At 73.6% G+C, this 55,829-nt stretch carries 54 protein-coding genes (1 of these 54 running past the window's edge); 34 read left to right on the plus strand and 20 right to left on the minus strand.

The genetic code is table 11. The features are described 5' to 3' along the window. Window positions 1-51: 51 nt before the first annotated feature. On the minus strand, window positions 52-1,752 hold the full coding sequence (locus C2L59_RS01575; RefSeq protein WP_103347711.1) for a TIGR03086 family metal-binding protein: 1,701 nt from the start codon (window positions 1,750-1,752) through the stop codon (window positions 52-54). A gap of 84 nt (window positions 1,753-1,836) precedes the next feature. On the opposite strand from C2L59_RS01575, the gene C2L59_RS01580 reads away from it, so the two are divergent. Both C2L59_RS01580 and C2L59_RS01585 read left to right on the plus strand, forming a co-directional pair. Then, entirely contained in the window at window positions 1,837-2,478 is a 642-nt protein-coding gene (locus tag C2L59_RS01580) for a TetR/AcrR family transcriptional regulator (protein ID WP_103347712.1), read from the plus strand. Between the two features lie 182 nt (window positions 2,479-2,660). Then, window positions 2,661-3,488 (plus strand): DUF11 domain-containing protein, encoded by an 828-nt coding sequence (locus C2L59_RS01585; RefSeq protein ID WP_103347713.1) that lies wholly within the window; start codon window positions 2,661-2,663, stop codon window positions 3,486-3,488. A gap of 63 nt (window positions 3,489-3,551) precedes the next feature. On the opposite strand, the gene C2L59_RS01590 is transcribed toward C2L59_RS01585, so the two are convergent. Continuing rightward, complete coding sequence (locus tag C2L59_RS01590; RefSeq protein WP_103347714.1) at window positions 3,552-4,328, minus strand: serine protease; 777 nt, start codon at window positions 4,326-4,328, stop codon at window positions 3,552-3,554. A gap of 143 nt (window positions 4,329-4,471) precedes the next feature. Beyond that, window positions 4,472-7,207, minus strand: a complete 2,736-nt coding sequence (locus tag C2L59_RS01595) for an AAA family ATPase (RefSeq protein WP_103347715.1) — start codon at window positions 7,205-7,207, stop codon at window positions 4,472-4,474. 110 nt (window positions 7,208-7,317) lie between these two features. Between C2L59_RS01595 and C2L59_RS01600 the strand changes: the two genes are divergently transcribed. Then, window positions 7,318-7,875, plus strand: coding sequence for a hypothetical protein (locus C2L59_RS01600; RefSeq protein ID WP_103347716.1), 558 nt, complete (start codon window positions 7,318-7,320; stop codon window positions 7,873-7,875). Next, a complete protein-coding gene (locus C2L59_RS01605; protein WP_103347717.1) occupies window positions 7,872-8,378 on the plus strand; it encodes a YceI family protein in 507 nt (168 codons plus the stop codon). Before C2L59_RS01600 ends, C2L59_RS01605 begins: the two co-directional genes overlap by 4 nt. Here the strand turns inward: C2L59_RS01605 and C2L59_RS01610 are convergent. After that, the gene (locus tag C2L59_RS01610) at window positions 8,371-9,018 is read right to left on the minus strand and encodes a rhomboid family intramembrane serine protease (RefSeq protein WP_103347718.1); all 648 of its coding nucleotides are present in this window, start codon (window positions 9,016-9,018) and stop codon (window positions 8,371-8,373) included. The genes C2L59_RS01605 and C2L59_RS01610 overlap by 8 nt on opposite strands. A 100-nt stretch (window positions 9,019-9,118) precedes the next feature. Here C2L59_RS01610 and folP point away from each other — a divergent pair, with 100 nt between their 5' ends. The 4 genes from folP (at window position 9,119) to C2L59_RS01630 (ending at window position 13,085) form a co-directional block, all read left to right on the plus strand. Next, window positions 9,119-10,006, plus strand: a complete 888-nt coding sequence (folP, locus tag C2L59_RS01615; RefSeq protein WP_103347719.1) for a dihydropteroate synthase — start codon at window positions 9,119-9,121, stop codon at window positions 10,004-10,006. Between the two features lie 456 nt (window positions 10,007-10,462). Then, on the plus strand, window positions 10,463-11,338 hold the full coding sequence (locus C2L59_RS01620; RefSeq protein WP_233223216.1) for a hypothetical protein: 876 nt from the start codon (window positions 10,463-10,465) through the stop codon (window positions 11,336-11,338). Beyond that, window positions 11,335-12,246: an ABC transporter ATP-binding protein gene (locus tag C2L59_RS01625; protein ID WP_103347720.1), complete on the plus strand. Its 912-nt coding sequence runs from the start codon at window positions 11,335-11,337 to the stop codon at window positions 12,244-12,246. Before C2L59_RS01620 ends, C2L59_RS01625 begins: the two co-directional genes overlap by 4 nt. Further along, window positions 12,243-13,085, plus strand: a complete 843-nt coding sequence (locus C2L59_RS01630) for an ABC transporter permease (protein ID WP_103347721.1) — start codon at window positions 12,243-12,245, stop codon at window positions 13,083-13,085. The genes C2L59_RS01625 and C2L59_RS01630 overlap by 4 nt, the downstream gene beginning before the upstream one ends. On the opposite strand, the gene C2L59_RS01635 is transcribed toward C2L59_RS01630, so the two are convergent. Both C2L59_RS01635 and C2L59_RS50025 read right to left on the minus strand, forming a co-directional pair. Continuing rightward, window positions 13,075-13,881 (minus strand): lipase, encoded by an 807-nt coding sequence (locus C2L59_RS01635; protein WP_233223217.1) that lies wholly within the window; start codon window positions 13,879-13,881, stop codon window positions 13,075-13,077. The genes C2L59_RS01630 and C2L59_RS01635 overlap by 11 nt on opposite strands. Window positions 13,882-13,958: 77 nt before the next feature. Further along, window positions 13,959-16,538, minus strand: coding sequence for a CHAT domain-containing protein (locus C2L59_RS50025; RefSeq protein WP_103347723.1), 2,580 nt, complete (start codon window positions 16,536-16,538; stop codon window positions 13,959-13,961). Window positions 16,539-16,949: 411 nt separating this feature from the next. Here C2L59_RS50025 and C2L59_RS01645 point away from each other — a divergent pair, with 411 nt between their 5' ends. Next, entirely contained in the window at window positions 16,950-18,068 is a 1,119-nt protein-coding gene (locus C2L59_RS01645) for a S8/S53 family peptidase (protein ID WP_103347724.1), read from the plus strand. A 1-nt stretch (window position 18,069) separates the two neighbouring features. On the opposite strand, the gene C2L59_RS01650 is transcribed toward C2L59_RS01645, so the two are convergent. Further along, window positions 18,070-18,516 carry a hypothetical protein gene (locus tag C2L59_RS01650; protein WP_103347725.1) on the minus strand — a complete coding sequence of 149 codons (447 nt, stop codon included), beginning with the start codon at window positions 18,514-18,516 and terminating at the stop codon, window positions 18,070-18,072. Further along, window positions 18,513-19,073, minus strand: a complete 561-nt coding sequence (locus tag C2L59_RS01655; protein WP_103347726.1) for an RNA polymerase sigma factor — start codon at window positions 19,071-19,073, stop codon at window positions 18,513-18,515. The genes C2L59_RS01650 and C2L59_RS01655 overlap by 4 nt, the downstream gene beginning before the upstream one ends. Window positions 19,074-19,266: 193 nt before the next feature. Between C2L59_RS01655 and C2L59_RS01660 the strand changes: the two genes are divergently transcribed. Beyond that, a complete protein-coding gene (locus C2L59_RS01660; protein WP_103347727.1) occupies window positions 19,267-19,431 on the plus strand; it encodes a hypothetical protein in 165 nt (54 codons plus the stop codon). On the opposite strand, the gene C2L59_RS01665 is transcribed toward C2L59_RS01660, so the two are convergent. After that, window positions 19,428-20,612 (minus strand): glycoside hydrolase family 64 protein, encoded by a 1,185-nt coding sequence (locus C2L59_RS01665; RefSeq protein WP_103347728.1) that lies wholly within the window; start codon window positions 20,610-20,612, stop codon window positions 19,428-19,430. The two genes, C2L59_RS01660 and C2L59_RS01665, sit on opposite strands and share 4 nt — an antisense overlap. 37 nt (window positions 20,613-20,649) lie before the next feature. Further along, on the minus strand, window positions 20,650-21,573 hold the full coding sequence (locus C2L59_RS01670) for an EamA family transporter (RefSeq protein WP_103347729.1): 924 nt from the start codon (window positions 21,571-21,573) through the stop codon (window positions 20,650-20,652). A gap of 76 nt (window positions 21,574-21,649) precedes the next feature. Here C2L59_RS01670 and C2L59_RS01675 point away from each other — a divergent pair, with 76 nt between their 5' ends. After that, entirely contained in the window at window positions 21,650-22,147 is a 498-nt protein-coding gene (locus C2L59_RS01675) for a MarR family winged helix-turn-helix transcriptional regulator (RefSeq protein WP_199198863.1), read from the plus strand. Here C2L59_RS01675 and C2L59_RS01680 read toward each other — a convergent pair. Next, a complete protein-coding gene (locus C2L59_RS01680) occupies window positions 22,144-23,088 on the minus strand; it encodes an MBL fold metallo-hydrolase (RefSeq protein WP_103347731.1) in 945 nt (314 codons plus the stop codon). The two genes, C2L59_RS01675 and C2L59_RS01680, sit on opposite strands and share 4 nt — an antisense overlap. A 454-nt stretch (window positions 23,089-23,542) precedes the next feature. On the opposite strand from C2L59_RS01680, the gene C2L59_RS01685 reads away from it, so the two are divergent. The 4 genes from C2L59_RS01685 to C2L59_RS01700 are packed head-to-tail and all read left to right on the plus strand — an operon-like array spanning window position 23,543 to window position 27,348. After that, window positions 23,543-24,019 (plus strand): PTS sugar transporter subunit IIB, encoded by a 477-nt coding sequence (locus C2L59_RS01685; RefSeq protein ID WP_103347732.1) that lies wholly within the window; start codon window positions 23,543-23,545, stop codon window positions 24,017-24,019. A 7-nt stretch (window positions 24,020-24,026) separates the two neighbouring features. Continuing rightward, window positions 24,027-25,646, plus strand: coding sequence for a PTS system mannose/fructose/sorbose family transporter subunit IID (locus tag C2L59_RS01690; protein WP_103347733.1), 1,620 nt, complete (start codon window positions 24,027-24,029; stop codon window positions 25,644-25,646). Window positions 25,647-25,657: 11 nt separating this feature from the next. Beyond that, window positions 25,658-26,047: a PTS sugar transporter subunit IIA gene (locus C2L59_RS01695; RefSeq protein ID WP_103347734.1), complete on the plus strand. Its 390-nt coding sequence runs from the start codon at window positions 25,658-25,660 to the stop codon at window positions 26,045-26,047. Further along, window positions 26,044-27,348: a hypothetical protein gene (locus C2L59_RS01700; RefSeq protein ID WP_103347735.1), complete on the plus strand. Its 1,305-nt coding sequence runs from the start codon at window positions 26,044-26,046 to the stop codon at window positions 27,346-27,348. Before C2L59_RS01695 ends, C2L59_RS01700 begins: the two co-directional genes overlap by 4 nt. Window positions 27,349-27,354: 6 nt before the next feature. Here C2L59_RS01700 and C2L59_RS01705 read toward each other — a convergent pair whose 3' ends face one another. Further along, complete coding sequence (locus C2L59_RS01705; protein ID WP_103347736.1) at window positions 27,355-28,125, minus strand: GntR family transcriptional regulator; 771 nt, start codon at window positions 28,123-28,125, stop codon at window positions 27,355-27,357. Window positions 28,126-28,499: 374 nt separating this feature from the next. After that, window positions 28,500-31,577, minus strand: a complete 3,078-nt coding sequence (locus C2L59_RS01715) for a BTAD domain-containing putative transcriptional regulator (protein WP_103347737.1) — start codon at window positions 31,575-31,577, stop codon at window positions 28,500-28,502. 85 nt (window positions 31,578-31,662) lie between these two features. Here C2L59_RS01715 and C2L59_RS01720 point away from each other — a divergent pair, with 85 nt between their 5' ends. The 12 genes from C2L59_RS01720 to C2L59_RS01770 all read left to right on the plus strand — a co-directional run bounded on the left by C2L59_RS01720 (window position 31,663) and on the right by C2L59_RS01770 (window position 43,276). Further along, window positions 31,663-32,277 (plus strand): thioesterase II family protein, encoded by a 615-nt coding sequence (locus tag C2L59_RS01720; protein WP_103347738.1) that lies wholly within the window; start codon window positions 31,663-31,665, stop codon window positions 32,275-32,277. Between the two features lie 154 nt (window positions 32,278-32,431). After that, window positions 32,432-32,728, plus strand: a complete 297-nt coding sequence (locus C2L59_RS48535; RefSeq protein ID WP_233223236.1) for a hypothetical protein — start codon at window positions 32,432-32,434, stop codon at window positions 32,726-32,728. A gap of 5 nt (window positions 32,729-32,733) precedes the next feature. Next, window positions 32,734-33,510, plus strand: a complete 777-nt coding sequence (locus tag C2L59_RS01725) for an MFS transporter (RefSeq protein ID WP_233223233.1) — start codon at window positions 32,734-32,736, stop codon at window positions 33,508-33,510. A gap of 631 nt (window positions 33,511-34,141) precedes the next feature. Further along, a complete protein-coding gene (locus C2L59_RS01730; protein WP_103347739.1) occupies window positions 34,142-35,119 on the plus strand; it encodes an ABC transporter substrate-binding protein in 978 nt (325 codons plus the stop codon). A gap of 225 nt (window positions 35,120-35,344) precedes the next feature. Then, window positions 35,345-36,136 carry an ABC transporter ATP-binding protein gene (locus C2L59_RS01735; protein ID WP_103347740.1) on the plus strand — a complete coding sequence of 264 codons (792 nt, stop codon included), beginning with the start codon at window positions 35,345-35,347 and terminating at the stop codon, window positions 36,134-36,136. Further along, window positions 36,129-36,836 (plus strand): ABC transporter ATP-binding protein, encoded by a 708-nt coding sequence (locus C2L59_RS01740; protein WP_103347741.1) that lies wholly within the window; start codon window positions 36,129-36,131, stop codon window positions 36,834-36,836. Before C2L59_RS01735 ends, C2L59_RS01740 begins: the two co-directional genes overlap by 8 nt. A gap of 30 nt (window positions 36,837-36,866) precedes the next feature. Continuing rightward, on the plus strand, window positions 36,867-37,718 hold the full coding sequence (locus tag C2L59_RS01745) for a branched-chain amino acid ABC transporter permease (RefSeq protein ID WP_103347742.1): 852 nt from the start codon (window positions 36,867-36,869) through the stop codon (window positions 37,716-37,718). Then, a complete protein-coding gene (locus tag C2L59_RS01750) occupies window positions 37,715-38,785 on the plus strand; it encodes a branched-chain amino acid ABC transporter permease (protein ID WP_103347743.1) in 1,071 nt (356 codons plus the stop codon). Before C2L59_RS01745 ends, C2L59_RS01750 begins: the two co-directional genes overlap by 4 nt. Beyond that, entirely contained in the window at window positions 38,772-40,085 is a 1,314-nt protein-coding gene (locus C2L59_RS01755) for an ABC transporter substrate-binding protein (RefSeq protein WP_103347744.1), read from the plus strand. Before C2L59_RS01750 ends, C2L59_RS01755 begins: the two co-directional genes overlap by 14 nt. Window positions 40,086-40,140: 55 nt before the next feature. After that, entirely contained in the window at window positions 40,141-40,707 is a 567-nt protein-coding gene (locus C2L59_RS01760; protein WP_103347745.1) for a TetR/AcrR family transcriptional regulator, read from the plus strand. Window positions 40,708-40,729: 22 nt separating this feature from the next. After that, on the plus strand, window positions 40,730-41,680 hold the full coding sequence (locus C2L59_RS01765) for a GlxA family transcriptional regulator (RefSeq protein ID WP_103347746.1): 951 nt from the start codon (window positions 40,730-40,732) through the stop codon (window positions 41,678-41,680). 480 nt (window positions 41,681-42,160) lie between these two features. After that, the gene (locus C2L59_RS01770) at window positions 42,161-43,276 is read left to right on the plus strand and encodes a Cmx/CmrA family chloramphenicol efflux MFS transporter (RefSeq protein WP_103347747.1); all 1,116 of its coding nucleotides are present in this window, start codon (window positions 42,161-42,163) and stop codon (window positions 43,274-43,276) included. Between the two features lie 72 nt (window positions 43,277-43,348). Here C2L59_RS01770 and C2L59_RS01775 read toward each other — a convergent pair whose 3' ends face one another. Further along, window positions 43,349-44,488: an MFS transporter gene (locus tag C2L59_RS01775; protein WP_233223218.1), complete on the minus strand. Its 1,140-nt coding sequence runs from the start codon at window positions 44,486-44,488 to the stop codon at window positions 43,349-43,351. 82 nt (window positions 44,489-44,570) lie between these two features. Here C2L59_RS01775 and C2L59_RS01780 point away from each other — a divergent pair, with 82 nt between their 5' ends. Then, a complete protein-coding gene (locus C2L59_RS01780) occupies window positions 44,571-45,017 on the plus strand; it encodes a MarR family winged helix-turn-helix transcriptional regulator (RefSeq protein WP_103347749.1) in 447 nt (148 codons plus the stop codon). 22 nt (window positions 45,018-45,039) lie between these two features. Here C2L59_RS01780 and C2L59_RS01785 read toward each other — a convergent pair whose 3' ends face one another. The 3 genes from C2L59_RS01785 to C2L59_RS01795 all read right to left on the minus strand — a co-directional run bounded on the left by C2L59_RS01785 (window position 45,040) and on the right by C2L59_RS01795 (window position 47,155). Then, window positions 45,040-45,240: a hypothetical protein gene (locus tag C2L59_RS01785; protein WP_103347838.1), complete on the minus strand. Its 201-nt coding sequence runs from the start codon at window positions 45,238-45,240 to the stop codon at window positions 45,040-45,042. Window positions 45,241-45,311: 71 nt separating this feature from the next. Next, entirely contained in the window at window positions 45,312-45,968 is a 657-nt protein-coding gene (locus C2L59_RS01790) for a response regulator transcription factor (RefSeq protein WP_103347750.1), read from the minus strand. Further along, window positions 45,956-47,155, minus strand: coding sequence for a sensor histidine kinase (locus C2L59_RS01795; RefSeq protein WP_103347839.1), 1,200 nt, complete (start codon window positions 47,153-47,155; stop codon window positions 45,956-45,958). Before C2L59_RS01795 ends, C2L59_RS01790 begins: the two co-directional genes overlap by 13 nt. Window positions 47,156-47,290: 135 nt before the next feature. Here C2L59_RS01795 and C2L59_RS01800 point away from each other — a divergent pair, with 135 nt between their 5' ends. Continuing rightward, complete coding sequence (locus tag C2L59_RS01800) at window positions 47,291-48,031, plus strand: ABC transporter ATP-binding protein (protein WP_103347751.1); 741 nt, start codon at window positions 47,291-47,293, stop codon at window positions 48,029-48,031. Continuing rightward, a complete protein-coding gene (locus C2L59_RS01810; protein WP_199198864.1) occupies window positions 48,025-50,565 on the plus strand; it encodes an ABC transporter permease in 2,541 nt (846 codons plus the stop codon). Before C2L59_RS01800 ends, C2L59_RS01810 begins: the two co-directional genes overlap by 7 nt. Window positions 50,566-50,608: 43 nt before the next feature. Here the strand turns inward: C2L59_RS01810 and C2L59_RS01815 are convergent, their stop codons facing one another. After that, window positions 50,609-50,929 carry a hypothetical protein gene (locus C2L59_RS01815; protein WP_146060262.1) on the minus strand — a complete coding sequence of 107 codons (321 nt, stop codon included), beginning with the start codon at window positions 50,927-50,929 and terminating at the stop codon, window positions 50,609-50,611. A gap of 207 nt (window positions 50,930-51,136) precedes the next feature. Here C2L59_RS01815 and C2L59_RS01820 point away from each other — a divergent pair, with 207 nt between their 5' ends. After that, window positions 51,137-51,802: a glycoside hydrolase family 11 protein gene (locus C2L59_RS01820; protein ID WP_103347753.1), complete on the plus strand. Its 666-nt coding sequence runs from the start codon at window positions 51,137-51,139 to the stop codon at window positions 51,800-51,802. A 2-nt stretch (window positions 51,803-51,804) separates the two neighbouring features. Continuing rightward, window positions 51,805-52,470, plus strand: coding sequence for a polysaccharide deacetylase family protein (locus C2L59_RS01825; RefSeq protein WP_103347754.1), 666 nt, complete (start codon window positions 51,805-51,807; stop codon window positions 52,468-52,470). 40 nt (window positions 52,471-52,510) lie between these two features. On the opposite strand, the gene C2L59_RS01830 is transcribed toward C2L59_RS01825, so the two are convergent. Then, entirely contained in the window at window positions 52,511-53,185 is a 675-nt protein-coding gene (locus C2L59_RS01830) for a hypothetical protein (RefSeq protein WP_103347755.1), read from the minus strand. Between the two features lie 69 nt (window positions 53,186-53,254). Beyond that, window positions 53,255-53,467 (minus strand): DUF5988 family protein, encoded by a 213-nt coding sequence (locus tag C2L59_RS01835; RefSeq protein ID WP_103347756.1) that lies wholly within the window; start codon window positions 53,465-53,467, stop codon window positions 53,255-53,257. Between the two features lie 336 nt (window positions 53,468-53,803). Between C2L59_RS01835 and C2L59_RS01840 the strand changes: the two genes are divergently transcribed. After that, a complete protein-coding gene (locus C2L59_RS01840; RefSeq protein ID WP_199198865.1) occupies window positions 53,804-54,715 on the plus strand; it encodes an ABC transporter ATP-binding protein in 912 nt (303 codons plus the stop codon). A 58-nt stretch (window positions 54,716-54,773) separates the two neighbouring features. Continuing rightward, window positions 54,774-55,829, plus strand: partial view of an ABC transporter permease gene (locus C2L59_RS01845; RefSeq protein ID WP_103347758.1) — the 5' portion only. It continues 270 nt past the right edge of the window; only the first 1,056 of its 1,326 coding nucleotides appear in the window; the start codon lies at window positions 54,774-54,776; its stop codon lies off the right edge, out of view.

Here is a 55,829-nt window from a genome sequence, read left to right on the forward strand (position 1 = left end):
GTGGGGGTTGCCGGGAATCGGCGAGTGCGGGTTCCCGGCGGACCCTCGCCCTCAGGCAGTCCACTCGGGGTTGCGGCCCAGGTACCGCAGCAGTGACGACACCGCGTCATCGGCGGTGGCCGGCTCCAAAGCCGGTGCGTATGCGAAGCCGCGCAGTGGCTCCGCCAGCTGCCTCGCCACCGGCAGCAGGTCCGCTGCCAGCTTCGGCGTGAGCGGCGACGGCTGGCCCGTGGCCACCGCGATGTCCCATGCGTGGACCGCCGCGTCCAGGGCTGCCGCGCCTGCTGCCACCGGGGCCGGGAGGGCGCCCTGCGGGAGGGGCGTGGGGACCTCCGTCGCCTCCGGGGATACCGTGGCGAATGCGGCCGCCGCGGCGGTCAGGGTTGGCTCCAGGAAGGCCGCCGGTGCGTCGGGGAGGGCACCCGACGGGGAGAACGGGTCGAAGTCCGGGCCGCCCGAACCCGTGATGAAGGCTGCGTAGCCCAGCTGGTCGCCTGCTGCGTGCTGGAGGACCTGGGTTGCGTTCCAGGCCTCGCACGGGGTCGGCGACGTCCAGTCGCTTACGCCCGCCACCGCCGATCGAAGGGCGTCGTGGGCGGCCGTCAAGATCGGCCAGGGGCTCTTCAGGCTGGCGAAGAATCCGCGGATGTCGGACACCAATACCTCCGGGGCCTCGTGGGCCGCGTAGTGGCCCGCTGCGTCGCGGGGGCCGCCTGCGGCCGTTGAGACGTTGTACGCGTTCCAGCTCACGATGTTCGCGTGGTCGCGGTCCGCGAAACGTCTGATCGACTGGAAGTCGCCCGCGAACATGGCCAGGGCCGTCGGGACCGTTGTCGGGCCCTGGGGGGTCGCCGTCTGGTGGGCGTCTTCGTAGTAGAAGCGGATCGACGAGCCGCCCGTGCGGGTCAGCCAGTACAGGGCCACGTTCGCCAGCACGAATTCCGGGTCCAGGTGCTCGCCGAACAGCTGGGCGTTCCACGCCAGCAGGCCCAGCGGCGAGTCCGCCAGCGCGAACGCCAGCGTGTGCGGCTGCTGGCTGTGCAACGTGTTGAACGAAAACATGTTCTCGTAAAACCACTGCAGGTGCGCGAGGGCCGCCTGGTCGGCCTCGCTCAGGTCCGCCATCTCCGCCGGGTCGCCCGACGGGAACGAGAACAGCTGCGTGACGTGCACGCCGACGACCTTCTCCGGCGCCAGCCGGCCGATCTCCGGGGAGATCATCGATCCCGCGTCGTTGCCCACCGCGCCGTACGTCTCGTAGCCGAGACGGCTCATCAGCTCGGCCCACGCCGCCGCCGTGCGGTGCGTGCCCCAGCCCGCCGCGGCCGTCGGGCCCGAGAAGCCGAAGCCCGGCAGGGACGGGATGACCAGGTGGAACGCCGGCTGGCCGGCCGACTCCGGCTCGGTCAGCGGCCCGATCACGTCGAGGTACTCGACGATCGACCCCGGCCAGCCGTGGGTCAGCACCAGCGGGGTCGCGTCCGGCCGGGACGACCGGACGTGCAGGAAGTGGATGGTCTCGCCGTCGATCTCCGTCAGGAACTGCGGGTACGCGTTGAGCCGCGCCTCGAACGCCCGCCAGTCGAACTTCTCCAGCCAGTACTCGGCCAGCTCGCGCACCCGCCCGTTCGTGACGCCGTACTCCGCGGGCAGGTCGTCCGGCCACCGCGCGCCGCGCAGGCGGCTCTGCAGGTCGTCGAGGGCGGGCTGCGGGATCTCGGCGCGGAACGGGCGGAGGGCGGGGACCGTCATGACTGGCTCCTTCGGGCGGAACGGAATGCTTCGTTCCGAACTGTAGCAGACCGGAATGATCCGTTCCAGTGGTAATCTCGGCGGATGCGCGAGACCGCCACGCCCGAGACCGCCCTGCCCGGCCGCCGAGGCCAGGCCGCCCGCAACAACGTCCTCATCCTCGACGCCGCCCGGCACGTCTTCCTCGGCGATCCGAAGGCGCCGATCTCGCAGGTCGCCGAGCGCGCAGGGGTGGGGATCAGCGCGCTCTACCGCCGGTACCCGAGCAAGGAGATCCTGCTCCGCCACATCTGCCACGACGGGCTCCTCATGTACATCGGCGAGGCCGAGGTCGCCGCCGAGGAGCGGGACGCCTGGGCCGCCCTGACCGGGTTCCTCACCCGGGTCGTCGAGCTGGACGTGCACTCCCTGACCGTCCACCTCGCCGGCACGTTCACCCCGACCGACGAGATGGGCCGGGACGCGCGGCGGGCGGGCGAACTGACGGCGAAACTGGTCGAGCGCGCGCGCGAAACCGGGCGGCTGCGCCCGGACGCCGTCGCCGAGGACCTCGGCATGATCCTCGAGTGCTGCGCCGCCATCCGCGTCGACGACCCGGAGCGCACGACGCAGCTGCGCCGCCGGTACCTCGCGCTGCTCGTCGAGGGGTTGTCGGCGCACGGCCCGGATCTGCCGGGCCCGCCGCCGCGCCCGGGTGAGATGAACGGCCGCTGGCGTCCCTCCTGACGGCGGTGCCGCAACGCATCCGGATGGTGGTAACGATTTCCGGGAGTGCGACGACTGATCAGCGTCGGCTGTCCAAAAGACCCCAATGCACCATCAGTCAGAGCGGCATTCCCTCCCCGGACCGGAACAGCGAGATGACGACTATGCAAAGAAGCTGGCGACGGACCACGATCCTGTCCTCGGTGGCCGCACTGGCCACGGCGTTCATCGCAATCGCCCCCGCCGCGCAGGCGGACACGCCCACCAGCGCCGTCGAAGTCAGTCCCACCACGGTGCTGCCGGGACAGACATTCACGGTGACGCAAACAATTCACAATCCCACCGATTTCACGGTGACTTTCGCGAAGGGCGCCATTTACGGCACCCCGACCGCGATCACCGATGTCGTCGACGTCGTGTCCTGCACCAACACGACCGCGGTCGGCTGCTTCCAGGCCGGGAGCAGCTACCGTGCCGCGTTCGGCGACCTCGCGGCGGGCGGCACGAAGACCACGGTGTGGACCCTGCGCGTCAAGGACACCGCGGCGCCGGGCCAGTTCACGCTGCAGCACCAGTTCGTCGGCGACAACTACTCCTTCGACACCCTCGACGGCCCGGTGATCACCATCGCGGATCCGTCGGCCCAGGCCGACGTCAAGGTCGGGCTCGGCGCCACCGGGCACGGCGGGCTGAACGCGCGCATCGACTACACGGTGACCGTGACGAACACCGGCCCGTCCGCGGCGACCGGAATCCGGGTCGTGGTCACGTATCCCGCGGGCCTGTCGTTCGCCAGCGGCTCCGGGTGCGTCCGCGTCGGCACCACCCGGACCGTGAACTGCGACGTCGCTTCGCTGGCCAGCGGTGCCTCCGTGACGCCGAAGTTCTCCGTCAACGGCGGCCTGCTCGCGCTCGGTTCGTACACCGCGACGGCGGTGCGGACGGCGAGTTCGCCCGCGGATCCCAACAGCGCCAACAACAGCGCGTCGAAGACGTGCTCGGCGCTCACCGGGCTCGTCGTGACCTGCTGAGGGTTCGCGAGAGGTGAACCGGGCTCGTGTCCTCCGCCAGGGACGCGGGCCCGGTTCGCGTTTTCAGCCGGTGACCGACGCGTAGAGCTTCGCGATGTCGTCGTCGAAATACGGGCTGTAGGACACGTCCGGCGTGTCCCCGCCGAGCTCGAAACCGCCGATCACGCCGATCACCGCGCCGCCGGTCACCCACGGCCCGCCGCTGGTTCCGTCGGGGAAACCGGGGCACGCGACGCGCAGCTGATACGTGTCGGCCTGCGTCGTGTTCCCCTCGCAAACCACCGGGGAATCGGTGGTGCCGGGGTAGCCCGTGAGGGTGATCCGGTGCTGGAATCCGCGGTCCGTGCCGAGCACGTTCGCGCCGGTGAGGCTTTCCAGCGACGCGGAATTGCCGGCCTGCCGCACGGTGAGGAACGCGAAATCCAGGTCCGGGTCGGCCGAGGACGTCCAGCCGTCGGCGACGGCCACCGAAGTCACCGTCCACATCCCGAACGGCGTGACGCCGTCGTGGTAGCCCGGGGCGAAGGTCATGCCGTCCTTGACGCAGTGCGCGGCGGTCAGGACGAGGTCGCCGGCGGCGGAGTGCACGACGCTCGCCGTGCAGAAGTGGCTGCCGTTCGCGAACAACGCGCCGACCGCGGAAGCCGCGGGCTTGGCCGAAGGCGCGGCGGCAGCGGCTGCGGCGGCGGCAGCGGGTGCAGGAGCGGCCGGGGCGGCGGCCGGCGCGCCCGCGGCGTAGGCGTCGTCGGCGGTCGTGTCGGTGCCGACGACCAGGCCGGTCCCGAGGACCAGCAGGGTCGCCGCGGCCGTCAGCGCGGGCCGGAGGAACTTGATCGCCACCTCTTCAGATCACCACAGCACCGCCGGATCCGCAGCGTACGGAGGCGGATGCACAGCGACTTCACAATGTCGGGCCGGATGGCACAGCGTCTTCACAGCGCCCGCCGATGGACTCCGGCCCGGACCAAGTCACCGACGCGGTTTCACTCCGGCGTGAGACCCCGGCGATGTGCCCAGGCCGCCACCTCGGTCCGGTTCGCCAGGCCCAGCTTGGCCAGCACGCTGCGGACGTGGCTTTCCACCGTGCGCTCGGAAAGCACCAGCCGGCGGGCGATCTGGCGGTTGCTCAGCGCGCCGGCCACCAGGGCCGCGACCTCCCGTTCCCGCCCGGTCAGCGGGTCGGCCCGGTCGAGCACCGCCGTGGCCTTGCGCAGCCAGCCCGGCATGCCGAGCCGGCGGGCTTCGTCGGCCGCTTGGCGGGCCAGGGTTTCCGCGCGCGGGAGCTCGCCGAGGGCCGTCAGCTCGGCGGCCAGGCGGATGCGGTTGTGCACGACGTACGGCCGGGCGCCGAGCCGCGTGTCCCACGCGATCGCCTCCTCGAACAGCGAGGCGGCTTCGGCGTGCCGGCCCAGGAGCGCGGCGAGGCGGGCGGACCAGCTGCTGGAGCAGTCGCTGCAGAACGTGCCCGCGCCACCCGAGCCGACCGGCGGGGCCCCGGCCAGCCGCCCGGCGAGCCACTCCGCCGTTTCGACGTCCTCGAACGCCTCCAGCAGCGGCAGCAGGTTCGGCGCGATTCCCGGGGCCTGGCCGAGGAAGTCGGGGTCGCGCAGGCGCGGGCGCAGTGCGTCGTAGGCCGCGCGTGCCTCGTCGCGGCGGCCGTCGACCAGGGCGCAGAGCGGGCGGGAGATGACCGTGATCGGCAGGGGTGGCGCGATGGCCAGGAGCTCGTCGTAGCCGTCGGGCAGCTCGGCCGGGTCGCCGACGACGTCGGCCAGCTGCTGCGCGAACGCGAACGACATCCCGGCGGCGGACCGGTCCTCGGCCAGCTCCGCCGCCGCGAGCTCGCCCGCCAGCCGGTTCTGCGCGCGGGCCTCGGCGAACGCGCCGCGGTAGGCCGCGACCGACGCCCGCAGCCGCAGCTCGTGCCAGCGAATCAGCGGCAGGCGGGTCGTCGCGGCCAGCGCCGCGATCGCGGCCAGCTCGGTGTCGACGACGGAGACCGTGCCGACCTCGAAGGCCGCGTCCAGCCGCCACTTGTGCCCCCACAGCGCCACCAGCGGCCGTCCGGTGCCGCCCAGTGACACGGCGAGCGCGCCGAACCGCAGCCGTTCGGCCAGCGGCAGCTCGAACGGGCGGATCTTCAGCCGGGCGCGGACGGCGTCGAGCCGCGCCTCCTGGCCGCCGGACAGCTCCGCCAGCTCCAGCGCCTCGTCCGCGGCCTTGACGGCCTCGGTCGCCCGCCCGTAGTCGGCGGTCACGGCGGCGGACTGGGCCAGCAGCTTCGCCCGCACGGCCGGGTCCGCGTCCGGGCCGAGCACCGCCAGCGCGGACTCCGTCAGCTCGGCCATCCCCGGCAGCAGGTCGGGCGCCGAGGTGTCCCGGACGACGAGCGCCGCCGCAGCCACCAGCGCCGGATCGGACGTCAGCCCGGCGGCCTCACGCGCGTGGCCGAAGCTGCGGGCGAACCGGCCCGCCCGGTACTCGGCCGTCGCGAGGTCGACGAGCAGGGCGGCGAGCCCGTCGCGGGGGCCCGCGCGGCGGCGGCAGTCGAGCGCGAGAGTGAGAAACCGCGCGGCCTCGGCGAAGGCGAGCGCGCGGGTCGCGTCCCGGGCCGCCGCCTCGGCCCACCCCGCCGCCCGGACGAGGGCGTCCGGGGTCGCCGCCGAACGCAGCCAGTGCCCGGCCACCACGCCCGGTTCGGCCCGGTGTTCCAGCGCGGCCGCCGTCCGGGCGTGCAGGTCCTCGCGGACGCCCTGGTCGAGGTCGGCGTAGATGCCGTCGCGCACGACGGCGTGGGCGAACCGCCGGGACCCGGCGTCGGCGGGCCGCAGCACCCCGGCGCGGACCGCGCGGTCGAGCGCCGTGACGACCTCGGGCACCGGGCGCCCGGCGACCTCGGCGACGACGTGCGCGTCGACCTCCTCGCCGAGGACCGACGCAATCGCCAGCAGGTCCCGCGTCCCCGCGTCCAGCCCGGCGACGGTGGTGCGGACGAGGTGCCGCAGCTCGGCCTCGCCGTCGCCGTTCGCCGAGGAACGCGCGACCGCCTTGAGGTACAGCGGGTTGCCGCCCGAACGCCGCAGCGCGTCGCCCGCGTCGGCACCCGCGCGGCCGACCCCGGCGAGGTAGGCCCGGACGTCGGGTTCGGTCAGCGGGTCCAGGCGCAGGCTCTCCGTGCCCGGCCGGGCCAGCAACTCGGGCAAGGCATCGAAAAGGGGGCTCGCCGGGCCGGTGTCGCGGTAGGTCGCGACCACGGCCAGCCGCGACCGGCGGACCTCGCCGGCGAGGTGCCGCAGCAGCCGCAGAGACGCCTCGTCGGCCCAGTGCACGTCTTCGAGGACCACGACCAGACCGGCCGGTGCCGCCGCGGCGACCAGCGCGTCGGCCGCCACCGCGACGAACCGGAACCGGGCCGCGACCAGGTCGGTGCCGTCGCGGTCGTCCAGCTCGGCCAGGGCGCGGGAGACCGCCGCGCCCGCCTCGGGCAGCGCCTGCAGCACCCGGCGCCACGGCCACAGCGGCGGCGCGCCCGGATCGTCGACGCACCGGCCCCAGACGGCGGCCGGGCCGGTGACCGCCTCGGCCAGCCGGGTCTTGCCGATCCCCGCCGGGCCGCCGACGAGCACCACCGCGCCGGTCCCGCCGGCCGCGGCCGCGAGCCACGCCCGCAGGTCGGCCGCGGCACCGGCCCGCCCGACGAACGGCTCGCTGCGCGTCACCCGGGCAGTATCCCCTTTGCGTGGCCTTCTCCGTACTGGCACTGATGCCCGCCGGCGCCGTTGGCGGCGAGAGTCGTCCCCAGCAGCCGACCAGCGAAAAGGAGCATCCGATGCACGCCACGATCCACCAGTTCCGAAGCCCGCTGGGGGCCCACGACCTCGGCGCGGGCGCCCTGGGCGCCGCCACGCTCACCCAGCTGGGTGGCCAGGCCGGCGCCGTCGTCACCTTCTGGCCCGACGCCGCGACAGCGGGCGAAGCCGCGGCCCGCCGTCCCGGCGGCACCACCTGGCTCGACACCGGTGTCTACCGGGTCGCCGACGTGCACTCGGCGTCGGACGCGGCCGCCTACGCCCAGATCACCTGGTTCGACGGGCCCCGCGGCGCCGACCAGTCGGCCGCCGAGCAGCGTGCCGGCCGCGAGCGCATCCGGCCCGCCGTCCGGGACATCGAGGGCGTCGGCACGACGTACGCCCTGCTCGCCGAAGACCGGGCGCTGGTCGTCGTGGGGTTCACGGCGTCGCTGGCGGTGGTCGAAGCCGTCCAGGACGCGATCATGGGCACCGAGCTGCTGCCCGGCGAGGACCCGGCGCTGCTGCCCGGCCCGGACCGGGTCGAACTGCACCGCGTGCGGCATGCGGCCTTGCCGGCGACGGCGGGTGCGCGATGAGCCCGCACACCGCGCCCGCGCTGCGCGCCGGCACCTGGACCGTCCGCGGTGGACGGACGACGGCGGCCTTCGAGGTCCGCAACTTCGGGTTCAACCGGGTCCGCGGCACGATCCCGGTCCGCGCGGGCACGGTCGAGGTGACCACGGCCGGGGTGACGGCGGTGCACGCCGAACTCGACCTCGGCGCCCTCGACACGCGCAACCCGCGCCGCGACGCCGACCTGCGCAAACCCAGCCTCCTGGACAGCGCCGACCGGCCGGAGCTGACGTTCACGGCCACCGGCGTCCACCGGCGCGACGACGGCTGGGAGGTGGCCGGCGAGCTGCGGCTGCGCGGGACGTCGTGCCCCCTGACGCTGACCGCCGAGCCGAGCGCCGGCGGGACGCGCGTCCGGGCGACCGGGACGTTCGACCGGGCGCCGCTGGGCCTGCGGGTGCCGCGGGCGGTGATCGGCCGGTACATCCGGATCGTCGTCGAGGCGGAGCTCGAGCCGCCTAGCTGAGGTCCCGGGGGAGGAGGGCGGTCGCCGGGTCGGGGGCGGCGACCGCCTTGGGCCGCCGGTCGCGGAAGAGCCAGCCGCCGACGATGCCGCCGGCGAACCCGAAGAGGTGACCCTGCCAGCTGACCCGCTCGTCGGTGGGCAGCAGGGAGGTGAACTGGTAGGCGAAGCACAGCGCCATCACCAGCCCGATCACGATGTCGATCGGGTGCCGGTCGAACAGCCCGCGCACGATGACGTAGCCGAAGTAGCCGAACAGCAGGCCGCTGGCGCCGACCGTGACCGAGTTCGACGGCGCGGTGAACCACACGCCGAGGCCGCTGGCCACGATGATCAGCGCACTCACGCCGAACCACTTCTTCACCCCGCGGTAGGCGGCGAGGAACCCGAAGATGAACAGCGGCCCGGAGTTGGCCTCGATGTGCCCCCAGCTGGAGTGCATGAACGGCGCGGTCAGGACGTCCGGCAGCGACCCCGGGTCCCGCGGCTCGATGCCGAGGTCCCGGCCCAGGTCGTAGCCGTCGACGGCGTTGACGATCTGCACCAGCCACAGCACGGCCAGCAGGCCGACCATCACCCACAGGGCCTTCTTGGCCTCGGCGATCATCGATTCGGCTTCGCTGCGGGCCGGATCCTCGCTCATTTCGTTCCCCCTGCTCGGTTGGCGCGCGCCCGAGGATAACCGCCGCGGGACCCCCGACGCGGCGTTTCGGACCCAGCCGTGACCTGGCAGGGTTGGGCGCATGACGTCTCACCGGCCGGAGACGGTCTTCCGCGGCCGCCGCATGCCCGGCGACCGCGCCCTGGTCATGGCCATCGTCAACCGCACCCCCGACTCCTTCTACGACAAGGGCGCGACCTTCGCCGACACGGCGGCCCTCGAAGCGGTGGACCGCGCGGTGGCGGCGGGCGCCGACATCGTGGACATCGGCGGCGTCAAGGCGGGCGAGGGCCCCGAGGTCGACGTCGACGAGGAGAGCCGGCGCGTGGTCCCGTTCGTCGCCGAGGTGCGCCGCCGCCACCCGGACCTGGTGATCAGCGTCGACACCTGGCGCCACGAGGTGGGCCGCCAGGTCTGCGAAGCGGGCGCGGACCTGCTGAACGACACCTGGGCGGGCGCGGACCCGAAGCTGGTGGAAATCGCGGCGGAGTTCGGCACGGGCTACGTGTGCTCCCACGTCGGCGGCATGCCGCTGCGCACGGACCCGTACCCGGCACCCACCACCGACCGCCCGTTCTGGCCCCGCTACGACGACGTGGTGGCGGAGGTACTGGCCGAGCTGACGGCGGCGGCCGAGCGAACGGTCGAGGCGGGCGTCCCGCGCGCCGGGGTACTGGTGGACCCGACGTTCGACTTCGGCAAGAGCACCCGGCACGGACTGGAGCTGCTCAGGCACTTCGACCGCCTGGTGGCCACGGGCTGGCCGGTCCTGGTGGCCCTGTCGAACAAGGACCTGATCGGCGAAACCCTGAACCTGGAGCCCCCCGACCGCTTGGCGGGAACCCTGGCGGCCACGGCAATAGCAGCCCACACAGGAGCAGCGGTCTTCCGCGCACACAACGTGAGGGAGACACGGGAGGCCGTGGAGGCGGTAGCGGCCTTCGCCAAGGCAACGGCGACCTCGCAATAGAGGAGCTGGGTGGTCATCCCGTCGCCTGAGGCCGTCAAAGTGACAGGCCTCGATCAGGCTGCCGCGGTAGAGGCTTCTCGCCCCCGGAAAAGCCGGGTCTGGTGACGTCCTTGCCCTCTTGCGCTGCCGGCTTCGTCTTTCGTTCGTTCCGTCAGCAGGCTTGGGGTCGGGGCATGGCGTACAACTGGTGGGGAGGTGATGTCGATGGCGCCCTTGTCTGCGTGGTGGGACAAGCGGTGGCGGTGGGCGGTTGTCGGCGCCTTGGGGGTTCTGCTTGTCTCTGTGCCCTCCGTTGTCGGTGCCCTTAGTCCCTCCGGGGCTTCCGGTGATCCCTCTCGGTTGCGTTCCCTTGTCCTTGGTTCCGCCGGACGGCCGTATCAGGGTTACGCCGAAAGCTCTGGCTCGCTCGCCCTGCCTGAACTTCCGAACCTGGGGGCCGTCACCGCTCTCTTCTCCATGCGGACGCCGATGCGTGCCTGGTATGCCGGGCCTGATCGGTATCGGGTCGATATTCTCGGGACCGCTGGTGAGCACGATGTCTACCGGCTGCCCGATGGTGAGTACACCTGGGACTACGGGGACAACACGCTCACCGAGCTGATCGGGGATCCCGGGGTTCGGCTGCCTCGGGGTGGGGACCTGCTGCCGCCCGAGCTTGCCCGGCGGATTCTGGGTGCCGCTCAAGGGGATCCGGTCAGTGCGCTGCCGGGGCGCAACGTTGCCGGTGTTGCCGCTTCCGGATTGCGGCTGGTGCCCGCCGATCCCGATACCACCGTCGGGCGGGTGGATGTCTGGGCCGATCCGGTGACCGGGGTGGCCGTGCGGGTGGAACTCACCGCTCGGGGGCAGGATGCGCCGATTCTGGTGACCGAGTTCCGGCAGCTCGAACAGACGACGCCGGTCGTCGAAGCGCCGCGGCCGGCGCTCGGGTCCGGGTTCGGGGTGGCCAGTGCGCCGGACGTGGCCGACACGCTCGGTGCGTTCAGCCAGGTGCCGCTGCCGGCGCGGCTTGCCGGCCGTCCGGTGACGTCGTCGGACTTCGGCGGCGTCCAGGGGGCCGCGCTCTACGGCAGCGGGCTGGCCTCCTTCGCCGTGATCGCCGTGCCGCGGACGGTGGCCAACGCTGCGAGCGACGCCGCCGGGAAGGCCGGTGCGGTGCAGGTCAAGCTGGCCACCGGGAGTGTTGTGCAGCTGTCGATCACGCCGCTGTCGCTGGGCATCGTGCGGTCGTCGGTGTCCCGGCGCTCCTACCTGCTGGCCGGGACCGTGACGCCCGCCGTCCTGAAGTCCGTGGCCGATGAGCTGTCCCGGCTGCGCCGGAGCGGGCCGTGATCGTCACCCGCGCGCTGACCAAGCGGTACGGCCGCACGGTGGCCGTCGACGCGGTCGACCTCGAGGTCCGCGAGGGCGACCGCTACGGCTTTCTCGGCCCGAACGGCTCGGGCAAGACCACGCTCGTCCGCATGCTGCTCGGGCTGGTCTACGCGACGGCCGGGGAGATCGAGGTGCTCGGCAAACCGGTGCCGAAGCGGGTCGCCGAGGTGCTGCCGGAGGTCGGCGCCCTCGTCGAAGGGCCGGCCGCGTACCCGCACCTGTCCGGGCGGCGGAACCTGGCGCTGCTCGACGCCGCCGGGCGGGGCGGGGGCCGGCGCACCCGACGCCGCCGCGTCGGCGAAGCCCTCGAACAGGTCGGGCTCGGCGGGGTCGACCAGCGGCCGGTGAAGGCGTACTCGCTCGGGATGCGGCAACGGCTCGGGCTCGCCGGCGCACTGCTGCGGCGGCCGCGGCTGCTTATCCTCGACGAGCCGACCAACGGGCTGGATCCGCAGGGGATCAAGGAGATCCGCGAGCTGCTCGTCGAGCTGAACGCGGGCGGCACCACGGTGTTCCTCTCCAGCCACCTGCTGGCCGAGGTCGAGCAGCTCTGCACGCGCGTCGGCGTCGTCGACCGGGGCCGGCTGGTGCTGGAGGAGGACCTCGGCACGCTGCGGGCGGCGACCGGCCGGATCCTGGTCGGCACGCCGGACCCCGCCGCGGCCGCCGCCGTCCTCGACGGCCAGCTCGAGGCCCGGGACGGCGACCGGCTCGTGATCCGGCACGACGACCCGGCGGCGCTGAACGCCCTGCTCGTCGAGGCCGGGGTGCGCGTGACGTCCATCCACGCCGAGCAGCGGACGCTGGAACAGGTCGTCCTCGACGTGACGGGGCCGGGCTCGGACCGGTTCGGGGCGGCCGGGTGATCGGCGTCGAACTGCGGAAGCTCGCGCTGCGGCCGCGGGTGTGGTTCAGCGTGCTGCTGCTGTGCCTGCTGCCGGCCATCGTCGGCGTCTTCCTGGCGACGGCCGACTTCGCGCCGCCGCCCGGGCAGGGCGGCGCGTTCCTCTCGGCGGTGGTGAACGACGGCGCACTGTTCCCGGCGGCCGCGCTCGCGCTGGTGCTGCCGCTGTTCCTGCCGATCGCGGTCGCCGTCACCGCGGGCGACGCGATCGCGGGCGAGGCGGCCACCGGCACCCTGCGTTACCTGCTGGTGCGCCCGGTCGGGCGGACGCGGTTGCTGGGCGCCAAGATGGTCGCCTTGGCCGTGTACGTGACCGCGGCGATCGTCATCGTCGTGCTGACGTCGCTGGTGCTCGGGGTGTTCCTGTTCGGCACCGGCGGCACGCCGGGGGTCGCGGGACCGGGCGGCCAGCCGGCCGGCGTGACGTCGTTGTCGGGGCAGTCGCTCAGCTCGTCCGCGCTCGGGCTGCGGCTGCTGGGCGCGGTGAGCTACATCGTCGTGTCGATGCTCGGGTTCGCCGCCATCACGGTGTTCCTGTCGACGCTCACGGACTCGGCGCTGGGGGCCGCACTCGGCGGGCTGGCCGCGTTGATCATCAGCACGGTGCTGGAAACGCTGGACGCGGCCGCGTCCGTGAAGCCCTACCTGCCGACGCACTACTGGCTGTCGTGGATCGACTTCTTCCGCGATCCGGTGCTGTGGCGCAACATCGACCACGGGCTGCTGCTGCAGGCCGGCTACATCGTGGTGTTCTTCGGGGCCGCGTGGGCGAACTTCGCCACGAAGGACGTCACGAGCTGAGGCACTCCGCGGGCGGTTCGAGCGGGGTGGTGCCGAGCGCCTGCAGGACGATTTCGGTGACCGCGGGATCGGTGGGCAGGTCGCCGTGGGCGGCGGTGTTGCCGGGGCAGACCTCCTGCAGCGGGACGTTGACGGCGCCGTCGAGGCGGGCCGAGTCGGGCGGGGTGACCGTCTCGTCCCGGTCGGTCCAGAGCGACAGCCACGGCAGGGTCGGCGGGACCGGGTCCTGGGCCAGCTCCTGCAGCAGGCTGCTGCCGGGCGCCAGCTGCACGCACGCGGTCGGGCACGCGCCCGGGACCAGCGCACCGCCCGCCGTGGCCAGGCCGGTGCCGTGCATCGGCGCGCCGAGCGTCACGACCCGGCGGGCCTGGTGCTGCCCGCCTTCCCGGCCGACCCACAGCCGGGCCACGACCCCGCCCGCGGAGTACCCGACGACGTCGACCGAAGGCGCGCCCTGCTCGTAGGCCTTTTCGACGGCCTCGGCGAGGACGCCGGCCTGTTCGACGAGGTCACCGGTGCCGTCGCCGGCCAGGGTGAGCACCTCGGCGGACCGGCCGGTGGCCTGCCGGATCCGCGCGGCGAGGGTCTCCAGGCCGTCCCGGCCGCCGCCGTAGCCGGGGACGAGGAGGACGGGACCGGGCTTGCCCTGGTCCGGGACACCGGCGTCCGGCGCGGCCTTCGCCCCGGAGGTGACGACGACGGTGGCGACGACGACCGCGGCGATGACGGCGGCGACGCCGCTCAGCATCAATCGCCGCCGCGGGCTGATACCGCGCCACCAGGCCGTGATCCGCACCCCTCCATGATGCCCCCGCCCCCCAGGTCACTTTCACGTGAAAGTGACCTGGAGGGTGCCTCCGGGTGGTGAGGGAGTCAGCCGGCGCCGTAGCAGACGTAGCTGGTGGCCGTGGGGGAGTCCGGGAGGTCGGCCTGGGCGCGGGCCAGTGCCGCGGCCGGGGTGAGGCCGGCGGCCAGGTGGCGGTGGTGGCGGACCATCAGGGCACGGCCCGCGTCGTCCGGGATCGGGAGGACCGTGGCGACCAGGCTCGTCGTGCCCAGGGCCAGCAGGGCCGAGGCCAGGCCCAGCAGCTCGTCGCCCGCGTGGATCGCCGAACGGCCCGAGTCGCAGCCCGACAGCACCACCTGGCGCGGCGGCCGGGCCAGGCGCTCGAGGTCGTACACCGTCAGCGGGCCGTCGGCGAGCCGGAGTGACGAGAACAGCGGGTTGTCGGTGCGGAACACGCCGTGCGCCGCGAGGTGGCCCAGCGCCGCGCCGTCGAGCGCCGCGAGCACCGGCTCGACCCGGGCGGTGCGGCCGGTGAACCGCCGGGCGCCGGGGTAGCGGCGGGCCAGCGCGGCGGCTTCCGCGGCGGCGTGCGGCAGCCCGGGACCGGCCACGACGACGTGGTCCCCGCCGGCACCCCGGGGCGCGGTCGCCGCGCGGTGCCACAGCGCCGCCGACGGGGCCAGCGACACCGGACGTCCGTGGCAGCCCGGCAGCGCCGGCCACGGCAGCTCGTGCAGCCGCCCGGTCGGGACGATCACCAGCGGGCCGTCGCCCAGCGGGAGCGGGGCGAGCAGGAGGTCGTCGAGGCGGCGGGCCGTCCGCTCGGCGAGGTCCGCGAACGAGCCGAGGCCGAACGCCGACCGCCGCAGCGCGAACCGCAGCTCGTCCAGGCGGTCCGCGGCCTCGGCCGCCGCGCCCAGCTCGCACCGCCGCAGCCGGCCGCCGGTGACGACCAGCGCGGACAGCCGGCCGTCCAGCTCCAGGTATTCGACCAGGGTGGCCGGGCCCAGCGCCGCGGCGAGGTCCGCGCGGGACGGCACCGGGGTGTCCGATGTGGACACTCCGGTCGCGTGCCGGGCGCGGTCGCGCACCGCCTGCTCCAGCCGGGCCTGCCGGCGCAGCAGGACGTTCGCCTGGCCGGTGCCCGCGGCGAGGTCGACGGCGACCTGGCGCAGGGCGGCGAGGTCGGCGGCCAGGCCCTCGTCGTCCGGCGGCCGGGCGGGCCGCAGCCGCAAGGCGCCCGCGTGCCGGTGCTCCGCCCAGCGCAGCACCGCCTCCGGTTGACCCGCTTCGACGGCGAGCCGCAGCCCGAGCCCGGTCAGCTCGCTCGCGTGGCCCGACGCGTGGGCGCGCAGCTCGCTCGCCCCGAGGCCGGCCCGGAACCGGTCGATCACCCGCACGCCGGCGCGCACCGCGGCGGCCGCGCCCCGGCGGTCGCCGTGCACCAGCCGCAGCAACGCCGTCGCGTGCCAGGCCCGGGCCCGCAGCTCGGCGGGCCCGCCGCGGCCGGCCCGGCCGACGACCGTCAGCTCCGCCTCGGCGACCGCCGGCCGGCCCAGGGCCAGTGCCAGCGACGCGACGATCAGCCGCGCGTCCAGGGCCACGACCACCCAGCCCGCCTCGGTGAGGGCCGCGACCGTGCGCCGGCCGGACCGGAGCATCGCGGTCGTCCGGAGCCCGCTGTCACGCCGGGCGCGCAGAGCCAGGTAACCGCCGAGCGCGGCCCAGCCCGGACGGCGCTGCCGGGCCGCGGACCGCTGCGCCAGCGTGGCTTCGCGCACCGCCGTTTCCGGGTCGCCGTCGAGCAGGGCGACCTTGGCGAGCACCAGCCGCGCCTGGACGAGGTCGACGGCGTTGCGCCGGCGTTCGTACTCCGCGACGGCGTCCGTCGCGGCTTCGCGCGCTTCGGCGATCAGGCGGACGGAGAGCAGCGTCTCGGCGCGTTCGATCGGCAAGAGCCCGGGGTCCGTCCCGGCCTCCTGGTACCGGGCGGCGGCTTCGTCGTACGCGGTGAGCGCGGCCGGGACGTCGCCGCGGACGGTGGCGGCGAGCCCGCGGTTCTGCCACACCATCGCCGTCCGTCCCATGTGGCCGGTCGCGCCGAAGCCGGCTTCGGCGCGACGCAGGTCTTCTTCGGCGCCCCGCCAGTCGCCCAGCCGGGCCAGCACGATGCTGCGGTTGGTGCGGATCGTCGCCTCGATCAGGGCGTCCCCGCCCGCCGCGCGCAGCGTGCCGAGAGCGGCGGCGAACTCCGCGGCGGCGTCACCGAACCGGCTGATTTCGGTGAGCACGACGGCCCGCTGCATCCGCAGCCGCGCGGCGGCCGGCCCGGTGAGCTCGGGCATCGCGCGGTCCAGCTCGCGCAGGGCCTCGGCGGTGCGCCCGGTCAGCGTCAGCACGTAGCCGAGCACCCCGCGCGTCTGGGCGGCCCGCTCCCGCAGGCCGGCGCCGTCGGCCAGCCGAACGGCCTTGCGCAGCCGGGTTTCGGCGTCGGTGAGCCGGCCGGTGGACACCCCGGCGAGGCCGAGCGCGTGCTCGGCGACCGCGGCGGCCTCGGCGTGGCCGCCGGCTTCGGCGAGCGCGGCCGCGGCCAGCACCCGGGCCCGGGCCGGCGCCGTGAACGCGAGGTCCGCGGCGGCGACGGCTTTGGCCAGGGCGCTGGTCATCGCGGGTTGTGCCGGGTCGGGCTGGTGGGTACCGGTCCGGCCAGAAGCAGGCCGTCCCCCGCGCGGCACGCGACTGTCGCCACGAAGCCGTCCGGCCGTGGCTGTGGCCGGATCGGTACCGATCGGCTGGTGGGTACCGGTCCGGTCAAAAGCAGGCCGTCCCCCGCGCGGCACGCGACTGTCGCCACGAAGCCGTCCGGCCGTGGCTGTGGCCGGATCGGTACCGATCGGCTGGTGGGTACCGGTCCGGTCAAAAGCAGGCCGTCCCCCGCGCGGCACGCGACTGTCGCCACGAAGCCGTCCGGCCGTGGCTGTGGCCGGATCGGTACCGATCGGCGCAGTATCAGATGGAGGGGTTCGCGGATCGGGTTGCCGACCCGTTCACCCATGATCGGTCCCGGAGGGGGACACATGACCCGATACCGCCACCGCGCCGGCGAGCTGCTGGTCCATGCCGACGATTGTGCCGCGATCCGCCCCGGACTGGCAGCGTTCGGCTACCACCCGGACGGGGGGACCGGTGCGCTGCGCCGCTTCACCGGCACGCGTCCGGTTCCGGACGTGCTCGCCGCCCTGGGCCGCCGCGGCGCGGGGCCGAACCACGTCTTCGGCCTCGACCGCATCATCTGGGGTGACCTGCGCCCGCGGCCGACGAACCTCGACCTCACCCCGGTCCCCGCGGCCGAACGCATCCGGATGCAGGTGGGCGTCGTCGACACCGGGATCGTGCTCCGGGACGGCGCGCCGCACGAATTCCTCGGCCGGCGCGTCTGCTACGCCCCGGAGGACACCGTCCGGGTCGTCCGCGGCGAAGACGGCAACCCGGTCGGCTCCGCCGGCCACGGCACGTTCGTCGCGGGGCTGGTGCTGAAGCAGGTGGGGCCGGACGTGGGCGTCCGGATGAAGGGCGTGATCGACGAGCAGAGCGGCGACGCCGAAGACCTGGCCGTGGCCAACGCGATCGACGACCTCCGCGAGGAGGGCGTCACCCTGATCAACCTGTCCTTCTCGGGGGAGACCTTCGAGGACCAGCCGCCGAAGGCGATCGAAGCCGCGCTGGGCCGGCTGTCCCCGGAGGTGGTCGTGGTCGCCTCCGCCGGAAACCGGGGGATGCGGCAGCGGGTCTACCCGGCGGGGATCAAGCTCGGGCGCTCGTTCCCCGGCGTTCTCGACGGCAACCACGCCCTGGTGCTCCCGGTCGGCTCGGCGGATCCCACGACGGCGATCTCGCGCGTCGCCGACTTCAGCAACTTCGGCCCGTGGATCGCGGCGTTCGCCGACGGCGTCGACGTCCTCGGCCCGTACTTCCACCCCGGCTACCCCAAGGTCTTCGACGTGCAGGAGTTCAACGGGTACGCGGTCTGGAGCGGGACGTCCTTCTCGGCGGCGATCCTCACCGGGAAGATCGCCGCCGGGATGGGCCCGGACGTCACTGCCCGCGAGGCGGCCGTCAAGGTGCTGGAGGCCGCCGAAACGATCACCGTCCACGACGTCAACGGCTGCCTGGACGTCCCGCACGTGCGGGAGTGAGCTAGAGGCTCGCCCAGCCGGTGGTGACCGTCGTGCCGTCCGCGGCGGTCACCGCGACCCGGGTCGCTCCGCGGGGCAGGCCCGCCGCCGTGAACCAGCCTTCCGGGCCGATCGGGCGGACGTGGCGTTCGCCCGCCACCTCGATCACCGCGTCGCCGATGGCGCCGGTGATCAGGCCGCGCAGCGAGACCCGGCCACCGCCGTACTCCACCTGCAGCTCCACCGACACGCGCGCCGACTCGAACGACAGCAGGCGGACGTCTTCGCCGTCCGCGCGGACCGCGCCGGCCTCCGCCAGGTCCGAGTCGAAGGCCAGCTCCGCCAGTTCGGCGTCGAGGTCGCGGGTGGTCAGGGCCGCACGGGCCTGGCGCAGCACGAGGTCCGGCACCGGGTCGGCCCGGCCGGCCGCCGCGCGCAGGACGTCCATGAGCTCGTCGTCGTCGGTCACGTCCGGTCCTCCGTCCCGAGCCCGGCCTGGCCGGCCCGCTCGCGCAGCCGGCCCAGGCAGCGCTGCCGGGTCGGGCCGATGCTGCCGACCGGCATGTCGAGGGCGGCCGACACCTCCGCGTACGACGGCGGCGGCGTGGCCATCAGCAGCCGCAGCAACTGGCGGCACTGATCCGACAGCTTGTCCAACGCGCGCCACAGCGCGGCGTCGCGCTCGTCGAGCAGCAAAGCCGCGTCGACGGCCGGGCCGGGCGCAGCCTCGCTCTGCCAGACCTGGTCGTCGGTGGGACGCTCCCGGTCGCCGCGGCGGAGCTGGCGGAGGCACTCGTGCCGGGCGGTGGTGGCCAGCCAGCCGGGCAGCCGTTCCGGGTCCTTGATCCGGCCGAGGTTTTCGACGAGCTTCAGCCAGGTCGTCTGGACGGCGTCGGCCGCGTCGGCGTCGGACAGCCGGTGCGCGCGGGCGACCGACCAGAGCAGGCTCGCGTACCGGTTGACGAGGGCGTCCCAGGACGCCTGGTCGCCGCGCGCGGCCGCTTCGAGCAGGGTCGTGGTGTCCACTTCACCTCCGGTTGCCCCGCTCAGCCTAACCAAGAGCGGCCCTTCGGACCGGTACGCCATCGGGGGACTCCTTCCCGTCTTCCTCCCCCGCTCAGCCGATCCGGTGAGAGCGCGGGAAATACCTGAACCACCCCGGTGGCCGCCGCCGTGTGCCCGGTGGGAGTGGTGGAGACAGGGATCGGGGTGAGCGGTCGTGCGGACCGTGGTGCTGGTGGTGCTCGTGGTGGACCTGGTCGCGTGTGGACAGCCGGTGACGGAGGTGCGGGGCCGGGCGGAGCCGGTGCCGGTGCACACCGGCGCGCCCCCGGGCGAGCTGCTCGGGGACACGCCGGTGGCGCCGGTCGTCGTGAAGCTCTAGTTGAACGGGTCCAGCGTCAGGTAGGCCGTCGCCGGGTTGCCGTCGTTGACCAGGGATTCGTGGTGGCCGACGTCGTCGAAGGCGAACCCGTACGCCTTTCCGTCGGCCATCTGCGCGTGGATCTTGCGCGCGTAGTGGTTGGTGACGGCGTCCTGGTAGAAGCCCGCCGAGCTGGTGTCCGGCTGGTTCGCGTTGGTCAGCAGCGTCGAGCGGTTGAAGCCCGCGCAGAGCGTGCGCGAGATCTGCCCGCGGACGTCGTTGGGCGCGTCGAGGTTCTTGTAGCAGCCGAACACGCTGTCGGAATCCGGTTTCTGGAACGCCGTCACGAAGCCGCCGGAGGTGTTGGTGAAGTTCATGGTGTTCCCGGAGACCCGGCCGTAGTACTTGACGTTCGGCTGGTCGGCCACCGGGGTCACGGTCAACGTCGACGAGCTGTACTTCGTCCAGACGCGGTTGATGTAGTCCTGCAGCACGTTCGCGGGCAGGGCGCCGGCTTCGATGCCGTGGCCCGGCGCCAGCGCGCGCAGGACCGTGCCGTCGGAGCGGGTGCGGATCAGGTTGGCCCAGCCGCCCGGCTGACCGCGCAGCGCCGTGTAGAACCCGTTGTAGCCACCCGGTTTCAGGTGCCCGGTGTTCCTCGTCGTGCCGCCGGCCGGCTGTACGCCGACCGCGTACGGCGCCGAGAACATGTCCACCTGGGTGCTGTTGATCCAGAGGCCGCCGTCGTTGAGCGTGTACTCCGACCAGTTGAAGAGGATGTCGACGTTCGGGTCCGACGGGTTCTGGACGGCCGGCTGCACCAGCCCGCCGGTGGCGAGCTTGAAGACCAGCTTCTGCCCGTAGGAGAAGTAGATCCGGCCGGAGAACTTCGGGATCCGGATGGTGATCGACTGGCCGTTCGCGGGGCCCGGGATCGACGCGTCGGGTGCCGGGATCGGCGGCACCGCGCCGCCGGGCCAGGCGTGGAACCCGCCGTTCGCGTCGGCCCAGCCCTGCTGCCCGGTCGCCAGGTTCGTGCCGAGGTCGTAGAGGTAGACCGGGTCGCTGCGGCCGGAGTTGTTGGTGATCTTCAGCGGGATCGTGGCCGGCACCGCCTCGGCGGCGGGGGCGGTCGCGGTGGCCACCGCGACCGCCGCGGCCAGCACCGCAAAGCGGTGGCGGAAGGACGTTTTCGTGCGCACGGGCGCCTCCTCGTCGAGGCCGATGATCGCAAGTTGTTCAGACCATTTCAGCGTCGGTGTCCCGGCGAGCGGTTGTCAAAGGCTGATATTTATCAGCCCCCGTCCGGCCCAACGTCCGCAGCTGCGCGCCCACCACGGCGGCCGGCACGATCGCCGCGCCGAGCAGCTGCCACGGCGTCAGCCGCTGGCCGAGCACGAGCCAGCCGAGCAGGGTGGCGACGACCGGGCTCAGCAGCCCGAGGAAAGTCACGTGCGTGGCGGACAGCGCGCGGATGCCCCGGAACCACAGCGCGTACGCGAAGGCCGCGCCGATCAGCGCCAGGTAGGCGTAGCCCGCAAGGTTCGCCCCGGACAGCGCCGACGGTGGCGCGCCTTCGACGGCCAGGGTGACCGGCACGAGCACCAGCCCGCCCGCGACGAGCTGCCAGCCGGTGGTGGCCAGCAGCGGCGCGGGGGACGTCCACCGCTTGCTCAGCACGACGCCGGTGGCCATCACGACCGCGCCGCCGGCCGCGGCGGCCACGCCGATCGCGTCAAGCCGGGCGGTCGACTGCAGGACCAGCAGGCTGACGCCGGCGACCCCGGCCACGCCGGCGAGCACGGTCCGCCGGGTCAGGCGTTCGCCGAGCAGGCCGGTGGACAGGCCGGCGACGATCAGCGGCTGCAGGGCGCCGAGGGTGGCGGCGACCCCGCCGGGCAGCCGGTAGGCGGCGACGAACAGCAGGGCGAGGAAGGCGCCGATGTTCAGCGTCCCGAGCACGAGCGAGCGCCACCACCAGTCGCCCTTCGGCAGCCGCCGGGTGAGCGCGACGAGCAGCAGCCCGGCGGGCAGGGCGCGGATGACGGCGGCGAGCAGCGGGCGGCCGGGCGGCAGGAACTCGGTGGTGACGAGGTAGGTGGTGCCCCAGATGGCCGGGGCCAGCGCGGTGACGAGGAGGAGGGCGAGGCGGTTGTTTAGCACTAAGGCAGATTACCTCAGCGCTAAGGTAACTGGCTACGTTCTCACTTACCGCTAAGGCATCCGTTACGCTGTGCCGATGGCCGACCACGTGGACCGGGTCCTCGCGCAGTGGCACGCCGAGCGCCCCGACCTCGACGTGTCCCCGATGGCGGTGATCGGCCGGCTGTCCCGCCTCGGCGCCCTGGTCGACACGGAGCTGCGCCGGACTTTCGCCCGCCACGGCCTGGACCGCGCCACCTTCGACGTCCTGGCGACCCTGCGCCGCAGCGGCCCGCCCTACCGCCTGACCCCGACGGAGCTGATGCGGTCGGCGATGGTGACGTCGGGGGCGATCACCCAGCGCCTGGACAAGATGGAGGCCCGCGGCCTCGTCGAGCGCACCCCGGACGAGACGGACGGCCGCGGCGTCCGCGTGGCCCTGACCGACGCGGGCGGCGAGCTGATCGACCGCGCGCTGCCCGACCACGTGGAGACCGAGCACCGCATCCTGGCGGCGTTGGGCGAGGGGGAGCGCGAGGAGCTGGCCGCGACGCTGCGCACCCTGCTGGAGGGTCTGGGCGGCGCCGCGTCCTAGGAGATCTGCCGGACCGGTTCGCCGCCCAGCAGGGAGTCCAGGTCGATGCGGCCGCCCGCCGCGGCCAGGACCGCGTCGATCGCCAGGTCGACGTCCAGTTTGCGGCCGTGCTGGTCGGCGTACGCGCGCATCAGGTTGCCGATGTGGCGCTCCGGGTTGCGCCACGTCGGCCAGCGCAGGGATGCCTGCCTCGCCAGCCTCGAGAAGTTGGACTGGCGGGTCGTCGCCTCCAGCAGCCACTCCAGGTAGACGCGCATCCCGTGGAACGCCGTGTGGCCCGGGGTCGCCACCGGGCCGTGGCCGGGCACCACGGTGCGCGGCCGGAACGTGTCCTGGAGCCAGTGCAGTGCGTCGAGCCAGCCGGGGATCGAGCCGTGCACCGCCAGCGGGGTGTCGCCGATGAACACCAGGTCGCCGGTGAACAGCGTGCCCGAGCGCGGCTCGTGCACCACCAGGTCGCCCGCCGTGTGGGCGACGCCCGGCACCGCCACGACGTCGGCCGTCGCGCCGCCCAGGTCCAGCTGGTGCCGGCCGGTCACCGGGCGGACCGCGTCCGGCTCCGGCGGCTCGAGCACGCCCCAGCTCGTGTAGGTGAAGACGTTGCCGTAGGTCTGCGGGCCGGCCTTGACCAGGTCGAGGCTGCCGTGCGCGGCCAGCGCCGTGCCGCCGTCGCGCAGGGCGACGCCGAGGCCGTTGTGGTGCTCGCCGTGTGCGTGCGTGATGACGACCGTGAGCTCCTGGTCGCCGGCGTACTTGCGGACGTCGCGCAGCAGCTCCAGGGTCGCCTGCTCGGTGCCGCAGGTGTCGATCAGCGCGACACCGTCGCTGCCCTGGATCCAGCCGCTGTTCGCGACGAACCACTCGGCCGGGCTCTTCACGTACGCCACCACTCCCGGCCGCGCGTGCCGGAGCGGGACGATGTTCGATCTGACGGCCGGCATGCTTTCCTCCCCTGAACGGACGAAGCGGTTAACGACGGTGACCGGACCAGGTTGCGCGGATTTTCCGGGAATGTTCGAACCCCCGCCCGTCGCCGCCAGCGGTCTAGACCAATGGGGATACTAAGAGCGCCTCCGGAGGCTGTCACTGACAAGACCGGACAGTGGAGGGTGAACTTTTCCCGCCGCGCATCCGGTCGAATTTCGGTCGGCCGACCGGCCGAGAATTTTTCGGATTTGGCCCTGGCCAGGGTCTTGACAGTCGATCACGACCGTCCATACTGGTATATACCTTTATGGGAGGGTCCGGGCCGAACAAAGAGGGGGACTTCGCGCTCACGGGCCGACGGAAGGTCTGAGGGGTCCTTCCGTCGGCCGCGCGGAGGCCGGTCACCGGCCGTGTTGACACAGATACTGGTACGAACCAGTATGTCTCCTGCCGGCCGGGAGGAGAACGATGACGGGGGCACACGTCCGGATCGACAACCGGCTGATCCACGGGCAGGTCACCGTCGCGTGGACCCGCCGCCTGGGCGTGCGCCGGCTGATCGTCTGCAACGACGAGGTCGCCGCCGACGACCTCCAGCTGATCCTGCTCCCGCAGGCCGCCCGCGGGCTGCCCACCGACGTGCTGCCGGTCGCGGCCACCCTGGCCGCCGAGCCCGGCGCCGGCGTGATGGTCGTCGCCAAGCATCCCGAGGACGTCTTCCGCCTGGTCGACGGCGGGCTGCGGCCCGAGGTCGTCAACGTCGGCAACGTCGCGCCCCGGCCGGGCCCGGCGTACACCATGGTCACCCGCTCGGTCGCGGTCACCGCGGACGAGGCCGACGCCTACCGCAAGCTCGCCGCCGCGGGCGTCCCGCTGGTCACGCAGCTGCTGCCGCAGGACAAACCCGCCGATTTCGTCACCCTGCTCGACCGGAAAGGGCTGTAGCTCCAGCATGCTCGTCGCGTTGGCCCTGACCCTGTGGGCGATCTACTGCACGTACGACGGTCTCGGGCCGTTCCTCATCTACGCCCAGCGGCCGCTGATCGCCGGCTCGGTGGCCGGCCTGATCACCGGCCACCCGCTGCTCGGCCTGCTGATCGGCGCCACGCTGGAGCTGGCCGCCCTGGGTGTCTACACCTACGGCGGCGCCACCATCCCGGACTACCAGACCGGCGCGATCGTCGGCACCGCGCTGGCCGCGGGCGCCACCGGCGATGCCGCCGCGCAGGCCGCGATCGGGATCGGCGTCGGCCTGCCCGCGGCGATCCTGCTCTCGGCGCTGGACCCGGTGGGCAAGATGGTCACCACCGCGCTGGTGCACCGGGCCGACGGTTACGCCGCCGACGGCAACGCGCGCGGCCTGGCGATGATCCACTGGGTCAGCCTGGTCCCGTGGGTCGCCGTGCGCGCGATCCCGACGTTCCTGGCCGCGCTCGCCGCGTCCGGCGGCCTGGTCAAGGACATCACCGCGAGCATCCCGGCCGGGTTCGTGCAGGGCATGACGCTGGCCGGGTCGCTGCTGCCGGCGGTCGGGTTCGCGCTGCTGCTCGGCATGATGGAGCTGTCGCGGTACTGGTACCTGCTGCTCATCGGGTTCGTCGGGTTCGCCTACCTGCACCTGACCGTGCTCGGGATCGCGCTCGTCGGCGTCGCGGTCGCGATGCTGTTCGTGACGCTGAAACGCGACGAACCGGCGCTCGCGGTGCCCGAGGCCGCGGCCGACGAGCCCGCCGCGGACCCGCGGCTGACGAAGCAGGACCTGCGCCGCGCGTTCCGCCGGTACTTCTGGTCCAGCCAGATCTCCTGGAACTACGAGCGGATGCAGGCGCTCGGGTTCGCGTACTCGATGGAGCCGGTGCTGCGCCGGCTCTACCCGGAGAAGGCCGAGTACGTCGCCGGCCTGCAGCGGCATTTGCAGTTCTTCAACACCTCCGTGCTCGTCGGCGGCCCGCTGATCCTCGGCTCCAGCGTCGCGCTGGAGGAGGCGGGGACGCCCAAGTCGGCGGCGAGCACGAAGGTCGCGCTGATGGGGCCGATGGCCGGCATCGGCGACACCGTCGTCTTCGCGCTGTACAACAGCATCGTCTTCACCATGGGCGCGTCGTGGGCCTTGCAGGGCAACTGGCTCGGCCCGGCCTTCGCCGCGGTGATGGTGCTCGTGCCGTACGCGCTGATCAGGCGCTGGCAGTTCGCCTTCGCCTACCGGGAGGGCAAGCGGCTGGCCGGGCACCTCGCCGCCGGGGCGCTCGCCCGCGTCGCCCAGGGGGCGACCGTGCTCGGGTTCGTCGTGCTCGGCGGGTTCATCCCGTCGATCGTCAAGGTCGTCACCACGCTCACCTACCGGCAGACCACCACGGTCCAGGGGCAGCCGGTGACGCAGGCGGTGGCGATCCAGGACCGGCTCGACGAGCTGCTGCCGTTCCTGCTCCCGGTGCTCGTCACGGCCGGGGTGTACCTGCTGACGGTCAAGGCCCGGCTGCGGCCGGTCTGGGTCATCGGCATCGTCGTCGTGGCCGGGGTCGTCCTGGGGTGGCTCGGCTGGTTCGCGCCATCGGCCCCGGCGAAGAGTTAGGGGAGTCCGCCATGTCCGTTCCGATCATCCTCGCCGGCCACGGCCGGCTGCCCTCCGGCGTCGGGGAAGCCGCCGAGATGATCCTCGGCCCGCAGTCGCGGCTGAAGGTCTGCGAGCTGAGCCCGCGCGACAGCCCGGAGGAGTTCGGCGCCCGCGTACTCGCGCTGGCCGGCGACGCCGAGGGCGTGCTGGTGCTTGCCGACCTGCACGGCGGCTCGCCGTTCAACGCCGTCCGCACCCTCGCCGCCGGGCACCCGCGGCTCCAGCTGGTCTCCGGGCTCAACCTGCCGATGCTGCTGGAGGTCCTGCTGCACACGACCGGCGACGTCACCGAGCTCGCCGGGGTGGCCCGCGCCGCCGGCCGCGACGGCGTCGTCGACGTCCTGGAATCGACCTGGTGACCGCCGCGCTCCTGCTCGCCGCGCAAGACGTCCGGATCACGCCGGAACCCGGGCACCGGCTCGGCGGGTACCTGGCGAGACACGGTGTCGCGACCGGCACGCACGACGACCTCGAGGCGTCGCTGATCTGGCTGTCCACCGAGGACGACCCCGGCGTGGTGTGGGTGGCGCTGGACGCCCTCGCGGTCGACGCCGGGCTGACCCGCACCCTGGCCGACGCGGTCGCCGCGGCGGTCGGCATCGACCCGGACCGGGTGCTGGTCTGCGCGTCGCACACGCATTCCGGGCCGGAGGGCTGGACCGGCCAGCTGCACCCCGGGCTGCCGGGGCAGCGCGACGCCGGGCTGGTCGGCCGGATGGCGGAGAAGGTCACCGGCGCCGCGCTGCGGCTGCGCGCCTGCCGCGGCCGGGTCCGCGCGCGCTGGCACGCGGGCGAAACGGAGGCCGTCGGCGGCAACCGCTACCGGCCCGACGGCCCGCACGACACGTCGTTCGGCGTGCTCGAACTGCGCCGCGACGACGGCAGCCCGGCCGCGCTGCTGTTCGACTACGCGAGCCACCCCACCGTGCTCGGCCCGGACAACCTGGCCTGGTCGGCGGACTGGCCGGGCGCGACCCGCCGCGAGCTGGCCACGCTGGTCGGGCAGCCGGTCTCGGCGTTCCTGCAGGGCGCGGCGGGTGACGCCAGCTCCCGGTTCGTCCGCCGCGGCCGCGACCACGACGAGGTCCGCACTCTCGGCGGCCACCTCGCGACGTCGATCGCCCGCACCCTCGCGGCGGTGTCGTCCCCGGCGGCGGCCGGCGGGCCGGTCCGGCTGACCCGGTCCACGCTGCACCTGCCCTACCGCGAGGTGCCGTCCCTGGAGGACAGCGTCGAGCTGCGCGCGGAGGCGGAGGCGGAGTGGCAGCACGAGCTGGCCCGCCACGGCGAGGACCACCCGGCGGTCCGCATCGCGCAGACCCGCTACGAAGGCTGCGCGATGCTCGCGACGATGGCGGCGGGCGGGCGGCCCACCGGCTGCGCCGAGGTGCCGGTCAGCGTGGTGTCCCTGGGGGAGATCGCGTGGCTGCACACGCCGTTCGAGCTGTTCGCGTCGCTCGGCCTGCGCATCCGGCGGGGCAGCCCGTTCCGCCACACGCGCGTGATCGGCTACACGGACGGCTACCTGGGCTACCTGCCGGACGCCGACGGCCACCGCGACGGGATCTACGAGTCGTACGTGACGCTGTTCGGCCCGGAGTCCCCGGACGTGCTGGTGGAGCACTGCCTGAAGGTGCTGCGGGCGCACCAGCTCGGGTGAGCCCGGTCAGGAGGCCGGGCTGCGCCGCGCCTGGGTGAAGACGGTGTAGCGGTCCGCCCGGTACAGGGAGCGGCCCGCTTCGATGACGCCGCCGCTCTGGTCGTGCAGGGTGCCTTCGATGATCAGGCAGGGCTGGGTGGTTTCGATGCCGAGCAGGGCCGCGTCGTGGCTGTTGGGCAGCACCGCGGAGATCGCGGTGTCGTTCCACTCGGCGCGCACGCCCCAGCGTTCCTCGATGGTGCGGTGCAGGGACTGGGTCTCCCAGTCGAAGAGCTCGATGTCCGGGAACCGGTCGACGGAGAGGTTGGTCCGTTCGACGGCGAACGGCTCGTCTTCGACGTAGCGGAGCCGTTCCAGCCGGAACACCCGCGCGCCGGGCGGCACGTTGAGCCGTCCGGCGATGCGCGGGCCCGCGCTCTCGACCTCGGCGTGCAGCACCTTGGTCTTCGGGACGACACCGCGGGCCTGCATGTCCTCGGTGAAGGAGGTCAGCATGTCGATGTGCGCGGCCTGCCGTTCGGCGGTGAAGGTCGCGGTGCCGTGCTGCCGGTAGAGGACGCCGTCGGCGACGAGCCGGTTGACCTCCTGCCGCACGGTCCCGCGGGCGACCTGGAAGTGCTCGGCGAGGAACCGTTCGGACGGCATCAGCCGTCCGGGCCCGGCATCGCTGGCGACGCTTTCCAGGATTTCCCGCAGCTGGTCGCCTTTGGGCCGCCCCGGCTGCAGCGCGTCCGGGAGGCGCAGATCGCTCGCGGGGACGTGTTTCGGACGGGGCATGGCTTCAGTATGTCGCGCACCGCCCACGGAGGTAACACCCGGCGCACCGCACCGGCGCCGCGGCGGACGGTGGTGTGCGCGCATCGCCGCAGCTCAAGCGGCGGTCCGACCGCTCGGGGATCCGCGAACGCCGCCTGCGGCCACGCCTGGCCACCAGGCCGCCGGTGCAGCCGGTCGCGCGCGGCGAGCAGGGTGCTGACCCGCGTTGCCGATCACGACCAGTCGCGGCAGACCGCGGGAAGTGTCGGTGCTCGCCGGTAAGCTGGCTACCGGGGGGCCGGAGGCGTCATACCGGGGGCCGGAGGCGTCATACCGGGGGCCTGAGGCGTCATACCGGGGGCCGGAGGCGTCATACCGGGGGCCGGAGGCGTCGTTCAGCCGGTCGCGCGTCCGCCCAGCCGGGCCAGGAACTCCGCCGCCACCGCCTCGCCCGTCGCGTGTCCCACCGCCCGGTACAACCCCTCCGACTCCCGGGCCGTCCCCTCGGCCAGCATCGAGCGGCCCGCCGCCGCCTGGACTGCCGCCAGGCCCAGCAGGGCCTCCGCCTCCACCACGCGGAACCCGCCCGCGCGGGCCGCGTCCAACGCCGTCCGCGCGTGTTCGCCCGCCTCGCCCGGCCGCCCGCCCGCCGCCAGGACGCGGGCCAGCGTGGCCGCCGCCTCGGCCAGCTGGCCCTGCAAGCCCGACTCCGCCGTCAGGGCGCGGGCCTCGCGCAGGACGCGTTCCGCCGCGTCCAGGTCGCCCCGGCCCTGCTCCGCCCGGCCGAGTGCGATCAACGCCGCCGCTTCGACCTGCCGGTCGCCGTCGCGGCGGACGCACTCCAGGGCCGCCTCGGCCGTGTCCGCCGCCGCCGGGGCGTCGTCGCGGGCCAGCTGGAGGGCGCTCACCACGTTCAGCGCGGTCGCCTCGCCGAAGCTGGAGCCCAGCTCGCGGAACGCCCGCAACGCCTGGTCCAGGACCTCGCCGGCCTCCGCGAGCCGGCCCGTCGCGAGCAGGATCGAGCCCAGGTCGGCGAGGTTGGCCGCCTCCCAGAACGCCAGGTCCTCCTTGCGGGCCAGCGCGATCGCCTCGACCAGGCAGTCCTCCGCCTGCTCCAGCCGGCCCAGCTGGCGGTAGTGGCAGCTCAGCGAGTTCAGCGCGAGCGCCTCACCGGACCGGTTGGCCAGCTCGCGGAACAGCTGGATCGCGCGGCGGCTGTGCTCCACCGCCTCCGACAGGCGGCCCGTCCACTCCAGCATCGCGCCCAGGTTCGCCACCGCCGTCGCCTCGCACTGGCGCCAGCCGCACGCCCGGCTCGCCAGCACCGCCTTCTCCGAGTGCCGGATGCCCGCCTCGTGCTGGCCTTCGCGGAAGTACGCGCCGCCGATCGACAGCTGCACCAGCGCTTCCGCCGGCTGGGCGCCGTGGTCCTGGGCCGCGCGCAGCACGATCGGGGCCAGCTCCAGCCACTCTGCGCGGCGGCCGTGGTCGTGGAAGAACCGCCGCAACGCGTCGGCGAGATACCAGGCGCCCGGGTACGGCCCGCGCGCCGCCGCCTGCCGCAGGGCCGCCGACAGGTTCGGCACCTCGACGTCCAGCCAGGCCACGGCCGAGGCCGCGTCGGCGAAGGCGACCGGGCTCGGCGCCGACGGCGCGTCCTCGCGGGGCAGCGCCACGATCCGCGCGCCCAGCAGGGCGACCGCCGCGTCCGCCGCCGCGCAGTAGCCGGTGAACAACCGCTCCCACGCCCGGTCGCGCGCGGGTTCGTCCTCTTCGGCGCGGACGCACCGCTCGGCGTAGCGGCGGGCGAGGTCGTGGAACCGGTAGCGGCGGGGCGCGTGCGCCTCGAGGAGGTTCGCCGCGGACAGCCCGCGCAGCCGGCGGGTCGCCTCCTCGGCCGGCACGTCCAGCAGCGCCGCCGCGTCGACCGCCGTGAAGTCGGCCCCCGGCACCAGGGCGAGCAGCCGGAACGCCTGCCGCAGCCCGGCCGGCAGCGCCTGGTACGACACGGAAAACGCCTTGGCGACGGCGCTTTCGCCGTCGAAGCCGAGGTACGCCAGTGGATCGCCGCGCAGCTCGTCGACCAGCTCACCGATGCTGGCGACGCCGGTGTTCGCCGCGGCGATCCGCAGGGCCAGCGGGTGGTGGCCGCAGAGGCGGGCCAGCTCGGCGGCCGCCTCCGGTTCGGCGGCCGCCCGGTCGCCGAGCAGGGCGGTCAGCAGCGCCCGGGAGTCTTCCTCGCGCAGCTGCGCCAGGCCCAGCGACCGCGCGCCGACGCGGGCGACCAGCTCGTCGAGCCGGTGGCGGCTGGTCACCAGCACCCGGCCCGACGACGGCAGCAGCGGCAGCACCTGCGCGGTGTCGCGGGCGTTGTCCAGCACGACCAGCGCCTGCCGGTCGGCCAGCAGCGTCCGGTAGAGCTTGCTCTGGTCGTCGACCCCCGGCGGCACGTCCCGCAGGTCGACACCGAGGGTGCGCAGCAGCTGCGCGAGCGCGGCGGCGGGGGTGAGCGGCTCGTCGTCGGCGTCGAAGCCGCGCAGGTTCACGTACAGCTGGCCGTCGGGGTAGCGGGTCCGCGCGGTGTGGGCCCAGTGCACGGCGAGCGCGGTCTTGCCGACGCCCGCGGTGCCGGTGATCACCCAGACGTCGCCGGGTTCGCCGAGCGCGGCCAGCTCCGGCGCGCGGCCGGCGAACCCGCGGACGTCGCGCGGCAGCTCGGCGGGCCGCGGCGGGACCGGGGCGGCGGGCGGCGCCGGTTCGCCCTCACCGCGCAGGATCCGCATCCGCAGGTTCTGCAGCGCCTGGCCGGGTTCGATGCCGAGTTCGTCGACCAGCAGCTCGTGGGCCCGCGTGTACGTCTCCAGCGCCTCCGGGGTGCGGCCGCAGCGGTGCAGCGCGAGCATCAGCGCGGCCCGGAGGCGTTCGCGGAACGGGTGTTCGCCGACGAGCAGGCGCAGTTCCCCGACGACCTCGCCGTGCCGCCCCGACGCGAGTTCCTGCTCGTACAGCTCCTCCAGCGCGACGAGCCGGCGTTCGGCCAGGGCCGGCCCTTCGTGGGCGGCCAGTTCGTCGCTCACCCCGCCGAGCGGGGTGCCTTCCCACAGCGCCAGCGCGGCCCGCAGGTGCGCGACGGCGTCCGGCCCGGACGTCGCCCGGGCCTTGGCGACCTCGTCGTCGAACACGTCGACGTCGCGGTCACCGGGCGCGACCTCGATGAGGTAACCGGAGGCGCGCCGCACGATCACGTCTCGGCCGAGGAGCTTCCGCAGTTCCGAGACGTGCACCTGGAGCCGCCCGCGCACGCTCGGCGGCGCGTCTTCGCCCCAGGTCAGATCGATGAGCCGGTCTTCGGTGACCACCCGGTTGGGGTTGAGGAGCAACGCGGCGAGCACGGAAGTCTGCTTGCGGCCACCGGGGCGGACCGGGCCGGTGTCGCCGAGGACGGTGATCGGCCCGAGCAGGCGGTAGCGCACGTGATGCCCCCCGAAGGCGGACCGAAGCGGAACGGAAGTGCCGTGATCGACACTAGCCCCGGACAGGGCGGACGGGAGGCCACGGGTGGACAGAGACGACGCGGAACGGCTCTTGTTCGTCTGCTTCCCGGAGGGCGGCGAAGCCGCCGGCCGCTACCGGGCGTGGCGCGATCCCCGGATCGCGGTGCACGTCGTCGAGCTGCCCGGCCGCGGCGGGCGCCGGGACGAGCACCCGTACCGGGACATGTGGCTGCTGGTCGAGTCACTGGCCGCGGAGCTGGCCGGGGCGCTGGGCCGCCCGCACGTGCTGTTCGGGGCGGGGGTCGGCGCGCTCGTCGCCTACCGGCTGGCCCAGCGGCGGGTGGCCGCGGGACTGGGGGTCCCGCGGGCACTCGTCGTGGCGCACCAGGCCCCGCCGGACCGCGCCGCGCGCGCGGTGCCGGACCAGGCGGAGCGGGCCGACGTCAGCCTGCTGGTCAGCGACGGGCACGTGCCCGTCGCGCCGCCCCTGCCGTGCCCGATCCGGGGGTTCGGGGAGCCGCAGGTGATGACGGGCTGGGGGGAGCACACCAGCGCGGGGTTCGTGCTCACGCCGGCGCGGGCGCAGGACAGCGCGGCGCTGCTGCGGGACGCGGTCCTGCGGGCGGGCTACCTGATCTCGGCGCTGGCCGGGCCGCCGCCGAGGCTGACGGAGGCGTAGGCGGGCGGGGTGAGCTCCCGGCGCGGGGTGCTCACCCCGGTGCGGGCGAGGTCGTCGGGATGAGCACGCCGCGCGGGGTGCGTGCTCATCCCGGCCCGGGTACCGGAACAAATCGGAGCAGCGGTATGTACAAGCGCTGTTACAATCGCCCCGCGTGCCCTTGACCCGTGCCTTCGCCGACCTGACGCCGCTACGCACGTCACCGCCGTTCCGGCGGCTCTGGGTGGACCGCGTCGACCGGCGGAAGTTCGCCCTCGTCACCACGGCCGGGCAGGCCGCCTGCTCGGTGCTGCTCGCGGTGCAGGGGTTCCTCGCGGACGTGCCGGTGCTCGCCGTGCTCGGCCTGGTGGCCGCCCAGTCCTGTTTCGTCGCGGGCGGCGGGCCGGCCGCGCGCGCACCTTCGTCCCGCGGCTCCTGCCGCCGGAACAGCTGTCCGCCGGGCTCGCGCTGAACCGGATCGCGTTCCAGGGCGCGATGCTGCTCGGCCCGGCGCTCGGCGGGCTCGTCCTCGGGCGGTTCGGCGCCGGCGGCTGCTACGTCGTCGACGCGCTCGCCTTCGGCTTGGCCTTTTACAGCCTCGCCGGCCTGCCGGAGATGCGGCCCGGCGGCGAACCGTCGCGGCCCGGGGTGCGCGGCGTGCTCGACGGCCTCGCCTTCCTCGTCCGGACCCCCGTCGTGCGGGGTGCGCTGCTCACCGACCTGGCCGCCACCGTCCTGTCCATGCCGATCAGCCTCTTCCCGCTGGTCAACGCCGGACGCTTCGCCGGCGACCCGCGCACCCTCGGCCTGTTCCTCTCGGCCGTCGCGGCCGGCGGGGTCGCGGCGTCGGTGTTCTCCGGGACGTTCACGCGCCGGCCGCGGCCGGGCCGGGTGATGCTCGCGGGCTCGGCGGTCTGGGGTGGCGCGCTCATCGGGTTCGGCCTGGCGCCCGGCCCGTGGCTCGGGCTGGCGTGCCTCGTCGTCGCGGGCGCCGCCGACACGGTCTCGGTGGTGTCGCGCGGTGCGCTCGTCCAGCTGGCCACCCCGGACGCGCTGCTGGGCCGGGCCGCCGCGGCCGAGCAGATCGTCGGCCAGGCGGGCCCGGACCTCGGCAACCTGCGCGGCGGTCTCGTCGCCGGCGCCACCTCCGGCACGTTCGCGCTGGTCAGCGGCGGAGTGCTGGGTGTCGCGGCGGTGGTGGCGATCGGCGCGGCCACGCCCGGCCTGCGCCGGTTCGGGTCGCCCGCGAGCTGATTCCCGTGGCCGGCGTGGGGTTTCGCGCCCATTCACCGGCCGGCCCGGTGGCGGCCGCGGGGAATCGTTCTCCGTGCCCCGGCGCCGCCGGAAAGAGCGCCGGCTGGGCTGATCGGCCGCTTCCGGATTCACCCGTCCGGACCTGTCGGACAACCCGCCGTGAGCAGGGCATCCGTCGCCGCAACCGGCCCGGCGGAGGTGCATCGGGTGCCATTTCCGATTAATTGACCACGGTGTCCAAGAATTGTCCAAGAATCGGAAACGGCCTCGCTTTCTTCGAAAAGCTATCGCAACGATGGAGTTGTGTGGACTGTCGAAGAGTGATGGCCGCCGACCGGTTTCCCGGCGTCGATCGGCGGCCGCGCGCCGGTCGAGCCTGGTCGTGACCGCCGCCACCTGCGGTGGCGAGATCACGAAACCCGTTGGAAAACCGTGGGTTTGTTCCCCTCGTCCGGACGCACGCTGTCAGTGGGTAACCTGATGGCCCGCTTGTCACTCTTTCGCGTGAACGTGGCGTGACATATTTCTCGGCAACGCAATTGCGGCCCGGGAAATCGTCATCTACAGTCCGGCTGATCCCGGCCAACGAGCCGTAATTCCGTGATCCGCAGAATCTTCCCCGAGGAGTGGCATGCCCCAACGCCCCTCGACGCGCCGGCTCGCCGTGCTCGCCCTGGTCGCCGTCCTGGTGACCGGGTGCAGCCAGCTCAAAGGCTCCGCCGCCGCCGGTGACGTCGAAAAGCCGTCGATCCGGGTCGCGATCCTCACCACCGTCGACCTCGCCACCCTGTGGCTGGCCCAGGAAGGTGGGTACTTCAAGGCCGAGGGCCTCGACGTGCAGACCGACGTCGGGGCCAGCGGCCAGGAGACGCTGACCCGGATGGTGACCGGACAGGACGACCTCGCCCTGTCCACCTACCCGCTGTTCTTCCTGGCCAAGAACAGCGGCACCGCGGACATCAAGCTGGTGTCCGACGGCACGTCGGCGAGCCCGCGCAGCAACGAGGTCGTCACCGTGCCGAACTCGCCGGTCAAGACCGTCGACGACCTCAACGGCAAGCGGATCGCCATCAGCTCCAAGAACGCGGCTTCGGACGTGCTGACCCGGTCGGTCATGCACGACCACGGCATCGACGCGAGCAAGGTGCAGTGGGTGCCGATGCCGCTGCCGGAAATGGGCGCCGCGCTGGCGCAGGGCCGGGTCGACGCGGCCTACCAGCCCGAGCCGTTCCTCACCCAGGCCGCCAAAACGGCCGGGGCCTACCCGGTGGTCGACGCGGCCAGCGGCAGCACCCAGGCGTTCCCGCTCACCGGCTACGGCGCCACCGCCAAGTGGGTCCAGGACCACCCGAAGACGGTGCGGGCGTTCCAGCGCGCGATGCTCAACGCCACGCGCGCCGCGGTGGACCGGGCCCGGATCGAACCGCTCGTCGTCCGCAACGCCAAGGTGGACCAGGACATCGCCAGCCTGATGGTGATGCCCGCCTTCGGGTCCACTCTGGACGCCCGCCGCATCCAGCGGGTCCCGGACCTGCTGCAGCAGCTGGGTGTCGTCCAGACGAAGATCGACGCCTCCTCGATGATCGCCCCGCAGGCCGGCACCGGCTGACCCCGGGGACGCCGCCGCGAAGGGCGGGTGCGCGAGATCGCGCACCCGCCCTTTTTCCTGTGCCGCCGGGAAGTTTTCCTCTTTCCTTGCCATCGTGAAATTTTCGGACCACCGGCATCGAGTCCGGTTTCGCCGGTTCGCACCTTGACATGACCGCCGCCGCGCCCCACCCTCTTCATACCGACCGCGCGGTACGCACGAGTCCACATGGTGAGATGGAGAGCGATGACGCTTCCCGGCGAGGATCTGCTCGTGGCCGACGGCCTTACCGTGCGCTTCGGTGGTCTCACCGCCCTGCACGACGTCCGCCTGCGCGTCGACGCGGGCACCGTCGTCGGGGTCATCGGGCCCAACGGCGCGGGCAAGACGACGCTGTTCAACGTCATCTGCGGCTTTGTCCGGCCGCAGGCGGGCCGGGTGCTCTGGCGCGGGCAGCCGCTCGTCCGGCACCGGCCCGAACACCTCGCCCGGCTGGGGATCGTCCGGACCCTGCAGGGGCTGGGCCTGTTCCCCGGCCTGACCGTGCTCGAGAACGTGCTGGCGGGCGCGGGCCGGCACGCGCGGACCGGCGTGCTCCCGGCCCTCGCCGGCGCCGGCCGGTCGGCCCGTGACGAAGCCGGCCTGACCGAGCGGGCCCGGGCGGCCCTGGGCGAGCTCGGGATCGCCGACCTGGCCGAGGAGTTGCCCGGCGTCCTGCCCTACGGCGTGCGAAAACGCGTCGCGCTCGCCAGGGCGCTGGTGGCCGAGCCGGACCTGCTGCTGCTCGACGAACCGGCGAGCGGCCTCTCGTCCGCCGAGCTCGCCGAGCTCTCGACGTTGATCCGCTCGCTGCGCCGGCAGATGGCGGTGGTGCTCGTCGAGCACCACATGGACCTGGTCATGGGAGTCTGCGACCGGGTGGTGGTGCTGAACTTCGGCGAGGTGATCGCGGCGGGCACCCCGGCCGAGATCCAGGCCGACCCCCGCGTGGCCGAGGCCTACCTCGGCGACCCCGCCGAGGAGGCGCCCGGTGCTTGAGATCGAAGAGCTTTCGGTGGCCTACGGCGCGGTCCGCGCGCTCGACGGCGTCGGCGTCACCGTCGAACGCGGCGGGATCACCGCCGTGCTCGGGGCGAACGGCGCCGGCAAGACCACGCTGCTGCGCACGATCAGCGGCCTGCAGCCCGCCCGCGCCGGCCGGATCACCTGGGCCGGCCGGGAACTGACCGGGCTCGCGCCGGACCGGATCGCGCGCGGCGGGGTCGCGCACGTCCCCGAGGGCGGCGGCGTGATCACCGAGCTGACCGTCGACGAGAACCTCCGGCTGGGCGCGCTGTGGCGGCGTGACCGCGCCGACCGCGCCGCCGCGCGCAAGGAGGTGTACGAGCTTTTCCCCGCCCTGGACGAACGTTCGGCGAAACCCGCCTCGACGCTCTCCGGCGGCGAACGGCAGATGCTGGCCATCGGCCGCGCCCTGATGAGCCGGCCCGGGCTGCTGCTGCTCGACGAACCGTCGCTCGGCCTCGCGCCGCTGATCACCGCCCGGATCATGGGGATCCTGCGGGACCTGCGCGCGTCGACCGGGCTCACCGTCGTGCTCGTCGAGCAGAACGCGCACAGCGCGCTGTCCATCGCCGACCGCGGGTACGTCCTCGCGCTCGGCCGGGTCGTGGCCGTCGACACCGCGGCGGAACTGCTGGCCGACGACGGTCTCCGCCACGCCTACCTCGGCTTCTGAGGCGTCCAAAATGGAGGTGAACGGTCCGGTATGCAGGACTTCTTCGACCTGACCCTCGGCGGGATCTCGGCCGGCGCGGTGTACGCGGCGCTCGGGCTCGCCCTGGTCATCATCTACCGGGCCACCCGGGTGGTGAACTTCGCGCAACCCGCGCTCGCCCTGATCTCGACCTACCTCGCCTATTCGGTGACGAAAGCGACGGGCAGCTACTGGCTCGGGTTCGTCGTCGCCATCGTCGCCGGGACCGTGCTGGGCGTCGTCACCGAACGGCTGCTGATCCGGCCGCTGCGGCACCGCTCCGAGCTGAGCTCGATCATCGTCACGCTCGGGCTGCTGCTGGTGCTGCAGGCGGTCGCCGGGATGATCTGGTCCAACGAGCCGCTGGCGTTCCCCTACGCCTTCGACTTCCGCGGCCGGTTCTCCGCCAACGACCTGTTCGTCGTCCTCGTCGTGCTCGCCATCGCCGCGCTCGTCCTGGTGCTGTTCAAGTACACGCCGCTGGGCCTGCGGATGCGCGCGGCCGCGTTCGCCCCGGAAGTGGCGCGCACGCTCGGCGTGCGGGTCGGGCTGATGCTCACCGCCGGCTGGGGGCTGGCCGCGGCCGTCGGCTCGCTGGCCGGGCTGCTCGCCACGCCGCCGTTCCTCTTCCCGAACGTGCTGGACGGCGTCTTCGTCTACGCACTCACCGCGGCGGTGCTCGGCGGCCTCGACAACCCGCTGGGCACCATCGCCGGCGGGTTCGTGCTCGGCCTGGGACTGTCCTATGTGTCCGGCTACTTCGGACCGGAGATGGTGACGATCGCCGCGCTGGCCATCCTCGTGGTGGTGCTGATCGTGCGGCCCAGCGGGTTGTTCGGCCGGGCCAAGGTGAGGCGGGTATGACCGTGCGCACCAAGACGCCGGAAGCCCAGGCGGCCCCGGTGAAGCGGCGCCGCGCGCTGCCGCCGCTGCTCGTCCACGCGCTGGGCGCGCTCGGCGCGTTCGCCGTGGTCGTGCTGCTGACCCTGGTCACCGACGAGTTCACCAACCTGCGGATCGCGACCATCGGCTACTACCTGGTCGCGGTGGCCGGGCTGACCCTGCTGACCGGCCTCACCGGCCAGGTTTCGCTGGGGCACGGCGCGTTCATGTTCATCGGGGCCTACACGGTGGCCCTGCTGGTGAAGTACGTGCCGGCGTTCCCGCTGTGGGCCGACCTGCTGCTGGCTTCGGCCGCCGGCGGGTTCGCCGGGTTGCTGGCCGGCGCCGCCGCGGCCCGGCTGCGCGGCCCGTACCTCGCCGGGGCGACCCTGGCGCTGGCCGTCGGGCTGCCCGCGCTGACCCGGAAGTTCCCCGACTTCCTGGGCGGCAGCAACGGGTTGAGCTTCACCGTCCACAGCAGACCGGCCGGCGTCGGCGTCCCGGAGCTGCGCTGGCAGACCTGGATCGTCTGGCTCAGCGTGCTGCTGGCGCTGGTGCTGGTGGTGAACATCGTCCGCGGCCGGCTCGGGCGCGACTTCCGCGCGGTCCGCGACGACGAGGTCGCCGCGGCGCTGAGCGGGATCCCGGTGGGCCGCACGAAGATCCTCGCGTTCCTGGTCAGCGCGGTCTGCGGCGGGCTCGCCGGCGGTCTGCAGGCGTTCCTGCTCGGCACCGCCGCGCCGGGGTCGTTCACGCCCGCGCTGTCGCTCAGCCTGCTGGCGGCGGTGGTGCTGGGCGGGCTCGGGTCCCTCTGGGGTGCGCTGTGGGGCGCGGTCGCGCTCGTCTACTTCCAGGCGTGGTCCGAGGACCTCGCCGACGTCTTGCACCTGAACACCGACGTGGCCAACAACCTCCCGCTCGCGGTGTACGGCGTGATCCTCATCGTCGTCGTGCTCGCCTTCCCGCGCGGCATCCAGGGCGGTTTCCAGCGGCTCCGCGCGATTCTCCGCAAGCCCGCCGAGAAAAAGGAGAACCATGAGAACCACTAGGTACGGCGCGGGATTCCTCGCCCTCGCCCTGGCGCTGACCGCGTGCGGCGGCGCGGGGGAGAGCAACGGCGGCGGTCAGCAGGCCGCCGACTCGGCCGTCGGCGTCACCAAGGACACCGTCGTCATCGGCACGCACCAGCCGCTCACCGGCCCGGCCGCGCCCGGGTACAGCAAGATCTCCGTCGGCGCCCGCGCGGTGTACCAGGCGATCAACGACGGCGGCGGGATCAACGGTCGGAAAATCGACTACAAAGTCGAGGACGACGGCTACAACCCGACGAAGACCGTCGAGGTCGTCAAGAAGCTCGTGCTGCAGGACAAGGTGTTCGCCATCGTCGGCGGCCTCGGCACGCCGACGCACTCAAAGGTCGTCGACTACCTGAACTCCGAAGGCGTGCCGGACCTGCTCGTGTCGTCGGGCGCGCTCGCCTGGGACAACCCGCAGAAGGACCCGATGACCTTCGGGTACCAGGTGGACTACACCCGCGAGGGCAAGATCCAGGGCAAGTACGTCAAGGACACCTTCGCCGGCAAGAAGGTCGGCTACTTCACGCAGAACGACGACGTCGGCCGCGACACCCAGGCCGGGCTCGACCAGTTCGTCAAGGAGCAGACCGTCGTCCGGCAGGGCTACGACAGCGCCAACACCGACGTCACGCCCCAGCTGTCCGCGCTGAAGGGCGCCGGCGCGGAGGTCGTCGTCTGCGCGTGCATCCCGGCGTTCACCGCGCTGGCCATCCTGGCCGCGGCGAAGATCGGCTACCACCCGCAGTTCGTGGTCAGCAGCATCGGCGCGGACCCGGCAACGCTGTCCGGGCTGCTGCAGGACTTCGCCAAGCGCGGCGGCGCGAGCGTGTCCAGCGCGCAGCTGCTGGCCGGCCTGATCGGCACCGGCTACCTGCCGGACGTCGCCCAGACGTCGGACCCGTGGGTCGCCTACTTCAAGGGCATCCACGACAAGTACATCGCGAAGGAGCCGTTCACCAACACCGTCCTTTTCGGCATGGTGCAGGCGTACACGTTCGGGCAGGCGCTCAAGGCGGCCGGGCCGGACCCGACGCGGCAGAAGGTCGTCGACGCGATGAGCTCGGGTGCGCTGAAGGGCCCGGGCCTGACCCCGTTCGGGTTCTCGAAGGAGTCGCACGCGGGTTACACGGGCGCGTACGTGTTCAAGATCAACCCGGACGTCACGACGACGGTGATCCAGCCGCCGGCCGTGACCGACCGCGGCACCGGGGCGATCACGCCGTACACCGGCGAGCGCGCGACCCCGGAGCAGGTGAACCTGGTGAGCAAGTGACGGCGGGGCCGGGCTGTTCCGCGGCCCGGCCCGCCCGCTCGCCTAGGGTGGCGCCATGACGGTCAGGGAGAAGGTCGTGCGGGCGGCGGTGCGGCTGTTCGCCGAGAAGGGCTTCGAGGCGACGACGGTCCGCGAGATCGTCGAAGAAGCCGGCGTCACCAAGGGCGGCCTCTACCACTACTTCGAGTCCAAGGACGACCTGCTCTTCGAGATCTACGCCGCGATGCTGCGGATGCAGACGCGGCGGATGGTGACGATCGCCGAGTCGGACCTGCCGCTGCCGGAGCGGCTGCACGCGATCGTCGCCGACGTCGTCGTCACGAGCATCGCCGACCTCGACGCGGCGACGGTGTTCTTCCAGTCGTTCCCGCTGCTGGAGAAGTCCAAGCAGGTCCAGGTGCGGGCCGAGCGGCGCACGTACCACGAGCGGGTGCGGGACCTGGTCGCGGAAGGCCAGCGGACCGGGGTGTTCCGCGACGACGTCCCGGCCGACCTGGTGATCAACTACCACTTCGGCGCGATCCACCGGCTGGGCATGTGGTACCACGCCGAGGGCGAGCTGTCGGGGGAGCAGGTCGGGGCCCACTTCGCCGACCTGATGCTGCGCAGTCTCCGTCCTTAGTGGACGATCTATCGTAGGGGACATGCACACCGTGGCCGTCCTCGCGCTGGACCGGGTCGTCCCGTTCGACCTGGCGACGCCCATCGAAGTCTTCTCGCGGACCCGCCTCCCGGACGGCTCGCCGGCCTACGAGGTGCGGATCTGCGGCCCGGTGCCCGAGGTGGACGCGGGGATGTTCACCCTGCGGCCGCCCTGGGACCTGGCCGGGCTCGCCGGCGCGGACACGATCATCGTGCCGGGCCGCTCGTCGAACCCCCCGGTGCCGCCGGCGGTCCTGGCGGCGTTGCGCACGGCGGCGGCGCGGGGCACGCGGATCGCGTCGATCTGCTCGGGCGCGTTCATCCTGGCGGAAACGGGCCTCCTGGACGGCCTGCGCGCAACGACCCACTGGGCCGCGGCGGCCGAGCTGGCCCGCCTCCACCCGGCGGTGGACGTGGACCCGGACGTCCTGTACGTGGACAACGGCCGGCTCCTGAGTTCAGCGGGCGCGGCGGCGGGCCTGGACCTGTGCCTCCACCTGATCCGCCGCGACCACGGATCGGCGGTGGCGGCCGACGCGGCCCGGTTGTCGGTGATGCCGCTGGAGCGTGAAGGGGGCCAGGCGCAGTTCGTGGTGCAGGACCCGCCGCCGGTCCCGCGCGGGTCGGAGCTGGAGCCGGTCCTGGCGTGGCTGGAGGAGAACTGCGCGCAGGAGCTGACGCTGCCGGCCATCGCGGCGCGGGTGGGGATGAGCACCCGGACGCTGAACCGCCGCTTCCGCGAGCAGACGGGCACGACGCCGCTGCAGTGGCTGCTGAGGACCCGGGTCCGGCGGGCGCAGTACCTGCTGGAGGCGACGGGCGAGCCGGTGGACCGGATCGCCGGCCAGGTCGGATTCGGCTCGCCGACGGCGTTCCGGGAGCGGTTCAAGCGGGTGGTGGGGACGAGCCCGCAGGCCTATCGGGCGGGGTTCCGGGGCGCTGCGGTGTCTTGAGGAGTGGGACTCGGGCGGCCGGCTTGGCGGCTTTGCCGAGGTGAAGTTGCGGCCGCCGGGCGGGCCGGCTCGGGCGACCCTCGCGCCTTGCCGAGGTGGCGTTGCGACGCGAGGGCACCTCGTGGGCGAGGGGCGCCGGCTGAGGTCCGGGTGGGTCGCGTGCCGGCTTGGCGGCTTTGCCGAGGTGACGTTGCGGCCGCCGGGCGGTCGCTCCGCCTGCTGGCCTCCGGCGAGCCTTGCGGCCTCGCCGAGGTGCCGTTGCGGGGCTCTGACCTGCGCGAACTCCGTCGCGCCGCCGAGTTGCCCGGCTTAACCCTTCGCCCGGTCCGCGCCGCGGGCGGTAGGGTCGCTTGCGTGTCGAGCCCCGAAGCGTCCAGGAGCGGGCTGCCGGTCATCCCGGCGGCCCGGTAGCTTCCTCGTCCTCGGGTGCCCGGGTGACCACGAAATCGTCCGCCGATTCCGTGTTCCCTGGAGTTTCGTGTGCCCCTGTACCTCCTCGCCCTGGCCGTGTTCGCCATGGGCACGTCCGAATTTATGCTCGCCGGCCTGGTGCCCGGCGTCGCCGCCGCGCTCGGGGTTTCCCTGGCGCAGGCGGGCTACCTCACCTCCGCGTTCGCCCTCGGGATGGTCGTCGGCGCGCCGCTGATGGCCGCGCTCGCGCGTGGGTGGCGGCGGCGCTGGGCGCTGCTGGGGTTGCTGGCCGTCTTCGTCGCCGCGCACGTCGTCGGGGCGTTGACCCCTTCGTTCGCCGTCCTGCTCGGCACCCGGCTGGTGGCCGCGGTCGCCGACGCCGGGTTCCTGGCCGTCGCCCTGACCGCCGCCACCGGGCTCGTGCCGCCGGGGCGTCAGGGCCGGGCGATCGGCGTCCTGCTGGGCGGCACGACCGTGGCGTGCGTCGCCGGAGTCCCCGGCGGCGCGCTGCTGGACGCCGCGTTCGGCTGGCGCGCGGCGTTCTGGGCCGTCGTCGTGCTGTGCCTGCCCGCGTTCGCCGGGGTGTGGCAGGTGCCCGACACCCCGGCGGGCGCGAAGCCGGCCCGCCTGCGGTCCGAGCTGGCCGGACTCCGCGCGCTGGCCGGGGTGCTCCTGCTCGCGGCGCTGGTCAACGCGGCGACGTTCGGCGTCTTCACCTACCTCGCCCCGCTGGCCGGCGGCACCGCGCCCGTCCCGCTGGTGCTCGCCGCGTTCGGCACGGGCTGTTTCGCCGGTGTCACGGCGGCGGGCCGGCTCGCGGACCGGTGGCCGGGCCGGGTGGTCGCGGTCGGCGGCCCGCTGCTGCTCGCCGGCTGGATCGCGCTGGCTGTGCTGCCGGATGCGCTGCCCGTCCTGGCCTTTGCGCAGGGCGCGCTGTCGTTTGCGGTCGGCGGCACGGTGATCACGCGCATCCTGCACCTCGCCACCGGCGCCCCGACGATGGCGGGGTCGTACGCGACGGCGGCGCTCAACATCGGCGCCACGGCCGGTCCGCTGGCCGCGGGAGCGCTGTTCGGGGTGGTGAGCCCGTTCTGGCTCGCCGCGGCCCTGATCGCGGCGGCGTTGGCGGTGGCGGCGGCCGTCATGCGGGTCGACGGCGGCCGAACCCCGGCCCCGCCACGGTGAGCCCGGCGGCGGGCTGCGGTGGTCACGCTCGCACCAAACCGGCGTGCCCCGCAGCCCGGCCGCGGAGGTCCGTCACGCCCGTACCCGGCGGTCCTGCCGCAACGAGTACAGCGCGACCCCCAGCCCCGCCACGGTCAGCGCCGCGGCAACCAGGTAGATCGGCCGCGGGCTGCCGCCGTCTACGATCCGGCCGCCCAGCCAGCCGGCCGCCGCCGCGGCCAGTTGGTAGCCCGCCGCGTTGACCGCGATGGCCAGCGTCGGCGCCGCGCCCGCCGCCGTGAGCACCCGTGTCTGCATGCCCGGCACGATCGCGAACGCCAGCGCGCCCAGCAGGACCGTCGTCACCACCGTCGCGACCGGGTTGCCCGCCCCCAGCCACGCCAGGGCGAGCACGCCGGCCAGCGTCGCGAGCAACCCGGCCAGCGACGGCAGCAACGCGCGGTCCGCGAGGCGGCCGCCGGCGATGTTGCCGAGGACCGCGCCCGCGCCGTAAGCGAGCAGCAGGACCGGGACCGCGCCGGCCGGGAAGCCGCCGACCTCGGTGAGGAGCGGGGCGAGGTAGGTGAAGACCGTCAGGACGCCGACGTTGCCGACCGCGGTCAGCGCGATCGCCAGCTGCACCCGCCGGTCGGTGAAGACCCGCAGTTCCCCGGTCACCGGGCCGGTCGCCGGCGGCCGGTCCGGGACGAACCGCAGCACCAGCAGCAACGCCAGCGCGGCGGCGGCCGCGACCGACCAGAACGTCGCCCGCCAGCCGAGGTGCTGCCCGACGAACGTGCCCAGCGGCGCGCCGAGGACGATGCCCAGGTTCAGCCCCAGCGCCACCTTGGCGACGGCGCTGCCCTGCCGGCCCGGCCGCGCTTCCGCCGCCGCGGTGGCGATCGCGACGGCGAAGAAGGTGGCCACGACCAGGCCGGCGAGCACCCGCGAAACCAGCAGGAGCGGATACCCGGGGGCGAGGGCGGACGCGGCGTTCGCCAGCACCGCCGCCGTCACCAGCCCGGTGATCAGCGGTTTCCGCCCGGCCCGCGCGGTCAGCAGGGTGACGACCGGGCCGCCGGCGATCATGCCGACCGCGTAGGCGGTGGTGAGCAGCCCGGCCGCGGAAAGCGGGATCCCCAGCCCGCCGGCGACGTCCGGGAGGATGCCCGACACCACGAATTCGCCGGTGGTCAGGCTGAAGACGACGAGCATGAGCGCGAAAACGGCCACACGAACTCCCCAGATGGTTCGAGCTGTAATCATTCGAGCTAGAACTATCACAGCTCGAACCATGGGCGCTAGGGTGGGGGACATGCCTGCCGAGGACCTCGACCGCGACGTGTGCAAGCTGGTCCACGGCCTCGCGCGCACCCTCGACGGCCACGTCCGCCGCGTCGCGGACGCGATGGGCCTGACCCCGAGCCAGGTGGTGGCGCTGCGCGAGCTGTCGGAGCCGATCACCGCACGCGAACTGGCGGCGCGGATGGCGTGCGAGGCGTCGAACGCCACGTTCGTGCTCGACCGCCTCGAGGAGCGCGGGCTGCTCAACCGCCACCCGCACCCGACGGACCGGCGGGCCAAGCAGATCGTCCTCACGGCGGAGGGAACGCGGCGCCGGGCCGAGGCGCTGAAGCGGCTCGGGGACAGCTCGCCATTGGGATCGCTGCGCGCCGGCCAGCCGGAGGCGTTGCGGGATCTGTTGCGCGCCTTGGCTTCCGCCAGCGAGGCGGGTCAGGAATCCTTGCGCACGAACGGATGATCGGCGTCCGGCCGGGACTGCCTCACGAGGTGGCCCGGCGACGCCGGACGTAGTGGACGATCAGCAACGCGATCGCCCCGATCGCGATCCCGCCGGCCACCGTCCGGACGGCCAGGCCCAGCCCCGCCAACGGGCCCGCCGCGTTGACCACGCCGCTGACCACCAGGACCAGCCACAGCAGAACCGGGCCGGCCGTACGCGTCGAAACCTTGTCGTTGTTCATGTCCTGAACGCTGAAGACCCACCGGGCGAACCAGAATGCCGTCCGCACCCGGATGCGGGGTAGTGCCTGCGCTACCCCGCATCGCGGCCGAGGTAGGCCAGCACCGCCAGCACCCGGCGGTGCCCCGCTCCTTCGTCCGACGGCAGGCCCAGCTTCGCGAAGATGTTCCGGATGTGCTTGAGCACCGCGCCGTCGCTGACGACCAGCAGCTCCGCGATCGTGCTGTTGTTGTAGCCCTCCGCCATCAGTCCCAGCACCTCGCGCTCCCGGGCCGTCAACGCCTCCAGAGGGTCCGCCGTCCGGCGGCGGGCCATCAGCTGGCCGATGACCTCCGGGTCCATCGCCGTGCCGCCCTTGGCGACGCGCTGGAGGGCGTCCAGGAACCGCTCGACCTTGCCCACGCGCTCCTTGAGCAGGTACCCGACCCCGCCGACGCCGTCGGCGAGCAGCTCGACCGCGTAGCTCGTCTCCACGTGCGCCGACAGCACCAGGACCGGCAGCGCCGGGTGGATCTCGCGGGCGCGGACCGCCGCGCGCAGGCCCTCGTCGCGGTGGGTCGGGGGCATGCGGACGTCCATCACCACCGCGTCCGGGCGGTCGTGCTCGATGAAGGCCAGGAAGTCCTCGGCGTTGTCGACCGCCGTCGCCACCTCGATGCCCGCCGTTTTCAGCAGCAGGGAGAGGCCTTCGCGCAGCAAAGCGTCGTCCTCGGCGATCACGACCCGCATGGCAGCTCCACTCGCAGCACGGTCGGCCCACCGGGTGGGCTGGTCAGGGTGAGGGTTCCGTCGAAGGCTTCCGCGCGGCGGCGGATGCCGGCCAGCCCGCTGCCGCGGGACTCGTCCGCGCCACCGCGGCCGTCGTCGCGGATTTCCAAGCACAGCAACGATTCCGTGCCGCCGAGCGTGATGTCCACCCGGGACGCGTCCGCGTGCTTGGTCACGTTGGCCAGCACCTCGGCGACGACGAAGTACGCGGCGGCCTCGACCGCGGCCGGGCGGCCGTGCTCGTATTCGACGTCGACGGCGGCCGGCACCGGGCTGCGCTCGGCGAGCGCGCGCACCGCCCCGGCCAGGCCGCGTTCGCTCAGCAGCGGCGGGTAGATGCTCCGGACGACCGTGCGCAGCTCGGCCAGCGCGTCGGTCGCCGTGTCCTGGGCCTTGACCAGCAGGTCGCGTGCGGTGGCCGGGTCACGGTCGTACAGCTGGCCGGCGATGCCCAGCTGCAGCACGACCGCCGCGATCCGGGCCTGGGTGCCGTCGTGCAGGTCACGCTCGATGCGCCGTAGCTCGGCGCCGTGCGCTTCCAGCGCCGCCGCCCGGGTCGCGGTCAGCTCGGCGACCCGGTCCGCCAGCACGACGCCGGGGGCGGGCGCGAGCAGCTTCCGTGCGGTGCGGGCCTGCCACCGGGCCACGCGCGGCGCCTGCAGGGCCGCCGCGACCATGGCGGCGGCCACGAGGAGGTTCAGCGCGGCCCGCGGCCAGGAGTCCACCACGATCCCGACCGAGCCTTCGATCCCGCCGGGGACCAGCGGCCAGACGAAGGACGTGATGACCTGCTGGAGGGCGCCCAGCGGGAGGCCGAACGCGAGCACGCCGATGATCGTCCCGGTCGCCGCGTGGACGGCGAGCCAGGCGAGGTCGCGGCGGGTGGCGGGGTCCTTGATCGGGGAGCCGTCGCGGTAGGGCTCGGGAATCGGCTCGCCGAGCTTCCGCGCGGCCCGGCGGCGGTCGATCCCGACGGGCAGCCGCGAGAGCCGGATCATCGGCGCCAGCGATGGGATCCCGATGCCGAACGGGCACAGCAGCAGCACGGCGAACAGCCCGACGAGGGCGAACAGCGACAGCATCGAGGTGCCGGCGCCGACCACGAGGTAACGAACCGCCGACCAGCACTCGCGCAGGCGGGTCGTCACCCGCACAGTGTCCCACCCCACCACCGTGGTGGTGCTGGCGCTACCCCCGATCCACCTCTCCACGGGATCGAACCCGGGGCCGCGCCGACCTAGTTTTCCTCAAGACGCAAGAAACAGTCTTAAGGGGACAGACAGATGACCACAGCGAGCGCGTACGCGCTGGAGCTGACCGACGTGCGGAAGGTGTACGGCGCCGGCGACGGCGCGGTCACCGCGCTGGACGGCGTGTCGGCGGGGGTGGCGCGGGGGACGTTCACCGCCGTGATGGGCCCGTCCGGCTCGGGCAAGAGCACCTTCCTGCACTGCGCGGCCGGCCTCGACCGGCCGACGTCGGGGCGCGTGCTGCTCGGCGGCACCGAGATCGGCCGGCTGAAGGAAGGTGAGCTGACGCGGCTCCGGCGCACCCGGATCGGGTTCGTCTTCCAGGCCTACAACCTCCTGCCGTCGCTGAACGTGCTGCAGAACATCACGCTGCCGCTGCGGCTCGCCGGGCAGAAGCCGGACGCGCAGTGGCTGCGGCAGGTCGTCGACGGCGTGGGGATCGCGAACCGGCTGGAGCACCGCCCGGCGGAGCTGTCCGGCGGGCAGCAGCAGCGCGTGGCGATCGCCCGGGCGCTCGTCACCCGGCCCGAGGTGGTGCTGGCCGACGAGCCGACCGGTGCTCTCGACACGCGCACCGGGCGGCAGGTGCTGGATCTGCTCCGCGCCGTCGTCGAAGGCATGGGCCAGACCGTCCTGATGGTCACCCACGACCCGGTCGCCGCCTCGGCCGCGCACGGCGTGCTCTTCCTGGCCGACGGCAAGCTGGCCGGTCACCTCTCGCACCCCACCCCCGAGCGGGTGGCGGAGCGGATGACGCACCTCGGGGAGTGGTGAGCGTGCTGACCCTCGCCTGGCAGACGATCCGGAGCCGGCTCGGCGGGTTCGCCGGCGCATTCCTCGCGGTTCTGTGCGGCACCGCACTGGTGGCGGCCTGCGGCATCCTCATGGAGTCCGGCCTGCGCGCCGGCGTCCCCACCCAGCGGTACGCCGCCGCGGCCGTCGTCGTCGGCGGCGCCCAGTCGGTGGACCCGCCCGGCGCCGACATCCTGTCGTCCGAGCAGGTCGGCGAGCAGCCGTCGGTCCCGGCGGCGCTGGCCGGCCGGATCGCCGCGGTGCCCGGTGTCAAGACCGCCGTCGCGGAGCAGAGCTTCCCGGCGCAGGTCGTCACCCGCGACGGGCAGGTGCTCAACGGCCGGGAGTCCCTCGGCCACAACTGGGACGCGGCCGTGCTGGCGCCGTTCACCCTGCGCGGCGGCAACGCGCCCGCGGCCGCCGACGAGGTCGTGCTGGACGCCGACCTGGCGCGCCGGGCCGACGTCGGCATCGGCGGCCAGGTGCGGATCATGACCCGGTCGGTGCCGGTGACGTTCAAGGTGACCGGCGTCGTCGACGGCACCTCCCGCCAAGCGGCGGTGTTCTTCACCCAGGACCGGGCCGCGGAGCTGGCCGGCCGGCCCGGCCAGGTGCACGCGATCGGCGTCCTCGCCGACCCCGGGGTGGCGCCGGAGGCCCTCGCCGACCGGGTGCGGGCCGTCGCGGGCGGCGCCGAGGTGACCACCGGCGTCGAGCGCAGCAGCATCGAGTTCCTCGACGTCAGCCGGACGCGGACGCTGCTGCTGGCCATCGCCGGGTCGTTCGGCGGCTTCGCGCTGCTGGTCGCGGTGTTCGTGGTGGCCAGCACGCTGGCCCTGACCATCAACCAGCGCCGCCGGGAGTTCGCCCTGCTGCGGGCGGTCGCGGCCACGCCGAAGCAGATCCGCAAGCTCATTGGCACCGAGACGACGCTGGTCGCGCTCGCCGCCGGGGTGCTGGGCAGCGTGCTGGGCCTGGCGGTCGCGTCCGGCCTGCGGGACGCCTTCGCCGCGATCGGCGTGATCCCGGCCGACTTCGGGCTGGCGATCAGCCCGCTCCCGCTGGTGGCCGCGGTGCTGCTCGGCCTGGGCGCGGCCCGGCTGGCCGCCTGGGCGGCGTCGCGCCGGCCGTCGTCGATCCGGCCGGTCGAGGCGCTCGGCGAGGCCGCGGTGGAACGGCGCGAACTCGGCCGCGGGCGGCTGATCACCGGCTGGAGCCTGGTGGCGGCCGGTTTCGGCGGCGCGCTCGTCCCGCTGTTCCTGCGCGGGGACATCGCCGCGGCGATCTCGACGATGTCCACCCTCGTGGTCGTCATCGGGCTGGCCGTGGTCGGCCCGCAGGTGACCGGGCTGGTGGTGCGGTTCCTGGTGCCCCTGCTGGCGCGGGTCTGGCGGATCAGCGGGTACCTCGCGGGGGCGAACGCCCACGCCAACGCCCGGCGCGTCGCGGCCGCGGTGACCCCGGTGATGCTGGCGGTGGCGTTCGCCCTCGCCACGTTCTACGGGCCGACGGCGAGCACCGCGGCGGCCCAGCAGGAGACGGCCCGGTCGACGACCGCCGACTACGTGCTGACCGCGCCGGGCGGGATCTCCCCGGAGGTGGCCACGGCGGCCGGCCTGGTGCCGGGGGTCGCGGCGGCGACACCGGTGGTCCGCACGTCCGTCATCACGGCCACGCCGGGGGGCGACAGCGTCGAGGTCCAGCGGACGCCCGCGCAGGGCCTGGCCGGCGATCGGGCCGGGGCCGCTCTCGAGCTGGGTGTCGACGCCGGGCGGCTCACCGACCTGACCGGGGACACGGTGGCGCTGAGCCGCGCGGAAGCGGACTGGCTGGACAAGAAGCTCGGCGACGAGGTCGAGTTCTACTTCGGTGACGGCGTTCCGGCGAAGCTGCGGCTGGTCGCGACGTACACGCACGACCTGGCGTTCGGCGACTTCGTGCTGCCGGTCGCGCTGGCTCGCGAGCACATCGGTGGCCGGTTGGACGACTCCGTGCTGATCCGGCGCCAGCCCGGCGCGGATTCCGGTGCGGTGGCTTCGGGGTTGAGCGCGCTGCCGTATCCCGGCCTGGTGGTGGCTCCGGCGTCCGTTCTCACCGCTCCGGAAGGCGGCGAGCGGCAGGCGCAGTTCTACCTCAACCTGGTGGCGGCCGGCGTCATCGTCGGGTACCTGGCGATTTCGGTGGCCAACACGCTGGTCCTGACGACCGCGCAGCGCGGACGGGAGTTCGCGTTGCTGCGCCTGGTCGGGACGACGCGGCGGCAGGTGACCCGGATGATGCGGCTGGAGGCACTCGTGACGGTCGGGATCGCCGTCGTCATGGGAACGCTGGTGGCGCTGGTTCCGTTGGCGCTGCTCAACTTCGGGCTGCGGGGGAGCCCGGTGCCGGCCGGGTCGCTGTCCGTCTACTGGGGAATCGCCGGTGGTGCTGTCGTGCTCGGGATGGTGGCGATCGGGGTGGCTACTTCGGTGGCGCTGCGGGCCCGGCCGATCGATGCGATCGGGGTTCGGGAGTAACGGGGTGCGGGGTGGGTCCGGCCGGGCCCACCCCGCACGCGCGTCAGCAGGCCGTGTGGGTGTCCACGCCCTCGAAGGAAGTGACCAGGTACTGGGTGGTCCGGCCGATCAGCACCGCCGTGCCCGCGGCCACGCACTTCTCGCCGGCCTTGGTGCGGATGCCGCCGCCGTAGGTCAGGCTGTACACGTCGATCTTCGTGGCGGCGGAACCGCAGTTGCCCCAGTGGTAGTCGCGCGCGTTCGGCCCGGCCGAGCCCGGCGTCCAGGAATTGCCGCAGGTGACCGACGCGGACGCCGGGCCCGCCGTCAGCGGCAGGGCCGCCAGGGTCAAGCCCAGTGCGGTTGCCGCGGCAATGCGTTTCATGAGAACCCCCGTTGTCGTGTGGGAAACAATGCGGTGCCCACGGTAATCGGTTCCCGGTGCGGCAAATCCCCCTCAATTCCCAGGGGTTGACGGCCGGGCGGGGGCGCGGGAGCATCGAAACTTTCCGAAAGTTATTGCCCCACCAGCGGGACAACTCGCATGCTTTGGCCATCCTGGCTCGCCTGCCAGCCTCGACGAGGAGGAAGCATGCTCACCAAGAAACGCGGCCGCAGCAGGATGTTCGCCGGCGGTGCCGTCCTTGCGCTGATCGCCGCATTCCTGCCCGGGACCGCCTGGGCCGACACGGTCATCACCTCCAACCGGACGGGTACCGACAACGGGTACTACTACTCGTTCTGGACCGCCGGTGGCGGCTCGGTCTCCATGACGCTCTCCTCCGGCGGCAACTACCGGACCAACTGGAGCAACGTCAACAACTTCGTCGCCGGCAAGGGCTGGAGCAACGGCAGCCGCCGGACCGTGAACTACTCCGGCAGCTTCAACCCCTCCGGCAACAGCTACCTGGCCCTCTACGGCTGGACGTCCAACCCGCTCGTCGAGTACTACATCGTCGACAACTGGGGCAGCTGGCGGCCGACCGGGACGTACAAGGGCACCGTGACCAGCGACGGCGGCACCTACGACATCTACCAGACGACCCGCTACAACGCGCCGTCCGTCGAAGGCAACAAGACGTTCAACCAGTACTGGAGCGTCCGGCAGCAGCGGCGGACCGGGGGCAGCATCACCACCGGCAACCACTTCGACGCGTGGGGCCGCGCCGGCATGCGGCTCGGCAGCTTCAACTACTACATGATCCTCGCGACCGAGGGCTACCAGAGCAGCGGCAACTCGAACATCACGGTGGGCTGACCATGCGCCGGTTGAGCACCTTCCTGGCCACGGCGGCCATCGCCGTGGCGAGCACGGTCGCCGTCGGCGCGCCGGCGCAGGCCGCCGCGTGCGGTGGGTACGTCGGCCTGACCTTCGACGACGGGCCGTCGAACGCCCACACCCCGGCCATCCTGAACGCGCTGCAGCAGAACGGGTTGCGGGCCACGATGTTCAACGAGGGCCAGTACGCGGCCGCGTACCCGGCGCAGGTCCGCGCGGAGGTGAACGCGGGGATGTGGGTGGGCAACCACAGCTACACGCACCCGCACCTCACCCAGCAGGGCCAGGCCCAGGTGGACTCCGAGATTTCCCGGACCCAGCAGGCGATCGCGGCCGCGGGTGGCGGCACGCCCCGGCTGTTCCGGCCGCCCTACGGGGAAACCAACGCGACGGTCCAGTCGGTCGAGGCCAGGTACGGCCTGCGGCAGATCATCTGGGACGTCGATTCGGGCGACTGGAACAACGCGAGCGTCAGCGCGATCGTCGCGGCCAACGCCCGGCTGCAGAACGGCCAGATCATCCTGATGCACGAATGGCCGGCCAACACGCTGTCGGCCATTCCGCAGATCGCCCAGAACCTGCGCAACCGCGGGTTGTGCGCGGGCATGATCTCCCCGCAGACCGGCCGGGCGGTGGCGCCGGGCTGAGGGCCGGTGGCGCGGCGGTTGCACCCCGCCGCGCCACCTCCTACTCGACGTACCACTCCACGCGCGCCGAGCCCGGCGCGAGCGACCGGATCTTCGCGCACGTCGTGTGGTTCACCACGAGCCCGGTGGTCCGGCAGAAGCGCGACACCCCGTCGAGAGCCGGCGCCGGGGAGAAGTTGCGGGCCGTCAGGTGCGCTCGCCACACCTCGGCGGCCCGGTCGCCGGTCGATTCCGCGACGCGCCAGCAGCCGCCGGACCCGCAGGCGATGTCCCCGGTGATCCGCAGCTGCGCCGGGCCGGGCAGGACGCCTTCGTCGCCGGGTGCCTCCTGCCACCCGGCGACCAGCACACCGGCGGTGACGACGAACCCGCCGAACACCAGCAGCAGCCACGAACCGGGCCGGCGGCTGCCGATCGCGCAGACCACCGCCGCCAGCGTGGTGTGCAGCCAGCAGACCTCGATCGCCGCCGGCACCCACGGCCCGGCCAGCCCCAGCTCCCGCGGCAGCACGAACCACGTGAGCAGCGCGAGCAGGACCAGCCCGGTCCCCACGCCGGCGCGGCCGGACCGCGCCGATCCGCACCACACGAGGAGCGGGACCAGCGCGAACAGCCCGGCGAACGGATCGTCCCGCGAGAAGGCGACGACGAGCACCGCCGCCACCGGGAGAGCCGCGCGCCACCAATGGGTCTTCACCTGTTCAGCGGTCAGCACCCCGCCATTGTTCCCGGCGCGCTCGCCGGCCGGCCGGTTTTCCCGTGGAGGTTTCGTGGAGGTTCCGGATCACTCCGCGACCCGCGTGCGGCCGCACCAGGCGAACACCGGCAGCTGGTCGCCGCCGCTGGTGGTGGTGAACTCGCCGTCGTGGGAGAAGTGCTCGTAGCCGGCGCCGTAACTGACCTTCGCGACCTCGCCGATGCTGCCGACCGTCCATTCGCGGTGCCGCTCGGCCAGCTCGGCCGGACCACCGGAAAGCGTCACCCTGATCTTCGCCATGATTCGTTCTCCGTGGGTTCGTTCACGCGGGAAGAAGAACCGGAAATGTGGCCTTCGTCTCTCGACGATGCCTGAGCGCGGAATGCCGTGTCAAGATGACCGGCTCCTATGTCGAAATGGTGGTAAATAGGGGTTGACGCAATTCCGGTAAGGGTTTTCCGGGTGATGGGACAGGGGTTGTCCCGCCCGCTAAGGCAAGCGGCCGGTTAACTCGGACATTTCACCGGCGCGGCGATGGCCGGTCGGCTGCCGTTCCCGGAGCGTTCACTTCACGCGCCCGCCCCCTTCATTTGCGGTGCCTAAGTTTCTCCGCGCAAGGCGGAACGGAAGGCACCCATGGACGCACCACTGGCAGTGAGAGCACGCGGGATCACCAAGTGCTTCGGCGACGTCGTCGCGCTGGACGGCGTCGACTTCGACGTGGCGCCGGGGCGGATCCACGGCCTGGTCGGCCCGAACGGCGCGGGCAAGACCACGCTGCTCGGCCTGCTGCTGAGCCTGGCCGTCGCCGACGAAGGCGAGCTGGAGGTGTTCGGCACGCCGGTCGGCCGGGCCCCCGGCGGCGTCGCCGGGTTCGTGGACGGCCCCGGCCTGTACCCGTCGCTGACCGCCTGGCAGAACCTCGACGCACTGGCCCGGCTCGGCGGGCACCCCGTCGGTGACGTCCTCGACGAGGTCGGGCTCGCCGACGTCGCCGACGACCGGGTGCGCGGCTTCTCCCTGGGCATGCGCCAGCGGCTCGGGCTGGCGGCGGCCCTGCTCACCTCGCCGCGGCTGCTGGTGCTCGACGAGCCGGCCAACGGCCTGGACCCGGCGGGCAAGAAGCACGTCCACGGCGTCCTCGACCGCCTGGCGGCGGCGGGCACGACGGTGGTGCTGTCCAGCCACCGGATGGACGACCTCGAGGCGCTGTGCGCGGAGGTGACGATCCTGGCGACCGGGCGCGTGGTGTTCACCGGCCCGCCGGCCGAGCTGACGGCGGAGAACGCCGAGCTCGGCTACCGCCTGCGGACGTCCGACCCGGCCGCCGCCCGGCGCGTGATCGCGCGGACGCGCGGGATCACGGAGGAGCAGGCGCCCCGCCGCGACACGGACGTGCTGGTGATCCGCGCGCGGGTCCCGGCGCTGGACGAGCTGGTCCGGCGCCTGGTGCAGGACGGCGTGGCGGTGCGCGAACTCGCGCCGGTCGTGTCGCCGCTGGAGGCGGCGTTCCTCGCGCTGACGGAGTCGCCGGGGAGCGGTCGATGAGCGCGGGGACCACGTCGGTTGCGTTCCCCGTCCGCACCGAGCAGCAGGAGGGTCGCCGATGACCGCCCCCGTCCGGCCGGTCCCCACCGTCCGCGTCTACCGCTTCGAGCTCGTCAAGCTCTTCGCCACCTGGCGCATCCGGCTCCTCGTCCTCGCCTGCTGGCTCGCGCCCGCCGTCTTCGTCGCCGCGGTCAGCCGGCAGAGCTCGCTGCCCGTCGACACCCTCTTCGGGCGCTGGATGAACGCCACCGGCTGGGCCGGCCCGCTCGTCATGCTCGGCTTTGCCGGCACCTACGCGCTGCCGCTGCTCACCTCCGTCGTCGCCGGGGACGTCTTCGCCGCCGAAGACCGGCTCGGGACCTGGCGGCACCTGCTGGTCGCCGTCCGGTCCGCGCCCCGGATCTTCGCCGCGAAAGCGCTGGCCAGCCTCACGGTTCTGCTGCTGCTCGTCGCCGGGATGGCCGTCTCCAGCACGGCCGGCGGGCTCCTCGCGGCCGGGAACCGGGCCCTCGCCGGCTTCGACGGCCACCTCCTCACCCCGGGCGACGCCGCCGCGAAGGTCCTGCTCGCCTGGGTGAGCGTGCTCGCCCCGACGCTCGCCCTCGCCGCGATCGGGCTGCTCGGGTCGGTCCTCGGAGGACGGTCGCCGACGGGCCTGCTGCTGCCCGCCGTCGTCGCGCTCGCGATGGCGCTGGCCCAGCTGCTGCCGCTGCCGGTCGCCGTCCGGCTGGCCCTGCCCAGCTACGCCTTCGTCGCGTGGAACGGCCTGTTCACCGACCCCGTCCAGCTCGGTCCACTGCTGATCGGCGTCGGCGTCGGCCTCGCCTGGGCGCTCGCCGCGACTGCGTTGGCGTACCTGCTCTTCGTGCGCCGCGACTTCACGAACGCGGCCCACGACGGTTCCCGACGGCGGACTCTGGTCGTCCTGCCCCTGGTCGCGCTCTTCGCCGCTACCGCCGGGATCATCGCCGCGGCGACGCCGGCGCTGGGCTCCGGGATCGGCCAGGACAAGGTGCAGCAGTCGGTGGCCACCGCGTTCGCGCACCTCTACCGCCTGCAGGCGGGACAGCTGCACCGCCCGGACGTCACCGAGGCGCAGCTGGCGGCCACCGCC

Origin of the sequence: Amycolatopsis sp. CA-128772, assembly GCF_002904295.1 — a bacterium.
In the GTDB taxonomy this organism is placed as follows: Bacteria; Actinomycetota; Actinomycetes; order Mycobacteriales; family Pseudonocardiaceae; genus Amycolatopsis.

Excerpts from the sequence above, each read along its gene's own strand:
- C2L59_RS01840 (WP_199198865.1), top strand. The coding sequence starts at position 53,804 with ATGGACGCACCACTGGCAGTGAGAGCACGCGGGATCACCAAGTGCTTC.
- C2L59_RS01695 (WP_103347734.1), top strand. The coding sequence starts at position 25,658 with ATGTCCGTTCCGATCATCCTCGCCGGCCACGGCCGGCTGCCCTCCGGC.
- C2L59_RS01835 (WP_103347756.1), bottom strand. The coding sequence starts at position 53,467 with ATGGCGAAGATCAGGGTGACGCTTTCCGGTGGTCCGGCCGAGCTGGCC.
- C2L59_RS01755 (WP_103347744.1), top strand. The coding sequence starts at position 38,772 with ATGAGAACCACTAGGTACGGCGCGGGATTCCTCGCCCTCGCCCTGGCG.
- C2L59_RS01575 (WP_103347711.1), bottom strand. The coding sequence starts at position 1,752 with ATGACGGTCCCCGCCCTCCGCCCGTTCCGCGCCGAGATCCCGCAGCCC.
- C2L59_RS01675 (WP_199198863.1), top strand. The coding sequence starts at position 21,650 with ATGGCCGACCACGTGGACCGGGTCCTCGCGCAGTGGCACGCCGAGCGC.
- C2L59_RS01735 (WP_103347740.1), top strand. The coding sequence starts at position 35,345 with ATGACGCTTCCCGGCGAGGATCTGCTCGTGGCCGACGGCCTTACCGTG.
- C2L59_RS01685 (WP_103347732.1), top strand. The coding sequence starts at position 23,543 with ATGACGGGGGCACACGTCCGGATCGACAACCGGCTGATCCACGGGCAG.
- C2L59_RS01765 (WP_103347746.1), top strand. The coding sequence starts at position 40,730 with ATGCACACCGTGGCCGTCCTCGCGCTGGACCGGGTCGTCCCGTTCGAC.
- C2L59_RS50025 (WP_103347723.1), bottom strand. The coding sequence starts at position 16,538 with ATGACCAGCGCCCTGGCCAAAGCCGTCGCCGCCGCGGACCTCGCGTTC.
- C2L59_RS01690 (WP_103347733.1), top strand. The coding sequence starts at position 24,027 with ATGCTCGTCGCGTTGGCCCTGACCCTGTGGGCGATCTACTGCACGTAC.
- C2L59_RS01745 (WP_103347742.1), top strand. The coding sequence starts at position 36,867 with ATGCAGGACTTCTTCGACCTGACCCTCGGCGGGATCTCGGCCGGCGCG.
- C2L59_RS01785 (WP_103347838.1), bottom strand. The coding sequence starts at position 45,240 with ATGAACAACGACAAGGTTTCGACGCGTACGGCCGGCCCGGTTCTGCTG.
- C2L59_RS01820 (WP_103347753.1), top strand. The coding sequence starts at position 51,137 with ATGCTCACCAAGAAACGCGGCCGCAGCAGGATGTTCGCCGGCGGTGCC.
- C2L59_RS01680 (WP_103347731.1), bottom strand. The coding sequence starts at position 23,088 with ATGCCGGCCGTCAGATCGAACATCGTCCCGCTCCGGCACGCGCGGCCG.
- C2L59_RS01600 (WP_103347716.1), top strand. The coding sequence starts at position 7,318 with ATGCACGCCACGATCCACCAGTTCCGAAGCCCGCTGGGGGCCCACGAC.
- C2L59_RS01620 (WP_233223216.1), top strand. The coding sequence starts at position 10,463 with ATGCGGACGCCGATGCGTGCCTGGTATGCCGGGCCTGATCGGTATCGG.
- C2L59_RS01825 (WP_103347754.1), top strand. The coding sequence starts at position 51,805 with ATGCGCCGGTTGAGCACCTTCCTGGCCACGGCGGCCATCGCCGTGGCG.
- C2L59_RS01580 (WP_103347712.1), top strand. The coding sequence starts at position 1,837 with ATGCGCGAGACCGCCACGCCCGAGACCGCCCTGCCCGGCCGCCGAGGC.
- C2L59_RS01605 (WP_103347717.1), top strand. The coding sequence starts at position 7,872 with ATGAGCCCGCACACCGCGCCCGCGCTGCGCGCCGGCACCTGGACCGTC.
- C2L59_RS01730 (WP_103347739.1), top strand. The coding sequence starts at position 34,142 with ATGCCCCAACGCCCCTCGACGCGCCGGCTCGCCGTGCTCGCCCTGGTC.
- C2L59_RS01800 (WP_103347751.1), top strand. The coding sequence starts at position 47,291 with ATGACCACAGCGAGCGCGTACGCGCTGGAGCTGACCGACGTGCGGAAG.
- C2L59_RS01750 (WP_103347743.1), top strand. The coding sequence starts at position 37,715 with ATGACCGTGCGCACCAAGACGCCGGAAGCCCAGGCGGCCCCGGTGAAG.
- C2L59_RS01760 (WP_103347745.1), top strand. The coding sequence starts at position 40,141 with ATGACGGTCAGGGAGAAGGTCGTGCGGGCGGCGGTGCGGCTGTTCGCC.
- C2L59_RS01790 (WP_103347750.1), bottom strand. The coding sequence starts at position 45,968 with ATGCGGGTCGTGATCGCCGAGGACGACGCTTTGCTGCGCGAAGGCCTC.
- C2L59_RS01705 (WP_103347736.1), bottom strand. The coding sequence starts at position 28,125 with ATGCCCCGTCCGAAACACGTCCCCGCGAGCGATCTGCGCCTCCCGGAC.
- C2L59_RS01815 (WP_146060262.1), bottom strand. The coding sequence starts at position 50,929 with ATGAAACGCATTGCCGCGGCAACCGCACTGGGCTTGACCCTGGCGGCC.
- C2L59_RS01780 (WP_103347749.1), top strand. The coding sequence starts at position 44,571 with ATGCCTGCCGAGGACCTCGACCGCGACGTGTGCAAGCTGGTCCACGGC.
- C2L59_RS01645 (WP_103347724.1), top strand. The coding sequence starts at position 16,950 with ATGACCCGATACCGCCACCGCGCCGGCGAGCTGCTGGTCCATGCCGAC.
- C2L59_RS01610 (WP_103347718.1), bottom strand. The coding sequence starts at position 9,018 with ATGAGCGAGGATCCGGCCCGCAGCGAAGCCGAATCGATGATCGCCGAG.
- folP (WP_103347719.1), top strand. The coding sequence starts at position 9,119 with ATGACGTCTCACCGGCCGGAGACGGTCTTCCGCGGCCGCCGCATGCCC.